Origin of the sequence: Vibrio sp. 10N.247.310.23, from assembly GCF_041467155.1 — a bacterium.
Classification (GTDB): Bacteria; Pseudomonadota; Gammaproteobacteria; order Enterobacterales; family Vibrionaceae; genus Vibrio; species Vibrio crassostreae_C.
This window is the reverse complement of sequence record NZ_JBFSTZ010000025.1, coordinates 27,690-85,360: the sequence shown is the minus strand read 5'-3', so window position 1 is coordinate 85,360 and position 57,671 is coordinate 27,690. Positions and strand designations below refer to the sequence as shown.

The following is a 57,671-nucleotide window of genomic DNA, read 5'->3' as shown; positions in this document are numbered from 1 at the left end:
CTTAGGTATTGAGAAGCAAGTGTTCTTAAATGAGCTTGTGAATGCGTACTTAGCGTGTAACTACCCAGTACCACCACGCATGTTGACGAATATCGAAAGCGTAGTAAAACAATACATTGCAGAAGAGATGTACGGTCCAATGCCAATGACGACGGATTTCGATCTGTTTGCAACGGAAGGTGGCACTGCATCAATGACGTACACGTTCCAAACCATGTTTCACAACGGTCTACTAAAGAAAGGCGATAAGGTTGCGTTGATCACACCAATCTTCACTCCTTACTTAGAAATCCCTGAGCTTTCAGAATACGAACTAGAGATTGTAGAGCTTCGTTTAGATGAGACAACATGGCAGTTACCTATGTCTGAAATCGAGAAGCTTGAAGACAAAGACATCAAACTGCTGTGTGTGGTGAACCCTGCAAACCCTGCATCAGTGAAGTTCTCTGATGAGACTCTGAATAACCTATCAGACTTCGTGAACACACAACGTAGTGATCTGTTCATTATCACCGATGATGTGTACGGCACATTCGCAGACGATTTCGTTTCTCTGTTTGCCAAACTTCCATACAACACGCTTTGTGTTTACTCATTCTCTAAGTACTTTGGTGCGACAGGCTGGCGCCTTGGCTCGATTGCGATTCAACACAATAATGTGTTCGATGATGCAATGCGTAGCCTACCAGAAACGCGTCAACTTGAACTGGATGAGCGTTACAAGACGTTAGACCCAGAACCACGCGGTATTAAGTTCATCGACCGTATCGTTGCCGACAGCCGAAGTGTTGCACTCAACCACACAGCAGGTCTTTCACTACCACAACAAGTTCAGATGGCACTGTTCTCATTGAATTGCCTAATGGACTCAGAGCAAAACTACAAAGAAGCGTGCAAACGTATCATTCGCGAGCGCTACAAAACGTTGTACAAAAACATGGGTGTAGAAATTGAAGAAAACAAAGATCGTGTGGACTACTACACATTGCTTGAGCTCGACACTTTGGGCGGCAAATTGTACGGCCCAGCTTTCGTTGAATGGTTCAAAGCGAATGAAAAGGGCAAAGACTTCCTGTTCCGACTTGCACACGAAACAGGCGTTATTTTGCTTCCTGGCAAAGGCTTCGATGTAGTTCACGCTTCTGTTCGTGTGTCACTGGCTAACCTGACTCACCATGAGTATGAACTAATTGGCCGCGCAACTCGCAAGGTGTTAGACGAACACTTCTCTGAGTTTCAAGGCGCATAAGTTCTAATCAAGCTTAGAAGTGAATACATGATTTTAAGTCATCGATGTTCAAATCACTAAGAATAAGCCTCGGCGATGTCGAGGCTATTCCGACCAAATAAGCACAGTGTTCAAGTAGCTATCTATTGGATGCAATCGTTGTGTTTATTTAGTCGCCAAATCCAAGCGAAATTCATTCCGACAAAATCAGAAGAGCGGCGTATGAAAAGTATTATTTCTATTCAATCTCACGTGGTTTATGGGCATGCAGGCAACAGCTCTGTGGTTTTTCCAATCCAAAGAATGGGACTCGATGTGTGGCCAATCCATACTGTTCAGTTCTCGAATCACACTCAATATGAGCAAGGTTGGACAGGCCAAACATTTAGTTCAGACGATATTCGACACTTAATTCGAGGCTTAGACAACATCAGTGCATTGAAAGACTGTGGCGCAATCCTTTCGGGTTATCAAGGAAGTGCAGACCAATGCAAAGCGGTTGCCGAGGCGGTTAACCTCATTAAAGAAAAGAACCATAGCGCACTCTACATTTGTGACCCTGTAATGGGCGACCCGGACAAAGGTTGCATTGTTGATGATGGCGTGAAAGCGGCTATTGTCAAACATTTGCTGCCCATAGCTGATGTCATCGTGCCAAATCAATTTGAGCTGAGCGAATTGACCGATACCAAAATCGACTCGCTTTATGATGCGGTTACGGCCTGTAAGAAAGCGCTGGAACTTGGGCCAAAAATGGTGCTCGTGAAACATCTGCACTCATTATCCGATGATGCGTTCAGCATGATCCTAGCAACGAAAAAAGCATGCTATTTAGCCCAACGACCGAATATCGAATTTGAGAAACAGCCAGTTGGTGTTGGCGACCTTATCTCTGGCCTATTTACTGCGGGATTAATGAAAAGAATGTCTCCGGTGGCTGCATTTCGTCATGCAAACAACGCTGTCTATGGTGTGTTGGAGCTGACTAAGAGTTATGGCACTTGGGAATTACAAACGATTAATGCTCAATATGAATTTGTTGAGCCGACCCACGATTTCAACGTGGTCAAAATAGGCTAGAGCGATTAACTCCAACAGTGCTTAAGGTCAAGCTAAGGGGGGCGACTATTCGATGGGTAGCGTCCTACAAACGAGATTACGAATTAAGCCGGATACTAGCTATATTACGACCACAAAGAGACGGACTTCACTTTACCCTATTTATTAACCTCTCTGTTTTTTAGGTTCCTTATTTATTAAACAGAGTCTCTGAATCATTTTAGAGAACACTAAATGAGCCTAAATATGAACCGTCTAATCTCTTCGGGTCTTACCGTTGCTTTGTCATTCCTGGTAGTGGCTTGTAGTTCACCTCACACGCTAGACGTACGCGTAAACAAAGACAATTACAAAGAAGTCACTGTAGAAGATGCATCATCAGTCGCTGAGCCATTGCGTATTTGGGCGAGTGAGTCGCCAGACTTCTTATACTCTCCAACTGATCAAACCACACCGATTACTGTATCAGGTGATCAACTGAACATCTTAGCGTTGTCCGGAGGTGGCGCAAACGGAGCTTTTGGTGCGGGTATATTGATAGGGCTTGAAGAGTCAGGTCAGCTGAAGGACTACTCCATAGTGACTGGCATCAGCGCAGGAGCGTTAATTGCACCGTTTGTGTTTATCGGGGGAGATGCGTTTTCGAAGATGAAAGAAGTAATGTTGAACATTAATGATAAATCAGTGCTCGGAAAAAAGAACTTTTTGAACACTGTCTTTAAAGATGCGTTTACCGATGGAGAAAACTTGTACCAGTTTATTGCTGAGGCTTTCCCTGAACCGATGATTGAACAAATTGCAACGCAACATCGCAGTGGCAAACGTCTGTTTATTGGTAGCACTCATTTTGATTCTGGTGAGCTTGTCATTTGGAATGTAGGTGCAATAGCAAATAGCGACATGCCAGATAAGTCTGAACTCATATATAAAGTGTTGGCCGCAAGTGCGTCTATTCCTGGCGTGTTCCCACCGCAGTTCATCGATGTAGAGCATGAAGATGAAATCTTTGAAGAACTACACGTCGATGGCGGTTTAGCGACTCAAGTATTCTTCAATCCCTCTAACTTCGACTATCAACAGATCTCAGATTCACTTGGGTTAGAAACACCACCACAACTCGATGTTATTCGAAATGGTGCGCTGAAAGCCCCGTATCACTCGTTGAGAGATAAGGGACTCGATTTGGTAGCAAAGAGCGTCTCAAGCCTGACGCTTGCACAAACGCGTGGTGATTTATATCGAATGAAATACATCTGTGAAATCAACAATATCGATATGCAATTTACTTATATGGAACACGACTTTGGTTATGCAAAACGCACCAAAGACATGTTTGATGAACATTACCTATTAACCATATACAAATATGGTTATCACAAAGCAACTCAAGGCAAACCTTGGGTAACCGAATTACCTTAATTAGGGATATTATCAAATGAAAAGAACAGCATTAACGCTACTTATCTTAGCAACCTCTAGCGCTGCAATGGCACAAAATGCAACCTCAATGGATCAGCAAAAAGTCGACAATGACATGCTACAACTGGCCGATGTTCAGCAAGAAGCGGCTTTGATCATGGTTGAAGAGAATTCGGACTACGTGGCGATTGATTACATTGGAAAGTGGGTTGAAGTGAACAATTACGTCACTCACAAAGAAGCCAAGCAACGCCAGCTTCAAAAGAGCACCAAGAAATACATTTACTCGCAAACGGGTGAAACTCTAGAGTCCATTGAGCAGCGTATTGCTGAACATATTCAAGCGGATCAACCTAGATATTTCAGTGTCGATGTTTATCGCAATTACCACGGTGATTCAGGCGACTTTAACTACTTAGCACGAGTTATCGAATATATTTAAGTTGTTAATTACACATCAATGATAGAACCTACTGACTTAAGTAGGTTTTTTTTTGCTTAAACCAGACGAATTCATCTCACTATTATTATCTGACAAAGTAGATATTTCGTCAGTCTGTGATAATTTAAATATATAACGATTAAAAATAAGCACACCAAAATGAATTTTAGCATTGAACAACTTCTCGCGTTCGTTACCGTTTATGACCAGCTCTCTTTCAGTAAAGCTGCCGTTAAGCTCAACAAGCACAGAACGACAATCGGACAGGTAATTACAAACCTTGAAGACCAACTCGCAGTAAACCTTTTTGAAAGAGTCGGCCGCTCGGTAGAGCCCACTGAAGATGGGCATCTTCTTTATCACTATGCCAAGCAAACCATTGAGCAAGCACGTACCTTCGACAAATTTGCGTTGAGCCTTTCTTATGGGGGATTAGAAAACATCACAATCGCTTATTCAAGCGTGATTCCTCAACGTGTCCTTGTCGATATTCGAAAGCAACTCAAACGTGATTTCCCAATGATGCGAGTTAACTTTCTGGTTCGTAATAAGAAAGTGATTAAGCAAGGGATACAGGACGGTGAGTATCACTTCGGTTTGGTGAATGTTCACGATAGCCGTGCGATGCACAGTTTAGACGCAACTTTTTTAGGCCATATTGAATTCTATCCGTTCGTACAAAAGGGCGGTGAATTTACCAATTTAGACAAAGAAGATGTACTGGTTGCTTTAAGAAACTCGAAACAGTTTGTACTGAGATCTCTGATTGAAGAAGGGATGTCGGAAAAAATCGTTGTAAGTTCAGACCACGAAGAGATCGATCAACTTGCGTTGGTGATCAAAATGGTGGAAGAAGGCTTGGGTTGGGCACTTTTACCTAAATCATTTTTCTCTGACCCAGAGTTTTCTCAACACGAAATTGAACCAATTCAAACAGCTCAAATGGTTGAAGGTTTCAAATTTGGTTTTGCATTATGGTGTCCTCATTCGAAACAGGTCAGTGATATCAAGGGCTCTTTGACTTCAGTAATTTCAGAATACCGAGAGCGATTAATCAGTAACTACCGACCATAAATTTTTCATTTCAATGGTTTATATGTATTAATTCTTGACCGTAACTTACGCAGTTATTTCCCCAAAAGGCTCACTTAGAGCCTTTTTTTTGTATCCGCGCTCTGAGCTTCACCTCGTTGGAAAGGTCATATTTTGATGGGTTTGACCCTCTATATGAGAGTCGGGCAATACCACCGTTTGGCCTATTCTAGTCCTGTCGATTAAGGACCCCCTTTATCGGCAATAAGTGTTTAATTTCTATGTTTACTGCAAGGACGCAGACTTTTGGCCGGGTTTCATTGCCCGGCCTTTTTTATGAGGCCAATCTTATGACTCGCTACGGCGGCTTTGTTCTTCTTTCCTGCTCTCTGTTTACCACTTCTTCTTTAGCATCGTTTTATGATCCTGTTGATGGTCAATTTGATATGGGGCATCACCTTGCAGAAAATGCCCATGGCTTTTTGCCTATTCCGATTTTGATTACCGAACCTGCAGTAGGTTACGGTGGCGGTGTAGCTGGCTTGTTTTTACACGAGACAGATGAAGAAAAGCGACAACGAAAGCAGGCAGCGCTATCTGCTATTGATGGTGGTGCGCAGCTTGTTCCTTCTGCAATGTCAGTGGTTGGGGCGGTAGGTACAGAAAACGAGACTTGGTTTGTTTTTGGTGGTCACAGACGTTCATGGATGAATGACTCTATCCGTTATACAGGTGGTGGTGGCTTTGGTGTTGCGAATTTGGATTTGTACACATCAATTAACTGGGGACCGATAGACCATGATCTTAGAATAGGTACATCAACTTCAGTGGCCGTTCTTTCACAAAAGGTACAATTTAGGATCGGACAGTCGCCTTGGATGTTGGGGATAAAACAGTTACTAGCTAAGTCTGAGATTGAATTTGATAATACGGTTTTAGACCGAATTTTAGGTAATGAATCGGTTACTTCTGGTCTAGGTTTGGAAGCTGAATATGACACAAGAGATAATCTATTTTATCCAACCAAAGGTTACAAATTGTCTGCAGATTACATGGTGTACGACGATGCGATTGGCAGTGATTACAATTACCGAAATTTGAACATAGATGGCGAAGCCTATATCCCAATCACTCAGAAATGGATGCTAGGGTTAGCCGCGAATTATCAAAACTTCGACCAACAAGATCGGCTTGTCTCCCCAACAGCGAAGCCGTATGTGTCTTTACGCGGAGTGTCTTCTTACCGCTACCAAGGTGATGAAATTGAAACAATACAAGGGCAACTCACGTATAGCATTAATCATCGTTGGAAGGTGTCTGGGTTCTACGGTTCTGGTACTGCAAAGCAAGATAACATCGTAAGTCACGATAGCACCATCAATGCTGGAGGTGTGGGGTTCCGATACCAAATCGCAAGACGTTACGGTTTACACCTTGGAATGGACTACGCGCAAAGCCATGAAGAAAGTGCCGTTTACTTTAATGTAGGCAGTGGATTCTAAACAAACAGAGTAGTTTGGTTTTTTCCATTTAAAAGGCGCTAATTTAGCGCCTTGTTTGTGTTCTCTCATAAGGGGTTAGGTCACTGTATAAGTAATTTTACCATCACTTAGGGTACGGATTGTCAGTTTGTAGGGCGAGATCCTCCATAAGAGATTCTACGATTTCATGTTTTGCTCATAACCTGTCTTGGTTTTAAGCAACTGGGTAACGGCGTGAAGACCTCGATTAAACAAGTAATACTGGCAGTTTCACTCTTCATGGTTACTCACCCCGCTGCGATAGGCGCAGGCTTTAAGGTTAAAGGGCTGGACAAAACTCTCACTGAAAATGTAGAGTTATATTTAGAATCTTTGGTTGATGTCCCAGCTTCCCAGCTATCCCATACTAAGTTATTGAAACGGGTTCAAGACGCGCTCAACCCTTATGGCTATTATCATCCTCAGATAGATATCGAACTTGATGACAGTGATTACCTCACCTTGAATATCGATTCTGGGCCTGTCATGTACATTGCAGAATCGGTTGTAAAAGTCACCGGTGAAGCGAGTAAAGATGAAGAGTTCATCACAATACTCACGCAAAGTAAGTTAGATTCAGGCTCACCATTATCTCACCAAGAATACGACCAAACTAAACGGGCGATTTTCTCTTTGGCAAAGCGTAAAGGTTATTTTGACGGTAGGTTTGTTGAGTCTAAGATCGAAGTGATTCCTAGTGAAAACATCGCCAATATTCATCTGCATTTTTCTAGTGGCCCACGCTACAAGTTTGGCGCTATCAGCATTCCTGATGATGGTGTTGAACCTGCGCGTATAGAGAAAATTCCGACATTTAAGCAAGGGGACGACTTCGACACCATCAAGTTGGGCGAGCTGCAGTCTGACTTGTTTGAAACTCAGTGGTTTCGGAGTGTCGTAGTACACGGTGACTTTAATCATCTTGATGACAATCTTGAAGTACCAGTCGAAATCATTGCTGAGCCAAGCTCTCGCAACATTGTGCAGGTGGGTGGTGGTTACTCTACCGATCTCGGTTTAAGAGCGTCTTTAAATTGGTCAAAGCCTTGGTATAACCGACGAGGGCACAGCTTTGAAACACAGACATATTTGTCTGAACAAGAGCAATCGCTGCAGTTAGGGTACAAAATCCCGACGGAGAAAGTCACGACCGATTACTTTGGTATTCAGTTTGAATCGAAACGAATTGATCATCGAGACACCAATAGCTTTTCAAACGATCTTAAGTTTGAACGTTATTGGCAATTAGACAGCGATTGGCAAAGTACCATTTACGTCAAATACTTGCATGAACAGTACCGTCAGGCCTCTGAGGAAGACCAATCGCAATTACTGTTACCTGGCATCAGTTTTTCTCAGGTTGATCGTAAAAATGATCAATTGGAGCTCAATCATCGACACATCTATTCTGTTGAGTATTCTGACCCTAGTTTGTTCTCTGATTCAAGGTTGTTGCGGTTGGAAGGAAACAGCGTGCTTTCGTGGGATATTAGCGAAAGTCAGAAGCTCCATTTCCGTTCAAATGTCGGCATTAACATAGCTAAATCGTTGTCGGATGTACCGTCGTCACTGCGTTTTTTTGCTGGTGGCGATGGGAACTTGCGAGGCTATGGTTATGAATCGATTTCTCCAAAAGATGACAACGGTGAATTAACAGGTGCACGTTACATGCTAACAGCAGGGCTTGAGTACCAACATCAGGTTTACCGCTCAATCTGGATGGGCGCATTTTTTGATGTTGGTGATGCGTTCGATGATGAAGCGGATTGGAAGCGCGGCACAGGTCTTAGTTTGATTTGGAACTCACAATTGGTGCCTGTAAAACTCGATTTTGCTTACGGGTTAGATGCGCCTGCAGGAGATGAGTTTCGTATTCACTTTTCCTTGGGGACTCAGTTCTAATGTTCGTATGCTGTTTAAGCTCTAGCGAGGATACGATCTATCCAATGGGATTCAAGCAAATCGACAGAGCGTAATGACCTTTGTGCTCTAGCAAACACAAAGGTAAAAACAATGAAAAAGGTACGATTCGGTGTATTTGGCAATATGGGGGCCTGAAGCTGATGCTCTGTTCCAAGATATCGTCGCCAAAAAAAGAGATAGAACACGGCGCGCTTAAAGACCAAGACCACATGGCCATGATTGCGGTCAAAAATTCAGATATGCCAGACCGCTCTGAAGCCATTAACGAAGGCGGTATCGACCCTGTTCCAGAGCTAATTGAATCCGCGTGCATTTTAGAACACGCGAACGTTCAATTTGGCGTTATGACCTGCAACACTGCTCATTATTTCAGACCTGAAGTTCAAAAACATACCAATGTTTATATCGTCGATATGCTTCAAACTACGGTTGATCAAAACAAAGAGCAGAATCCTGAATCTATTGTCGGTATTTTATGTACCAACGGCACATACAACTCGGGAATCTACGACCGTTACCTAACTGACGCCAATCTCGTATTCGTTAAGCCAGATGCTTTTGAGCAAGAACATAACGTTCATAGCGCTATCTATGGCGAAGTGACGGGCGAGATGACCGCGTGTGGACAAGCAATCCGAGAAACCAACGGTATTAAAGCGGGCGAGTTTGACCGCAATGCGGCACTTCTTGCGGTTCAAAGCATCGTATAGAAGGGTGTTGATACGGTTATTTTGGGGTGTACGGAACTTCCTTTGGTTAGAAAGCAACTTGAAACGGCATTTCCAACAGTCACTTTTATTGATCCTATGGAAGCGGTAGCTGAGCGTGTCGTCGATATTTATCGTCTCGCTGAGCAGTATGTTGAGCGTGGACATGTGGATTACGACATTAACGATGTTAATTCGATCTTCACAACACTTGATATGGTGAACTATGTAGCCCAAAGAGCGATGACCTACCGTCTTTAAGCTCAGATACGTCTATTTGAAACATGAGAAAGCCGCGAATTACGCGGCTTTTTTGCATTTGGACTGGTGGAAGATTAAAAATTAAAATTCGAAGCTCGACACTTAAAGCTCGAACTCGCCATTCATTTTTCGAAATAACCAATTCGGTACTTTGTTCCACGAACTGTAGTTCGGGTTCTTAGTATGGATTTGTTCCCCTGAAGCCCAGCTCGTCTCGCCAGACTGTTCTCGCGACACAGCCCAAAACAAATCTTCTTTCTGACGCGTTAAGTAGTGTGTCACTTGCTTCGCAAACTCTTCACTGTCAATCAACACACCAAACTCAACGTTGAGAAAGTCTGATCTTGGGTCGAAGTTAGAAGAACCAATATAGGTGACACGCTCATCTAAAATTACGGTCTTGTTGTGGTAGTAGGTATCAACATGAAAGTAGTGGTCATCATTGATAGCTTGGCTTTTGTACTCATAGATACTTATACCCTTGTTGAGTAAAGTCTCACGGTGTTTTTCGTAATACGCAGGCACAAAGCCCGAATCATTAGAGGCCGATGAATTCGTCAGTAAGGTGACTTCGGCTTGGTGCTCTTTGAGGGCATCGATGAATACAAACTGGTTATCGCTTGGCACCATGTAAGGCGTAGAAATAACAGCCTTAGAAGGTGTCGGTGCTTTTTGCTTCATTAAGTGCTCGGTACGTTGACGAAAGTAGGGCTTGTTGTCATTGAGCTTCTCTAATGAATCAAATAAAGGGGTTACCGATGCTTTAATAAACCTTGGTTCGCTTAGGCGATCTATCTGTTGCTCAATATCGAAAGTGATCGGCTTTTTATTCTTCTCGCCTTTATTTATTGCCTTGGTAAACGCTTTGTATTGGCCTTGTTCTTTGACTTTGATTAGCTCTTGAATTGGCACCACATATTGGCTGTCCCAAAGTGCTTGGTAATTGTTGTCGAAAGATGCGATTACGTCACCTCGAAACAAAACGTCCATATCAAAGAAATTGGCATTCTCGCTATAGCCAAAGTAATCATTACCGATGTTTCTTCCACCTAAAATCATCGAGTGATGATCAACATTGAAGTACTTTTCGTGAAGCCGATTATCCAGTTGTTTTTGATGAGTGGAGAAGTTGAACGCACGACCAATCCAGCCAGCTTTACGTGATTCAAAAGGGTTGAACAGTCGAATCTCAATATTGGGGTGTGAGTCCAATTCCGCTAGCCATTTATCATTAAATACCAGTAGGTCATCTAAGGTCAGTCGGACATGAACCTCACGATCCGCCGCTTGCTTGAGCTCATTTAGAAGCATCAACCCAAGCGTGTCACGCTCCCAAGAGAAGTAGGTCATATCAATAGAGTGTTGTGCTTGGCGAACGAGCTCGATACGACGAGCAAAGGCTTCTGGTGCAGTCGGGATCAGGTACACTTCGGCTTGGTGTTCTGTGCTTTGCCAGTTTGCCTCAAAGTCAGGTTCAACATCGGGGTATGGTTGGGCGCAGCCTGTGACCACAGTAATCAACATCATTGTGCATACGGTTTTTAGTTTGCTAAGTGTCATAACTACCTGCGTTTGAACGTAAAATTTGGATATAAAAACGGCCAGCGAGCTGGCCGTAAAGTAGGAAGGGTGTTGAGCATGTTTAGTTTAGGTACCACTGCCAAGGCATAAGACCTTCCTCTGCTAGACCGGTTAAGCGACCTTTACGAAGCTTAGGATCAACACCTGGGTTTGTGACATAGTCCCAGTCTAAGGTAGTACTGTTTTCGCTGAATCCTGTACCATCAATTACAAGTACATTGTCGGTAGCATCGCTGTACTGTTGGCCTTCGAACAATTCATCGCTAAACCAAAGACGCGACATTTCGTTCATTAGTGCTTTATCCTTGCTTGATGGTCTTACTTCACTTCCATCAAAACGCACGGCTTTGTTAAATACAAACGGCAACTCTGAACCGTTACACGCACCGCTGACACAACCAATCGTTTTAAATAAATCGATGATGGATAGCTCACCATTTGGCAAGGTATTGTAGTTCCACATGTTAAAGCTTGGCTTGTGCTCAAAGTGGTATAGCGTTGCTTCTACTCCGCTGTTTGCTGCCATATGACGAGCTGGACCATTGAACAAGGTGTCATTTAGCAAGGTTTTAAATTGCTTCATGTTGTCAAGAGCGCCACCTAAGCTAGATTCTGAGTTAGGGTAGAAGTCAGTTAGGTTTAAAACTTTATTCGTTTGTTCATGGCCGTTTAATTCAATATCTACATTTTTTGCGATACATTCGATTACTTCTATTGGGTCGTCTTTAGCTAGACAAATTGGCGTAAGAACTCCTATATCAACAGTTGAATCCATCCCCCAAAATAGTTCAGTAACAGCTGTATATGCAGTGAGTGAAAGACCTGCATTTGCAGCAACGTCCTTAGAGCTCATGTTATTTATTCTTGCTAATAAACGATCTTGATTGTGCTCATCATCTAGCCATTTCAACGCATCTAAGGCAATGGCCTCTGAACGCTTACCTTTTATTGCTTCAGTTGAAAGAAATTCGTCAATGATAGTTGGAATCAAAAAGGTCACACTGAACAACATCCCAAAACTATTTGCTTCATGAGCATTGTTTCCCAAAATCGTTTGTACAGAAAAATCAGAATTTAGTGGTGATTTAGATGGTTCTATACATATTGTCTCTGACTCATCACTGGTAGCAAGTGACTCACAACCTAGATAAGGAGCAAATGGCATCAGTGTTGGCATAGGGGTCTTTCCTGATTTAGGGCCTACTTCCAACTCTTGACCCAAATAAGAAACAGAAACCGATAGCGAACTCAATAACCAATTTTTTAGCTGTTCAATACCATTCAAAGCTGTTTCTTGCGACGCCATGATCTCGTCGATCGAAGTGTTTGCATCAAAGTCATTGTTGCGGTCCTTAGCTACGTCATAACTAGGGTACTCAAAACCATACGGGTTGCTCTGCATGATGGCACGTTGGAAATATTGACCTGCGATATCTTCATCTTGCTGTAAGAAACCAATGGACATAGCACCAGAACCTTGACCCATAACAGTCACGTTTTGAGCATTACCACCGAAATCAGCAATATTATTGTGTACCCATTCCAAGGCACGCTTTTGGTCACCTAGGCCATAGTTGCCATCTTCATCTTCGCCTTCTACCCATTGAGTACCTAACTGACCAAGACGGTAGTTCAAGTTTACATAGATGAAAGGCTTACCATCGTCACTTCCTTGAGCAACAACAGTATCGCCATGCACAAGTGCTTCAGAACTTGAGCCATATTCAAAGTCTCCACCATGAATGAATACATAAACCGGTAGATCTGCATCAGAATCTACGCCTGCTGGACGCCAGATATTGAGGTTAAGGCAGTTCTCATCTTGCGTTTGTGATGTCGTTTTTAGTTGAGGACATGCATACCCAAATTGAGTTGCGTCAATAACTTCAAACTCATCCGTATTATCTGATAAAGGCAGCATATTGCTGTGCTCAAAGCGCTGAGCCTCGGCATATTTAATCCCTTTGAAAGATTCAATAGATGCGAGTTTGTCATTTTCGGTATTCGAAGTAATAACCAATTCTTCTTTGGTCGCTTTAATCGTTACGTTACCGATTTGAGCATCAAATGGTTCAGCAGGTGCAGGAACTAACGGTTCTGGTCTGTCTGGCACAGGAACGGTAGGCTTAGTATCACTGCCACAAGCCGCTAGTAGCAGTGAAATGGCCACAGCAAGAATTGATCGTTTGTTGAGTTTCATAATTATGTCCACAGTTTTTGTTGTTACCAAACTAGCAATTCCGTACGCTATCATCGACCGTTGTCGAGCTTGGATACATGTCATTTTGTTATGGAATGTATATTAAAGATATTATTGCGATTAATGGAATCATATAAGTAGGACGCCATCCTTCAAGAGTGGCCGTGACCACCCTATGCGTGATTTAGATCTAGAAGCGATAGCCAAAATTCAATGTCAAAGCCGAACGAGTTTCACCTTTGTTGTACAACACGGTCATGTTGTAATGTTTGCCGATCTGTTTGTTAACCCCTGTTAGGAATGCCCACTGATCGATGTCGACACCAACGTCATAATCAAATTCGATGTCATCAGTTTTTACGGTGCCTTGCATACGAGAATTTAAACCTTGGTATTCAGCACCAACAAAAAATTGAGCTCGATAATCGACTAATTGGTAACCCAACATAGGTTGAACCGTGATGATGCCATCGCCCCAATCATCCAGCCCTTTCAGGCGTGTTTGGGAGTAGGTTCCAGTAACGGAGGCAAAGAACTCTTTATAACCAACGGATAACGTAGTCCCGGCTCCGCGCAAGTCATATTCAAGATGCAGTGGTACATTTAGACGGCCACTGTTACACAAGGCCGATACGCCTTCGCATAGTTTGTTGCCCAATCCAGGTAGTTTGTCGTTTAGTTTGTCTTGTAGGTATTCTCCTGCGGCGCCGGTATAAGAGGCGTCAATATTCGCATCAACGTTTACCTTTCCGACATAACCGAATACATTCCAGAATGGCAGGATATTAATGTCACCGCGTATCGAAAGGCTTTCGGCATTAACCGTCGCAACGCTATCTTCTGGGTCAAATAAGTCATTCAAGCGAACACCACCAATCACGTAATCGGTCATTGGAATGTCCATATCTTGGTTGCGATAAGCAACTGATACGCCGAATGGAAGCGGTAAGTCAATGCCTTGGCGTCGCACCATGTCACCCATTAACGGAAAAACTCGGTCTAGTTTCACGCTAGCTTCTTGCATTCTTGGGTCGGATACTTCCTCAAGTCTTTCTTCATTAAGAACTTGTACAGCGTTGTCATCTTCATATATTGCAACGGGTTCAACTAAACTCGTCATCTTCATGGGTTTGTTCTTTGATGTACCGGTGACTTCAGTCATTTTACTAGCAATGACAACCTTTCCAGAATCTAATGTGTAGAACTCAATCTCTTGATGATAAGTTTCTACGTTGTAGGTATGGTGCTTGAACGGCTTTTCATTGCTGATAAGCATGCGTTTTGGTTGACCGTCGACTAACTCAATGTCGACATTCAAAAAACGGAAATATGCGATGTCTTGAGGCAAGCCATACTTCGAATATTTAAAGCTGACGATGACTTTGCTATCGCTGACTTCTTGCACGCGAACTGAAGAAGGATCGAAGCTTTCTGCATAGTTACGCAAGCGATATTCGGTACGTGTGAAAGTTTCTATTTCATTTAGCAGTTTGTCGTTATCGTCCAACTCTGTTGGATTATATTTTACACGCAGATCGATGTTGCCTTTAGTGTCGGTGTTCTTAACAAGGTAGACGCTTGAGTCACGAACTTGATCACCAACTTGCAGAGTACGATGTGCGTGTTCAACTAGATGCTCACCCTGTACCAGTGAACTGATTGCTAGCTTTGGTAAATCACGACTTATACCATATTTATCAAACACTACTCGACCTTGCTTCATGACTTCGCTGTAAGTTTTGGTTTCTTCTGCTGACGCAAAAATAGGAGTAGTAAGTAATAGGGCGCTCGCTAACACAGAAAGAGTATGGGTCTTACAGGCGCTGTTGCGGATTTCAAAAAAACTCATGACGGTTTCCACGCTGAGTAGCCTCAAACCTTCGAAGCTCACACAGTCAATGTAAAACTGAACGTCGTGTTCAGTTGTTATGTATTTATCCGTTAGGATTTCTAGTGTGAATGTCGCGACTAAAAATGCATTGCTTCAATCAATGAGAGGATTTTAAGATGAGGTGGCAGATCGCGTTAATCGCGTTTGATGGACGCTATCCTCACTTAGTAAGAATTAACGTTAATCGACTGACTTATAATGATTTACAACAGATGACAAAACGGCCTGCTAAGTAAAAATACTTGGCAGGCCGTTTGTTATGAGCGATTTAGTGTATCCAGTTCTAAGCGGTTACTTTTACTCTGAATAGATCAGTAAACAGTTTAGCGATCATTAAAATGACCAAGATATTCACCAGCATCAACAGTGGTGTTTCTATTCTATAAACCGGAGTGAGGTTAAGTGCACCAGATGTAAGAACAACCAACAAGTTGATACCCAAAATTCGATGTATCATGAGCTTAGGTGTCGCGAACACTTTCCATATGACCATAATGTTAAGGAAATAGAATAGGCCTAGCTCCCATAGTTCTGTCATTAGTGGCATCACAAAGATGTACTGCAACAAAATCACCGATCCTATACCCAAAACGCCATAGAAGGCATCCTTAATAATGCTTGGTGGCATGGTCGGCACCATAGAAGAGAATATACCGGCTAACATAGGAAATATAAAACCACCGGGTATTGGAAGATAAATCCAAATCAACAACGATGTGATAAACATCGACACGCCTTGCAGCACTTTTCTCCCATCTTCATTCAAATGTTCAACAAACGTGCGATGAGCATGATGCCAAGACACTGCTTTATGATCGCCCATTACATTGAGTTCACCATCAACCAGAGATTGATCTGGTGTTAATACATCGAACGTCTTCAAGTTGTGAGTAAGAACTGTCCATTGGATACCTACGTCTGATTCGCTGTTACTTTGTTTGAGTAGTGTATCTTGGATATGTGCCATTTCATCGATACGCAAACGCCATGTTTGGGTGTTCTCTTTAAGGTGGTAACTTCCGGTCAGTGGCAGATCTAAAAGTTGATACAGCTTATCAATATTTGCGGTATTGCTTTCGAGTGCGGCAATGTCGATGTCGTCTGTTTTTTCCATCGCATCTAACAAGGCTTGTTTACTTGTTTCGAAACGTTGTACAAAGTTGAGTTCAGTATTCACAGGCCACACGATGCGATACACAATAGAGAAGACGACAACACCTAATAGTGTTTCTTGAAGCCGAAGTACTGCAAAGTGAAAAGTGGTTTGGCTATCAAACCCGCCCATACAAGCAACAATCGAACACACGGCAAATCCTATTGAAAAGATATAGCCGTATTTCTCGTCGCTCGACATGAAGATGCACACCCCAAGAAACAGGGTGAAAAATGTTAGAAACAAGAAACGGTCTTGAGAAAACAGCGCGATAAGGAAAAAGGCATAACCGGTCCCTAACAAGGTTCCCATTAACCGGTTATGGCCTTTGTTTATTGAATGAGCGAAGCTCTCGTTCAATGTCATCACTGCAACGGCTATCGCAGCCCAATACGGTTTTTCCCAGCCAAACCACAACGCTAGGCAGATTGCGATAACGATAGAGAGTGCGGCTTTAATCGCTTCTTTAGTCGATGCAGTGAACATAAGAATCACCTAGCTATTTTTGATTATTTTAATCGAGGCAGTCATACCAACACGCAGTTGTACGTCTTTTGGTATGTTGTCTAACTTAACTTTGATAGGGATGCGTTGAGCTAGACGTATCCATTGGAAGTTTGGATTCACGTTTGGCAATAAATCATTACCTGTGCTGCCATCTTGTTTGGCAATACCAAAGCCAATACTTTTGATATGTCCTTCTAGTTGAACATTGTTATGCATCATTAAAGTAACATAGGCTGTATCCTGAGCGTCGACGCCGACTAAATCAGTCTCTTTGAAATAACCTTCAATCCAAAAGCTATCTTCATCAATTAGCGCAACCACAGGTGAATTCGCGACAACTTGAGAACCTACACGTAGGTTCAGATTGGTGATATAGCCGTTAGTAGGCGCATATACCTTGGTGTATTCAAGGTTGAGGTGTGCTTCTTCTACGTTCGCTTTTGCGAGTTCGACATTCGCGGTGCTAGTTTCTACCGCGTTGTTCAAGTTGTTTAGAGTAAGTGCGGGCACCGCACCGGGTGTTCTTTTCTCTAAATTCAACGCGCGTTGCTCTTCGTTTTTGGCTTTGGCGAGTAGGGCAAACGCTTGTTTTTGAGTGGCAAGTGCTTTTTTGTAGGTCGCCTTGTAAATACTCGGATCGATTTCAAAAAGAAGATCGCCTTTTTTCACTTTAGAGTTGTCTTCGACATGTACTTCAATCACTTGACCCGTGACTCGAGGTGTAATCGAGACAATATAAGCACTCACTTGTCCGTCTCTGGTCCACGGGTTACTTGAATACGACTGGTAATAGCTATAAACCACAGTTCCCGCAGCAGCCAATAATAAAAGTGTGATGAGATAACGTTTGATCACAGTAAGTGCCTCAAAAAATGGTAATAAAATGGCCGATAGCGCCAGTAAAAATCACGATCAAGCTCAGTTCTGCTATTGCAGGAAAGGCGACGTACTTATGAAGGCCAAACCTGGTAGCGATTGACCCTGTTAGCATTGTCAATATGTAAGCCAGTGCGATAACCAATAACAGCGGTGGGAAGTAGACTTCACCCCACACAAGTTCATGTGGCATTGTGTTCATGGTTCTGTTCTCTATTTGTTTGATGAATGCAACGATAACGGAGTTCGATTTATTGTGATAATCGCTTATAGAGGACTATATCCATCGAATTCGTTGGATATTGAGTTACATGATGATTTTGTTTTCCATTTCGATGAAACAGTGATAAGTGGGTACGAACGAAACTAGTCGTATAGAATAAAATCTAATATTAAAACTATTATTAGAGATACTTATTTTTCTTTAAATTATTGATGTGGAGAGAGGCATTTTTTATCGGTCTTAATTGGAGATTAAGTGAGGGGGGAGCGAGATAAAAATTATAAACGTTAGGAAATTGTTTAATATTGTGGATTTTAGCTGAGAGTATGTAAGGCAAGAGTTACGCGCGCTCTTGCTTACATAAAACCATTGAACTCTGCGGTAACGTAAAAGAAGTTACCTTTCTAACGATGCAAGTTTTATCGTGATATCACTGTCACCGTAACCTTTATTGTCACTGTCACCGTAACCTTTATTGTTACTTGCTTGGGTAACCATTAAACTCTAATTGCTTGGATATATTTATGCAGTAGCTCCACATAGTGAGCTTTTTTCTCTTCATCAAATCGAATGGTAGGAAATGAAATTGAGACACTGGCAATTACGGTACCAAAACGGTCGTAAACTGGAGCTGCTATACAACGTAAGCCTGGCTCTTGTGCTTCATTATCTTCGCCAAAATGCTGTAGCTTAATCGCTTTAAGTTCATCGATAAGTTGCTCGACGTTTTCGAGGGTATTTTTTGTGCTTTTCACAAACTCGGTGTCTGCTAGCTGAGTGTGAACGAATTTTTAGTCACTTTATGCCAATAGAGACATATGGGTGACCTGTTTTTATATATGTCGCCACTTTGTCGCCATTGTTCTCCTGAAATTTTTTAAATACTTGCTTTCAAAAAACTTATTTCGCTAATGTATATAATGGCTTCACTAATCCAATCAGGCCTAGATCTAACACCAATCATTACTCACCACTACAAAGTGGACGACTTCCAGAAAGGCTTCGACATGATGCGCTCTGGTATGTCAGGTAAAGTAATTCTTGATTGGGAATAAGCTTTAGCTGAGTAACAAGATATTAGAAAGGCGACAGTTTTTACTGTCGCCTTTTTTACATCTCGGAACTCAAGAAAATGGGCGATATGATCAAGGTTCAGTTGCCCATTTTTTACAGCAATGAGTTGTTAACCCAATGCAGCAGCCTGCATGATTAGGCCACAGATGTAAGCGCCGTATGTACCGAGTGCGTAACCAAGTACAGCCATTAGAATACCTACTGGAGCTAATGCTGGGTGGAACGCTGCCGCTACGATAGGAGCCGATGCAGCACCGCCGACGTTAGCTTGGCTACCTACTGCCATGAAGAACAGTGGTGCACGGATTAGCTTTGCCATCACAATCATGATAATCGCGTGGATGGTTAACCAAGTGATACCGATGAAGAAGTAGCCTGGGTTATCCAAGATAGCTGTGATATCCATCTGCATACCAATAGTGGCAACTAGGATGTAGATGAATGCAGAGCCCACTTTAGATGCGCCACTGTGCTCAAGGCTGCGTGTTGATTTGAAGCATGAAGCAATGAGTGCAAACGTAGTCACCATTACGATTAACCAGAAGAATCCAGAAGTCAGGCTGTATTGCGCCAGTTCAGGAGCATTAGTTGAGATCCATGGTGCGATAATGTCGCTAAAGAAGTGTGCTAAGCCCGTAAGGCCAAACGCAATCGCAGTGATCTTCATTAGATCCGTTGTCGTCGTCGGACGCGCGTTTTCTTCTTGGTACTTAGATACGGTTTCTTTTAGGTCTTCGATAGATGATGTATCTGCTTTTAACCATGCATCAATCTTCTTCTGACGACCTGCCATGATAAGCAATATTGCCATCCAAATATTGGCACAGATTACGTCCACAGTAATCATCGCAGAGAACAACTGATCGTCAACTTCAAATACTTCTTTCATTGCAGCTTGGTTTGCACCACCGCCAATCCAAGAACCTGCCACCGTTGTTAGACCACGCCATACATCACCCGATACAAGGCCAGGATTTATTTGGTCGATGATCAAGATAGCCAATGGGCCGCCAATGATAATACCGACAGTACCGGTTAGGAACATGATGACGGCTTTTGAACCTAGTCCAAAGATCTTGCGCAGATCTGCAGAGATGATCAGTAGAACGAGTGCACTCGGAAGTAAGTAACGGCTTGCAACAAAGTACAGCTTTGAGTTTGATGCGTCGATGATGCCTAGGCTGTTCAATAGAGAAGGAACAAAGTAACAGAGCAATAGACCCGGAACGAACGAGTAGAATTTTTTCAGTGCGCTATTTTGGCTACTTTCCGTGATAAAAACACCGCCAAGAATAACAGCTAACATGCCCATTATTACAGCATCATTAGTAATCATTATTATATCTCCTTTAAGGTGAGCGCAAAGGTCTCACTTTTTTGAATTGCAGGACTATACCGACAACCGCCATTCGTTACAAATTGTAACGATAGACATATTTTGAAATGTTTATGTTAATTTTGATGGTTTGAATTTGTGAATGTCGTGCGTTATTTATTTGATTGATGAATGAATCTGTTAGGGGTTTTGCGGCGTATTTCGATATATGCAATGTAATTCAAGCCTTAGAGAGTGGTCGCTAAGAATTGGGTGGGTGCTTGAATGGTAGGAATGAGTGCATATATAGCCATGTTTTTGGTGTGGTTTATGCGGGGTGGGAATGTTTCAATAATGTAAAAATCGAATCCACTTTTGCCATGTGGTCAGAAATTAAAAATTTTAGCTAGATCACACAAATCTTTCGGATTAAGAGTTTCAGCACCTGATACTTGTGCTCATTTGAGGTTTTGTCGGGGTTAAATGAAAGAAAAAGCGGCTCAAATAGCCGCTTTTGATGGTTGAATAGCATGGTTATCTAGAGCTGTAGTCTAGATTCTGCTTAAGACTCTTCTTCCTCAAAGCCATCTGCATAGCCTTTCGGTGGAGGTGTCCAACCACGTTCAGAACGAGAGTGTTTGTCTGAACGGTCTTTTTTCATATCTTCTTTCATTGCTTCTTCAAGGTGAATGAAGATTTGTCGGTAGTTGTTGTCGTAGCGTGGGTTCTCTTCCGCTTCAGACCAAGCTTGGTAAAGCTTTTCAGACTTACGGCTCTCAACGCGTTGATAAGTCGATTTTTGCTGCTCGACGAAGAATGGGTGATGACCCAAAGAACGCAAGGCTTCAGCGCCCATTTCAAGAGCAGAATGGTAGGTCTCTGATTCAACAAAGTCTGCCCCCGCTTCTCTTAGGCGATAACTATGACCTCGGTCGAATGCACGCGCTAAGACTTTCACTTTAGGGTAGGTGTGTTTAACGTATTTCACTAATTCAACGCTTGAGTCTTGGTTGTCGATTGCCACTACTAGCATCGCGGCTTCTTCGATACCCGCGGTATGCAACAAGTCGTGACGAGTAGCATCACCAAAGTAAGATTTAATATTGATGGAGCGTAATAAGTCCACTTGGTTTGCTTGATGATCCAATACTACGGTATTGACGTCATTTGATACCAACAAGCGGTTTACGATCTGACCAAATCGGCCGATGCCTGCAATGATAACGGTACCTTTCTCTTCTATTTTGTCTTCTTCTCGATCGTTCGATTTTTGCTCGTAACGGGGCAGAATGACTTTATCAAACAGAATGAACAGACCAGGAGTTAAGAACATAGAGAGGGCAACAACCAGTGATAGTGTTTGAACAATATCCGCAGGTAATACATGGTTCTGTGCTGAGAAGCTGAGTAGTACAAAACCAAATTCCCCCGCTTGAGCCAAGCTCAATGTAAATAGCCAGCGGTCGCTGTTTTTGATTCTGAAGATTAAAGCCAGTGTAAACAACACCAAGGCTTTCAGCGCCATCACGCCAAGAGTTAAGCCAATGATGAGTGCGAAATCGTTAAATAGAACGCCAAAGTTGATACCTGCGCCTACCGTGATAAAGAACAATCCAAGCAATAACCCTTTAAACGGGTCGATGTTAGATTCCAGTTCGTGCCTGAACTCACTGTTGGCAAGTACCACACCTGCTAAGAAAGTACCTAGGGCAGGCGACAAACCAACAAGGCTCATTAGCGCGGCAATACCAATCACCAACATCAGTGCAGTTGCAGTGAAGATCTCGCGTAAGCCAGAGCTCGCAACAAAACGAAACAGTGGCCGACTTAGATAATGTCCACCGACGACCACAATCGCAATTGAAGCCGTAATAACAAGTCCGTATGCCCAACTTGGCAAACCTGCAACTAAACTGAGTTCATCATGGTGTGCAGCGGTTTGGGCGGCACTTTCTGCCAAAGCAACCAATTCAGGAAGAGCCAACAAAGGGATGAACGCCAGCATTGGGATAACGGCAATATCTTGGAACAAAAGTACCGAGAAAGCGTTTTTACCGCCTTCCGTTTTAGACAGGCCTTTCTCATTGAACGTTTGTAGAACAATGGCTGTCGATGAAAGCGCAAAGATCAAACCGATAGTTAAAGCAATCGTCCAAGGTTGACCAAAGAACTGTGCAATTCCCATCACGATAGCGGTCGTACCACCAACTTGAAGGCCACCAAGCCCCATCAATCGGTTTCTCATCGCCCATAGCATCTTAGGTTCAAGTTCAAGCCCGACTAAGAACAGCATCATCACTACACCGAACTCGGCAAAGTGCTGGATGGTTGTTGTCTCTTCGCCAACCAATCCAATGATGGGACCAATCACAACGCCAGCGATTAAGTAGCCGAGAACTGATCCAAGTCCAAGTCTTTTGGCAATAGGGACCGCAATCACGGCTGCAATTAAATAGATAAATGCTTGTAGAAAGTATCCCGTCATTATTTAACCTCTGCCATCAATTCTTCCACAATATGGTTCAACTTTTCTGCCTTGTTGGCTCTTTTGATGTTGATATCACCTGCAACCAAGGCCTGTAAAAGCGTTCTGTAGCTATCGACATGTTGTTGAATACGGTTTTCTTCTAAAGCGGTACGAGATCCAAAAAGCGCAAAAGGCGCAAGATAGTTCATCCCACATAAAGACGCGGTTTGTTCAATTGGGTGAAGCAGTTCTCGAATAGTGAAGTGGTTGTAGCCATCACTTTGGTAAGCATCCTTTTTACCGCCAGCAGTGATGCAACACAGTAAGCTCTTACCTTGTAACTCGTTGCCATCGGTTCCATAGGCGAAGCCATACTCTAGAACGAGATCTTGCCACTCTTTGAGAATTGCCGGTGTGGAGTACCAATATAAGGGGAACTGAAAAATGATGATGTCATGGTCCAATAGGCGTTTTTGCTCACGATCGATGCTGATCTTGAACGTTGGATATTCGGCATAGAGGTCGACGCACGTGACACCGTCAACGCGTTTTGCTTGCTCAAATAACGGTTTGTTTGCTTCAGAACGATGTTGAGAAGGGTGTGCGAATAGCACTAAAACTCGATTTTTCGACATATAGCCCTCTTTGTATATAAACGAATAATACCTATTGGGATTATAGATATACAATAATAGAAGAATGGTTGAACAACAACGAATTAGCCCATACTTATCTATCTAGATGCGTGTGTTTTTAGGTACTTAATTATATAAAACATCCGTCAATTTGAGTATTTCTGGCACAAGCCGCCGATGACTGAGTAAAACTAATTATTCACGAATAGTAAAAGCGAATATGGGCATTTTATGTCACCGTTGGTGGGTAACGTAAATAATCCAATAACCCTACATAGAACGATAATGAATAAAGGAAAAACTATGAGCATGGACTTGCGTCAACAATGTGATTTGTTGCTTTCCGGTCACCTAGAACCGACTCCAGCACAAACATTCGCTCAGATGGCTGAATGGTGTGAGACACACAATGTGAGCCATGATAGCTACGGCGATGGTGAGTTTATCGAGAGCTTCGAAAACAAAGTCGCGGAACTGCTAGGTTATGAAGCGGCTGTATTTGTGATTACTGGCACCATGAATCAACCAACAGCATTAGAAATTGCGTGCCAAGAGAAAAGAAACCCACTAGTAGCGATGCATGAATCGAGTCATATTATGCGTCATGAACGCCAAGGGTATCAGCTCCAAAACCGATTCAACGTACTTCCCGTTGGCAACGTATTTCGCACTTGGAATGTTGATGACTTAAAGGCGTGGCCTGATGAGATTGCAGCCGCTCTATATGAATTACCCATGCGTGAAATCGGCGGCCAATTACCAGAATGGGATGAGCTTGAAGCGATCAAGCAGTACTGCAAAGAACAATCAATTCACCTTCATATGGATGGTGCGCGTTTGTGGGAATGCGGCGCCTATTACCAAAAGTCATACAGCGAGATTGCTCAGGGCTTCGATAGTGCTTATGTTTCGCTGTACAAAGGTCTCAATGGCCTTGGTGGTTCGTTATTGTTGGGCGATAAAGCCTTTGTAGCGAAAGCATCTGCGTGGATGAAGCGCCAAGGTGGCAATGTTTATCACCGAACGCCTTATGTGGTTTCAGCAGCAATGCAGTTTGATGAGCGATTAGAGTTGATGCCATCATTGTTTGAGCGAACAAAACAGATCTACCAAATCTTATTAGACTATCCTCAGTTCACTGTTAATCCGCAGCAACCGCAGGTCAACATGCTTCACCTATATTTACCTGTGAGCTATGAAGACGGCATTATTGTGAGAGATAACATAGCGAAGAAACACAAGATTTGGATAGGAAACCCAGCGATCAGTGAGTTGCCAAACCAATGTAAGATTGAATGGTATGTAGGGGATAACCTACTAAATTTGCCTGATCATGAGCTGATAGACATTCTAGATTTTATTAGCGAAGAGCTGATTTGATTAACGAAGAGCTGGCTGAAGAAGAACTGATCTAATTGGAACTGAAATGGATACAGGAAAGGGTTCTTATATCCATTTATATAGCTAGGATGTCCGGCTCTGTTACATATACTGGTTGATGTACACATCAACTAAGAACATGAACACTGGAACAGTGCTGAGAAGTCCGAAGAAGACGATTGGCACCCAGTTTTTCATTTTCTTTTTAGGTTGCTCAGTGTTATTCATAAATTCGGCCTTAAATTCGTTGTTGAGTCTGTTTAGCTTTTTGGTACTAAAAATCTAAGTGTATGGTATCAAATAAATGGGTTTAGCCCTATGTAGATTTAGAGAACCGTGGTGTATATCAATCACATAAAATGTAAGTGATTCATAAACGGTTCATAAAGGTTCAACAATAATGAACCTATTACAACAATCATTGCCTTACTCTGCATATTAAATAAATAGCATTCAAAGATTTGGAGAATACAGAATGAAAACAATAGGAAACATCATTTGGTTTCTGTTCGGTGGCGTATTTATGGGACTAGCTTGGTGGTTCTTCGGACTGCTCGCATTCCTAACCATCGTTGGTATTCCATGGGGTAGAGCATGTTTTGTTATGGGTAACTTCTCATTCTTCCCATTTGGTCAGGAAGCGATTTCACGTGATGAGCTAACCAATGAAATGGACATCGGCACGAGCCCGCTAGGTGTGATTGGTAACGTTATTTGGTTCTTATTTGCGGGGATCTGGTTGGCGATTGGTCACATCATGTCAGCAGTAGCGTGTTTCATTACTATTATAGGTATTCCGTTTGCGATTCAGCACCTTAAGCTCGCGGTTATCTCATTGGCGCCAATCGGTAAAACCGTTGTCGACAAGCGTGAAGCAGAAGCGGCACGAGTAAGAAACTACAAGGGTTAAGACTACAGTTTAAGCCTTATATAGAACTGAAAAAGCACATCACATGATGTGCTTTTTTGTGCCTCGTTTTCTATCTAACGATGCCCCAATCTCACAAACACTCACTAGACATTGTTGAACAAGACTTCAAGCCTAAGGGTGATGTTGGCTTCTTCGGTGTGTTTCTCATGAGGTTCTCGTTCCCATTGATAACGAGGGATGAGTTCGTAGAACAGCCACTCTTTCCATACGTTTTGTCGGTAGGTAACCGAAACCTGAGCGTATTCGTAATGATTATGAGGCTCATCCGTTGCATTAATCGTGGCGCTATATTGAAGTGCTTGGTCTTGGGCAAGGTAGTGATACAAGGTTAGCCCTGTACCATAGTTCCAACCTTTAAGGTCGTCGTTATATCCTGCAAAGCTTGACCATCGAGCCAAGAAATCATCACTTAAAGAAAGATCAAAGTCGATGTCGGTGATCTCACCAGTCTCTTGTTTTTCTTGATATACACGTTGGGTCAGCCTGAATACTGCATCTGTGGTGAGCGGGTAGGTAAAACGATAGCGAGCCTCTATTCTTGGGCGTAATGTCGCTTTGATATTGAAACTACTGTAACCCTTGGCATAGGCGTCATAACGAAGGCCAAGTGCATTCTCTAACTCTTCAGAATCTTGTGGGAAGAAGTCTAAGAATTCTTCATCGCCAACAGACTCGTAGATTAGCTTAAGCCTTTTGCTGACAAAGGGTAAATGCAGGCGTGCGTTGAGCTTGGTGGAATAATCCACGTCACCGCCCTCAGAATAGATGAAATCATTATACCAACGTACAGAGGTTCCGGCTCTGGCGTCCTCGGTAATACGGTCATCCACAAAGAAGTTATCGAACCATATTGCGGGCTGACAAAACTTGCTGTTTAGGTAGTGGTAAGCTTTTTCGACGCGCGTGTCTTCTAACGGTTGGCTGTGACACTCATCCTGTTCCTCCGCGAAGGCAGAGTGGGAAACGAGCGATGCTAATAATGAGGAGTTAACTATCCAACGACTCAATGGAACCTGTTTGTCATTCTATGTATCAATAGTTTGACTATAACTAAGCAGTTATGACAATGCGACTTTTAAAGAGATTTATCTTAATCAGTGGCTATTCAAAACAGAGACTTGAATAACATATGGCAGGTAAAGAAAACGGGCTCAGTAGGTGAGCCCGTTTGTCGATAAGTTTATAAGTGACTTAATGGCAGATTACATTGCCGCTTCGAAAATCGCAGAGATTTCTTCGTGGGTCGCTTGTTTAGGATTAGTAAAACCACATGCGTCTTTCAGTGCGTTGTCAGACAGAGTAGGGATATCTTCTAGCTTTGCACCAAGTTGCGCGATACCTGTTGGGATGTTCACGTCATTTGCTAGTTGAACAATTGCGTTGATCGCAGCTTCTGCGCCTTGCTCTGGTGACATACCTTCAACGTTAACGCCCATTGCTTTTGCAACATCACGTAGACGCTCAGGACAAACTTGCGCGTTGTAGCGTTGAACGTGTGGTAGCAAGATAGCATTACACACACCGTGTGGAAGATCGTAGAAGCCGCCTAGCTGATGCGCCATCGCATGAACATAACCTAGTGACGCGTTGTTGAACGCCATACCCGCCATGAACTGTGCGTAAGCCATTTGTTCACGTGCTTCAATGTCTTCGCCGTGCGCTACTGCCGTTCTTAGGTGAGCTTGTACAAGTTCAATGGCTTTAATCGCTACAGCGTCTGTAATTGGTGTCGCTGCGATAGAAACGTAAGCTTCGATTGCGTGTGTTAGCGCATCCATACCTGTTGCAGCAGTCAGTGATGCAGGCTTAGCAAGCATTAGTTCAGGATCGTTTACTGAAATAAGCGGTGTTGTGTGCTTGTCAACGATCGCCATTTTAATGTGACGTTCCTCATCAGTGATGATGCAGAAGCGTGTCATTTCTGATGCTGTACCAGCCGTAGTGTTGATAGCGATAAGAGGCATCATTGGCTTTTCAGATTGGTCTACGCCTTCGTAGTCTGCAATCTTGCCGCCGTTAGAAGCAACCAGAGCAATGCCTTTTGCACAGTCGTGTGGAGAACCGCCACCTAGAGAAACAACGAAATCACAATCGTTGTCAGTCAGCAATTCAAGACCATCGTTAACGTTCGTGATGGTTGGGTTTGGTTGAGTGCCATCGAATACAACTGCGTCTACGCCTCGCTGGCTAAGAAGGTCTTGTACCTGCTTAACTACACCAATTTGATTCAAGATCTTATCAGTTACGATCAGACCTTTTTTAAAGCCTTGAGACTGAATACTATCAGCAGCATCCTTCAGACAGCCAGTACCCATGAAGTTGATTGTAGGGATGTAAAATGCAGTAGACATTGGAAAACTCCGTTAATTATGATTTTTAATTTCCTACATGTTGTCGGCATTCAAGTGGTCGACCATTGATCTGGAACAACTTTGATTCCGAACTACCACTTTGTGGCTAGTCGTTGTGATAGGGCTCATATAGCAATCGTTTTCATGGTTTTTGGCTGTGTTCTTTGTCAGTAGTGATTAGCGATAAATTGGCTCCACCAAGAGCAGAATGGTGCTCTATAACAATGAAAATTAAGGTTTTTCATTGAAAGCTGTTTTGGTTAGGCTGGTGTCGACGTTTTATCGGAGTCATCACTGCACTCAATTTGAGGATCTTGCGACTCTTCAGACTCAAGGGTGTCTTCTGGCTCCTCGTCATAGTATTTGACAAGAAATGGGGTGAGCATGACAGATGACGGTAAGAAGTGCTTCATAATACCTCCCGGTACTTAAATGTATTTCTTGTATGGTATTGGTTTAATATGTGGCAAAATTTGCGATACATCATGACTTGCTGCTTGTTTTCTATAAATTATTAGATTTATATACAGGCTCACAGATTTACGAGTAAAGTGATTGCCAGCCTACAAGGCGAAGAGAAAAATTAAGCAAAACTACGATAAAAACAAACACAGCACTGCTCAACAACGCGAATAACAGGACAGAAAATGAAGTACGATTGGATATTCTTTGATGCGGATGAAACCTTGTTCCACTTTGATGCTTTTCAAGGAATGAAGCTGATGTTCTCCCGTTTTGGTGTGGATTTTAGTGAACAGGATTATTCGGTTTACCAAGAGGTTAATTTACCACTTTGGGTAGATTATCAAGATGGCCGCATTACGGCAGCTCAACTGAAGCACGCGCGTTTTGAAAGCTGGGCAACAAAGTTAGAGACAACAACAGCAGAACTAAACAGTGCATTTTTGACCGCAATGGCGGATATCTGTTCTTTATTACCAGGTGCACAAGAGTTGGTGGAGTCTTTAAAAGGCAAGGTGAACATGGGCATCATCACTAACGGTTTTACAGAGCTGCAGTCAATCCGTTTAGAGCGCACAGGAATGACGGATTACTTTGAGCACGTGATCATTTCTGAAGAAGTTGGGGTAGCCAAACCGGATGCCGAGATTTTTGAATATGCGCATAAGCTGGTTGGATTGCCATCTAAGCAAAGAATATTGATGGTCGGGGATAACCCACATTCCGATATTCTAGGCGGATTAGATTTTGGTATTGAAACCTGTTGGTTAAATAGTCAAGAAAAGGCAACGCCAGCCGGAATTAACCCTCATTATCAGGTTAAGTCTCTGGCTGACCTGCAAGCTCTTTTACTAGCATAATTGCTAATTGCTAATTGCTAATTGCTAATTGCTTTTAGATTTTTGAGTGAATGATTGATAGCCGAGTACAGTTATGTGCTCGGCTACTTATTTTTACTTACTGCAACTTATCGATAGTGGCGTTTAAGCCTACCTTTGCTTTAAGCTCGCTTTGATTACCCCATTACAATAAAAATAAGGAAGAGGCGTGCTGAAATCTCATCGCCATAGCTGCTACGGCATTGCTGCCATTTTACTTTGGAGCTGCTTAATCGCGCTGTCTCGTAGCGTATCAGAACAACTGGGCCCAATTGGTGGCGCCGCCAGTCTTTATACAGTGAGCTCACTGTTGTTGGTCTGTGTTATGGGGTTACCTAAGCTGTCGCGGTTTTCTAAGTCATACCTGTTGATTGGTGGTGCTCTGTTCGTTTGTTATGAGATCTTCTTAGCTCTGGCTTTAGGGATGGCAAACAACCGACATCAAGCCTTGGAAATGGCCGTTATCAACTACTTATGGCCTGCATTGACGGTGTTGTTCGCGGTATTGCTCAGCGATAAAAAGATTAACTGGTTGGTTTACCCAAGTATTTTCTTAGCCTTCTTTGGTGTGGCTTGGAGTATCAGTGGCGATCAGGGGCTTTCTGTTGATCAAATCGCTGCCAATATTGCCACCAACCCTAAAACCTATTCAATGGCGTTTTTCGGCGCGATTATTTGGGCGGTCTACTGTAATTACACTCAGAAAGTGGCGAAAGGACAGAATGCGATCGTGCTGTTCTTTATCGCGACTGCAATCACCTTGTGGATCAAATACGCATTGAGTAACGAAACCGGCATGGTGATGACAACCAGTGCTGCGATTGACTTAGTGTTGGCAGGCGTGTGTATGGGCGCAGGTTACGCGCTTTGGAATACAGCGATACTTGGCGGCAATATGGTCTTCTTGGCGACCATGTCGTATTTCACGCCTATTTTTGCGACCTTACTGTCTTCTATTATTTTGGGTTTGTCATTGAGCATGACGTTTTGGCAGGGCGTTTGTATGGTAACGATTGGCTCTTTAGCTTGCTGGTGGGTAACCAGAGACAAAAAGCCGACGGTTACGGCGTCGGCTTCTAAAAAGGTTCAATCAGAGTCTTAGTCAGCGAGAGGTTGATTGGTTAGCTCTTGGTTCTTAACTCTCGACTCTTAACTCGCGATATTGAGATTCAGTTGAAGCTCATAAGGCATCTTCGATAAGCGTCGCTTAAGTTGGCGGCGCGTACGTTCAATATCATCGACCGCAATCGCTTGTTGGTCGTTGGTATGAATATCAACATTGATTCGTAATTCTGGACCAACCTTAGTCACACCCATCAGCTCCAAATCTTGCTCCGCTTCTTTGTCTACCGCGACAACGTTCTTATCTACCGCATCACAAATATCTTTGTTTGCCGACATCATAAGCAGTTCGCGCATCGCCTCACGTAACATGTCGAAAGGCACTTTGATGAAGTAGAAAGACATTAGCAACATCATCATTGGGTCGGCATACACTGCGTATTCTGCAAGCGGAGAAAAAGTAATTAACCAAGCCGCTACGAAACCCGCTGTTACCGCTACACTCAGTAGCGTATCCATCTGCCACTGCTTAGATTCAGCCTGAATCAGACCTGAAGAAATACGTTTGCTCTTATTCGCGATGTACCACCAAGCGTAACCACAACCCAACACGTTGAAAATACCAAACAGAGTTGCAATAGAAGCATCAACTTCACGACCACCCGTCATTAGGGCACCAATCGCAGAGTAAAGTGAATAACCAACCACAAGCAGAATCACAACGGCTTTAATCGCAATCACAATCGGCTCGATGATAGCTCGACCGAACGGGAACTCTCTATCTGAAGGGCGGTTAATGTATTTTGAAGCAGCTAGTGACAATAAAGTTAACAGTAAGCTGATAAGAGAATAGACACCGTCAAACACTATGACCAGAGAGCCAACGAGAAGACCCAACACCAATCCGCCAATTGCGAAGCCTGATGCTAAAAGGGCTGAGAACAATAGTACTCGATTTTCGTTTTGGCTTTTCCTGTCACACATAATATTTTCCAGATGTTTTTGATAACTTCATTGTTCTAATAATGAGCTAACTTTACAAACTTTATCTGATGATGTTTATATGTCTTATTTAATTCGAACATATAAATCAATAAAATTCAGTGACTTAAGGTTAGGGTTTGGTGTCAATAAAGTTGACGTTGAGTGTTTTTTGGGGATGATGTGCAACTGAAATAGGATCGTTTATGATTAATACAACACATTAGTCGCTAGGGTCTTATTGGTCTTCTAGATTTGACTGCGACTGCAATGGACAAGGAGAGAATCAATATGAAGTTTGACGATATCAGTGATAACGAGTTGTGGGTGATTGCTAACCCGATTATGGATAATCTGATGGACGGTTCAACCAAGGTCGATCATGAACAGCACTGTCGAGACTTTACTCAAAGGATGAAAGACATTGTTACGCCGGAATATTTAGAAAAGGTGTGTCACCATTATCAGCACAGTAATGGCTTTTTTGCTGAGCGAGAGCAAGTCGCGCTGTTTAGACGTTCAGACTCCATCGCTTTTGTGTGGAAACAAGCTTACACCATCGCCAAAGGCGAGTTTGTCGCCGAAATGGTAATGGTTGAAGAAGACGGACGCTACTTAGTGGATCACGTGATGGTTTTCTAGAGCAAGACTTAAGTATGGAGTAAAAGTCGTCCGTCTAGAAATCAAACAAATAATCACTAAGCTGGTCGGCCAACCAATTCATTCCTGGGTGCTCTGCCATGCCAGCCGCGGTAAACATACAGTAGTCTTCTTGTGTTAAACCGTAGGTGTGTTTGATCACGGCAAGCTCTTGTTCACGCAGTAAATGGCGAATCAATGGCTCAGGCATTACGCCCCATGCTTCTTCACGTAGAATCGTATCCAACATAAAGTCGAAGCTAGAGAAGCCAATGTAACGACGCGAGAAGGGCTCAAGCTCAGGATTATCCTTTTCATTAAGATAAACCATGGTTGCTTGCATCGAATTTCTCAGTACTTCATCAGACACTCGTCGCATCGCACTCAAATCATGTCCTTTCTTACATACAGACATCATTCGAATCTTACCAAGCGGGTTGTAGATAATTCTTGGGTCATCGACGCGTTCGTAATCGACACCAAATGCGAAGTCGACTTGCTGAGTTTCAACTAGGTTAGCTAAGTCACCGCTCGATGCGAGAACGAAGTTGAATGAGGTAGAAGGGTACTTGTTATTTAAGGCGTGAGATAAGTCCTGCCACATTTCATCGGGTAGGGAGTCATCTCGCGCTATCCAAATCTCTGCGTTGAATTCGCCCGAAACATGCAAGCAGGTTTGTTTAATACGCGCGGCTGTCACCAACATGCCTTCGCAATCTTTGTAAATCGCTTTACCCGCTTCTGAAAGCTCAACGTGGTTTCCGCTGCGGACGAACAGCTCGACATCTAACTCTTTTTCCAAGGCTTTAATCGACATGCTGAGTTTGGTTCGGTTGCATTCTAACTGGCGTGCAGCTTCAGAAACTGATCCTAAATCAGCAACGGAACAAAAGGCTTGGACTTGAGAAAGGTTCATTTCATTTCCATATTGAGCGGGGGTCGGTGCATATTATCTGAATATTGTGCTGACTATCTTAGAAATAGTCCATCTTTGCATGATAACTCTATGACGAATTGACTAATTTGGTTTACTCTGGGGAAGTTCCGAACCTACAAGAAGTAAAGATGGAGGCCATGATGGCGAAACAATGGGACGAATACGCCGTTGATTGGGATAAAGATCCCGCAACTGCAGTATTCGCACAATCCGTATTTGACCAGTTAACACAGCTCGTTGATTTAAACGGAACCCGTGTCCTTGATTTTGGTTGTGGTACAGGACTACTCAGCCAGAAAATATCTCCTTTAGCAAAAGAGATCATCGCACTTGATATCTCTGAAGGGATGATTGAAGAGTTAGATAAGAAAGAGTTACCTAACGTTGAACCGGTAGTTGATATTTTATCGCGCGGACTTGCAGCGCAGCATCCAGCATTCAGAAACCAGTTTGACCTAGTGGTAGCCTCTTCGGTGTGTGGTTTTATCCCGAACCTACAAGACACAGTCAGTCTGATTTACACGCTGCTTGAAAACGACGGTACGTTTGTACACTGGGATTGGTACTTGGAAAGCGACAGTGAAGACTACGGTGTAAGCCAACAGCGCTCAGAAAATGTATTGAGTGCAGCGGGCTTTGCAGTAGTTGAAGTCTCTACACCGTTCTCGATTGACACTCCACAAGGAGAGTTAAAGGTATTAATGGGTGTTGGACGTAAACAAGCGCTTCCAGATCTGTAATCGTGTGTATGCCTTGAGCTAGCATTCAGAATGCTCATTTAAACTACTAAACCCACATTAACGACTCTAACGTCAGTTATGTGGGTTTTCTCTTTTTGGCGCTATCGTTTTAAACAGAACGAATTAGCGCTTTCTCATTTCTTCACTACTAACTCTGGTTTCTCTATTTCTCTATTTCTCTGTTTCTCATCTCGCTCATAGAAAACTCAACACCGCTAATTTACAAATTATTTATTTCCATTTTGGAAATGTAGTCTTGCATACATTTCATTAGTGGAAATATAACGGTGAGATATAAAATAAGCCCATAACAACACTAAGGGTTTAATCATGAGCCACCAATCTGCGTCATCTACTTCTTCACCACTTTCAGAGCAACAACAACGCTTTAGCAATATCATTTCAGATGCCAACCTGTCACCAAAACAGAAGTCGAGCTATCTTGCCTTAGAAGCTGAAGCCAGCTTACCGTATATGCCGGTAAGCAAAGAAGTAGAGCAAGCCTTACAACAAGGTGTGCTGTGTGACATGTTTGAAGGGCACGCCCCATTTAAGCCGCGCTATGTACTTCCAGATTATTCTAAATACTTACATCAAGGCTCAGAGTATTTAGAGCTTAGCGCGGCAACCAACTTCGATGAAGCATTGAACATGCTTACCATCCTTTACCACCATGTTCCGTCTGTCACTTCAATTCCGGTTTACCTAGGTCAGTTGGATGATGTGTTGATGCCTTTCGTGGGCGACTTAACAGAAGAGCAGGTATACCAAAAGATTAAGCTGTTCTGGATCATGTTGGATCGCACACTGCCAGACGCCTTTATGCATGTGAATATCGGCCCGACAGACAACATTATCTGCCGTACGATTTTACGTGTAGACGCTGAATTGAAGCAGATCGCGCCAAACTTAACCTTTATGTACGACCCAGCCGTGACACCTGATGATCTACTTCGTCATGCGGCGAGCAACATCTGTGAATGCAGTAAACCACATATTGCAAACTATCCAGCGCATGCCGAGGCTTACGGCGATAAGCGTTTTGGTATTGTGAGCTGCTACAACTCTCTGCCGTTAGCGGGCGGTTCAAATACCTTGGTGCGTATGAACCTAAAGCAAGTGGCGTTGAAGTCTGAGGACAGTGCTGATTTCTTACAACAAGTACTGCCGAACTACAGTGGCATCATGGTTGAGTTGATGAACGCTCGTAGCCGCTTCTTGCATGAAGAGTCTAACTTCTTCGAAGGTTTCCTGACCAAAGAAGGCCTTATCGAAGAAGATCGCTTTGCGCCAATGTTTGGTATTTATGGCATGGCGGAAGCAGTCAACATCTTGATGGAGAAAGAGGGCCAAGCAGGGCGCTATGGTCACGATGAACAGGCAAATCAGCTTGGTCACCGTATCTCCGAAAAACTGGCTGAGATCGTTGAACGCTCTGACGTGAAGTATGGGTTAGAAGGTAAAGCTCTGCTGCATGCTCAAGGCGGTATTAGCTTAGATGAAGATGTGACGCCGGGTGTCCGTATTCCTTATGGTACCGAACCGGATCCTGTCTCTTACGTTCGTGCAACCGCGGGTCACCATAAGTTCTACACCTCGGGCATCAGTGACATTCTGACCATCGATGAAACAGTGAAATCTAACCCTGAAGCGATGTTCAACTTGTGTAAAGGTGCGATTCAAGCGGGTTACCGAGAGTTCACGGCTAATGTGGCATCAAACGATTTGGTTCGCGTGACGGGTTACATGATTAAGCTGTCAGACATTGCTAAATACGATGAGCAAGGCTCACGCACCAATACCACCTTCTTAGGTGCTGAAGCTGCGAAGAACACGGGCATATTAGAGCGTAAACCACGCGTGGCGAGTTTAGAGATGTCGCCGACATACGAATAGCTTTAACTTGTGTGATGCGTTTCGAATACGAACAATGTGAATTATGAAAATTTCTGATCTAACAACTCAAATGGCTAGGGTTAAAAATAATAAGGCAGAAAAACAAGCGAAGGTCAGCCGTGTGCTGACCTTTTCTTGTGTTGATGGCCCGGGAAACCGCTTGGTGCTGTTTCTTCAGGGCTGCAATTTTGATTGTATTACTTGCCACAACCCGCACACAATCAATCACTGTAACCATTGTGGAGATTGTGTGAGTGGCTGTCCAAGCCGTGCTTTAAGCATGGTTGATGGCAAAGTGAAGTGGGACCCAGCAGCTTGCACCAACTGCGATAAGTGCATTGATATCTGCGACCATAAGTCGAGCCCGAAAATTACCACAATGACGGTCTCAGAGGTTCTGGAGCTTGTCAGGCATAATCAGTTTTTCTTGAGTGGCATTACCGTTTCTGGCGGTGAAGCGACCATGCAGTTGCCGTTTATCATAGAGCTGTTTCAAGCGATTAAACGTGATCCACAGTTAGCGCATCTCACGTGTTTTATTGATAGTAATGGTTCGCTGTCACTTCAAGGGTGGGACAAGGTGTTGCCTTATCTTGATGGCGCGATGATTGACCTAAAATCATGGCAATCGGAAACACATCAATGGTTAGTGGGTAGAGGTAATCATAGGGTGTTTGAAACCATTAACTACTTAGCAGATAAAGGAAAACTGCACGAAGTTAGGTTGCTACATATCCCAAATAAAAGCGATCTTGAGGACGAAATTGAACAAGTGGGGCGTTACTTGAAGACTCTACCAAGTGATGTTCGAATTCGACTGAATGCGTTTCAACATCATGGTGTCATTGGCGAAGCGTTAGATTGGCCGAAATGCAACGAACAACAGATGCAGAGCTTTCACGATAAGCTATACACCATAGTCCAAAGACCGATGCAAACCCCTGAGGTTTATACCTAACCTCTATGTTGCTTAGGCGGTCAATCAGGCTTCTAAAAACAGGTCACACAACCACTTGATCGCTTGATCATTCATGTTGGGCTTGTTCCATACCAAGCTATACGCCACCTTACCGTAATCAAAAGGCAAGGGCTTGCTCACTAAGCCCTGAGCTTGCTTAGCACGCTCAGCCCACTGTTTAGAGCAAGTGAACAGGAAAGGCGTGTGGTGACACAACACAGCCGCAGCGCCGAAGTCCGCGACCGATATTGCCATCTCTCTTGGTTGGTGGCATTGAACCAAGTTTTGTTCAAAGTAAGGCTGAGACAGTTCGTTATCTAAAATCCCAATGTGCTTGTAATCTAAGTAGCCTTCTACCGTCAGTTCTTGCTGAGCGAGAGGGTGGTGTGCGCCCATCAAACAAACCATTTCATCTGGAAGAATTGTTTCCCAAACCAGCTCTTTGTTATCGGTCGGCGGCTGAGATATATCATGAGGCAACAAGATCAAATTGACCTTGCCACTGAGTAAAGCATCGAAGCCGAGCTGTTGTTTCGAATAGATGTTGAGCTTCGCGTTTGGCGCGAGCTCAGTGGTAATTTTACTGATCTTTGAGGCAAATACTTCGAAAGTACTTTCACGCATCGAAAGTGAAAAACTGCCTTGGTATTCTTGAGGGGTAAAACTCTTCTGATGAAGCAGTCCGTTCATGCTTGAAAGAATCGCGTGAACAGTCGGAGCTATCTGCAAAGCAAATGGCGTCGGGATCAGCTTGGTGCCATCTCGATAGAACAGTTCGTCATTAAGTATGTCACGTAGTTGAGACAAGGTTTTGCTCACACTCGAAGGGCTTACACAGAGTTGTTCTGAGGTTTGAGTAACGCTGTGGGTGTTCAGCATAATATGAAGCGCAGTGAGGTGCTTAAGGCTCACTCTAGATAAGTGTAAGTAATCCATTTATGACTCATACATTGAGAATGGCTTGATATTTGGCGCAACACACAAAACAACAAGCCAATCTGACAAAGGTTATTAACGAGCTAGTTTATGGTGCGCTCGTGAAAAGTGGCCAGCACAAAACGCACCGACAATCGATAGTTCACCCGCTAAACACAGTGCAGCACAAACTTCAGCTAGGGCTTGTGATTTACCGTTACCATGCAGCCCAAGTAAATCTAAACAGGCTTTTTGACTTGGCAAGCCGGTACCACCGCCGACAGTCCCAACCATTAAGTTAGGCAGTGTGACGCTCGCGTATAAACCGCCTTCTTTGTTGAGTTCCATACGCGTCATACCAATCGCTGACTCTGCGACACAGGCCGCGTCTTGGCCACAAGCGATATAGAGTGCCGCCAACGCATTCGCATAATGGGCATTGATACCGATAGTACCACTCAAAGCGCCACCGACTGTGGTCATTTGGCCAAACTGGACCATCTTCTCTGGTGTCGTGTGTAGGTACTTCGCGACAAGCTCTGCAGGGATATTAACCTCAGCAGTTACCTTTTTGCCACGAACGCTGCGCAAGGTTTGGGTATTGGCTTTCTTATCGCCTGACAAGTTGCCATCAAGGAAAGCGTGGTCAGGCTTAACTGGCGTATTTTCGATGATGTACTCAAACACGGCATTGGTTGCGATGGTCACCATATTCTGACCAGAAGCGTCTCCGGTTAGAAATTCGAACACCAAGTAAACATGGTTACCTTCGATGTTGATATTAATGTCGGTCAGCTTGCCGTGTGATGTTGTTGATTCTGCCAAGATCTTGAACTGGTCATACTGAGTCACAGCCCAAGCCACAAACTGTCCGGCTTCAACTAATCCTTGAAATGCAAAGCCAGGAGTACGTGTTACGCCTTCATTGAGCAACATAGCACTTGCGCCACCACAAGCCGTAATCAGCTTAGAACCACGGTTATAAGACGCGACAAGCGCAGCTTCTGTGGTCGCGAGTGGTACGAGGTAATCGCCCGTAGCAAATAGGCCATTGACTCTTAAAGGGCCAGATATTCCCACAGGGACTTTAACGGTGCCAATAAAGTGCTCAATGTTTTTCTCATAAGCTTGGAACTGACTTTGTGTATGAGGGTCGAGCAGTTCTTGCTGTGAATCTGCATTATCGAGCGCTGTCCAGCGACGTGTGAGATTCTTTTCTGTCAGGTAGGGGCTAGGTGTCAGCTTATTTACTGGCTTTTCAAAATGAGGCTGAAGCTTTTTTTCTAATTCGTCTGCGGAGATGTCGCCTCCTAAAATAGAAACATAGTCACGGCGATGCAGATTTAGTTTTGGCATAAATAGTATGAAGTAAAGTTTGTGCAGCAAATTGGTTTGCGCTGATTCTACCGAGTAATAAACCAGAAACAAGCGCCTGATATAATGAGTTACAGTTTGTGTGGTTGTTGAAGCAAAAAGCAGCGAAGTTTCGCGAAATATAGGCTGTATTTGAGCGAAATTTAGATATGAATGTCGAGAAGGCTACCGATGACTTCGTTTTGACGATCAACCACACTTGCACCAACGCGGTTATAACTTGCGCTTTGTGTCAGTTTAATCAAGGAATCGGTTGAAGATGAAGCAGGTTCAGGTTCTTTGTCTTTAAAGGAAATGGCTTGTTCAGGCTCTATTTGATTAAAGCTGAGATCGCTAGCTTCGAAAGTGTCGTCGGATTCTAGAGCGTGTTTGGAGGCTTGGTTGAGCTCGATTGCGGCTTCTTCAGCCATGTTGGTGGATTGCTGAATAATGGCGTAACCAGATTGAATACCAGATATCGACATATCAGAACCTTTTATTGACGTATGGAATGAGTCTAGGCGGACGATATTTTGAGCGCAATGATGAACAGATGAAATTTACGGTAAAAATGTGAACTTAAGCTAAAATAGTGATGTCTGTCTATTAACTGAACAGGTCATTTAGCGCGTTTAACTCTTCATCAGTAAGCAAAGAAGGCTTCTCTGTTTCAAGGTTGCCGTCGATCTCACCCTGAAGTGCTTTTAATTGTTGTGGGCTAAGAAGCTGTATTTGCTGCTTAAATGCTTCAAATTGCTGTGTATTCATAGTGTGACCTTTGTTCAAATTCATATGCTCTTTAGAGCATAGCCTACTGATTCAGGAAATCAAACAAGATTAAGTGAATTTTAAATGATGTTTGAAGTTTCTTGAAACTAAGACAACTATAAATTCCTGTGGTCGTTTTTTGTCCGAGAAATGTTAGGAAAAGTTAAGGCTTGGTCAATCAAAGTCAGAAAATTCCTACAATGTAAAAACGCCTTCAACCCTTGTGGCACAAGGGTAGGTAAGTAATTTCTCTACCCAATTAGGGGTATGGGTAAAGCAATGTATAAATATTTGTGATGATCAAAAGATAAGCAATTGGCGTTATCTTTTTGTTTTTACGGTATTTTGTTTGTTGCTCAAGAAGCTTCTGTTTCAAACGACTTGTCGATCTTAACCTTAACTGCAAACTTGGTCGCTAAGGTATGCAGTTCTGGAAGCATGCGATAGATCAAATGGAGCTGTTGTAGAACCATTTTGACAGAATTCTCATCTTCTTCTCGCCATTCACTCAAACGTTTATCCAGCTCCGGGTCATAAGCGTTTTTCACTTCACAATGCTCTTTATGAGAATAGAGCTGATCATTTAGAGCGTCGAGATGCTGGTGGATTACTCTGTGCGCATCTAGCACCAGTTTGTGTGTCGCTTCATCATCAATACGCGTTCTGTGAGCACCCAGAGCCGAGATATAGCTAAGCAGAGCATGATTGAGTGTTAAGAATCGGAAGCTCTCATCTTCAGAGGTACGGTACTTACCCGGTTCAACCAACATGCTACTGATCGCGGCAGTCAGGTTTGCGTCATTATTATGCGCGCTACGACGAGCGATACGATAGTTTAGGCTATCTTTCTTACCGACACGGTATTGGCCGATGATCTGAGCGAGATAGTTCTTGTTGGAATCGAGCGCATCCGCCATCACTTTGTGCAGTCGCTTCGATTGCCAATCAGGCAACACATAAATGACAGCAAGCACGGCGAGAGCACAACCAATAAAGGTATCCGCTAACCTTGGCAATACTACCGCGTAGCCTTCACCTAATTGGTTAAAGCAGAAGAGCACAAGCAGTGTGATAAAGCCGGTCGCAAACCCGTAGTTATTGATTCGAAACGCAAAGAACATCACGCCACTGATCACAATGAACACTAATTGGCTCTCTTGCGACGGGAAGAAAGTCAGTAACGGTACTCCGATCAATAAGCCTGCGACCGTGCCAATGACACGTGCCGTCAGTTTTTGACGGGTTGCACTGTAGTTTGGCTGACACACAAACAGCGTTGTCAGTAGAATCCAGTAACCTCTTTCAATATCAAACCCTTGGATAATCCCATAGCCCAGCGTCAGAGTGATCGCCATACGAATCGCGTGGCGGAATAGCATAGAATCGGTGTGCAAGTTAGCTTTGATCTTGTGCCACATTGCCGTCAAAGTATGAGGGTTGGTATCGTCCAATACACCTTCTTCAATCTTCTCTGCATCTGGGTTGCTGATATTCGAGAGCTGTTTTTCAACGGTTGCTAGGTTATTGAATAAGTAATCCAACTGATTCAGCAGTGATTTCCATTCAGGGTTGTTCTGTTGGTGCAGGTGATTGAGCGATGACATCAGCTCATCAAGTGCCAATACAGACTTGTCACCATGCTGGTATTCAGCGCCAACTTTCAATGAGCTCGCCACTTCTTTACAAGCTGTTGCCTGCGCTTCCAGTAGATACTTAAATCGAAACAACACGTCAGAGCGTTCAAAGTGTTTTGCTAGCTCTTGATAACGATAGTGGCTAGAGCTTACGCGTTCATGAATATCTTGTGCGATGAAGTAGGTGTTAAGAAATCGGTCACTAGGGCCGTCAATGTGTCCGCGCTTAGAGCGATTAAGCAGCGTCGCTTTACACATGTTGAGTGCGTTAACGGTACTCGCGTTGAGTTTGGCTTCAATGATTCGGTGTGGCTGGGGAATCAAGTCAGAAACGGGGTAGAAGAGTTCCGCTTTTGAATCGATGTAGTTACCGATTTGATCGAATACCGTGGCTAAGTTTTGCTGCACGGGTTGCATTGGCCACACTATCTGCCAAATCATCGACATGAAGTAGTACCAAGCGGCGCCAGTTAACAGTAGAAGCGGTTGAAACCAAAGGTTGGTGCTCTCGTGTGCACCAAGCATGGTATAGATGGCAACCAAGAGAGAACCAAACGCGATACTCGCGTATTTAGGGCCAATTGCCCCGAGAATGATAAAAGAGAAGGTTGAAACAAAAAGCCCGATCGCGAACAGCCAAGGCGTATCGAAGAGAAGCTCAATAGAGAAAGCCGCAACGGCGAAACAGATAAAGGTCAGCGTGAGTGCTTTCAAGCGCCCGGTAAAGCTGTCATCACTTTCCGCAAGAGCCGCAGCAATAACGCCTAAGATCAAAGGCGTGATCAGTGTGTTTTGTCCATAATACCAAGCAGGCACCACCACGCCGAGCAGAGTGATGAGAATTAATACGCTGTAATTTATGGTTTTATTCGCCCAATAGAGGCGTAATTTGGCTGAAAAGTCCACAGTCGCTCACTTGACACACTAAAAACCATAATCCTAACAGAAATCAAGCACAAGAATTTGATACTTATCCATAATTGCCCGTAGGTGGTCATGAAAGCGTCGATAAGATATGAGATATTATTAATTCTCATTGCATCATGATATAAATTCAATATTCCCAATTAAGAGCACACTCCAATGCAGCTAAGCGCTAACAAGACTGCACAGTTTTTTATTCAAAATGAATATCATCAGGTTGAACTTGATGGTCCACGCTTGCTGTTATCTTCAGTAGGCAGTGAAGAGCGTATCCCATTTACTATTTGGAGTGGCAAGATCGCGATAAAGCGCGGATTGTTCTGGGGATCGCTACAATTTTTTGCTAATCAACAAGATGGAACACAGCGCAGTTGGTTAGTACAAGGCTTACCTTGGGATCAATGCCGTCAATTTGCACGCGCGTCAGTTAGTGCTTATCAGAAGTGGCACGACACTCAATGTGAACAATTGGCTGAACACGTACCTCAGTGGGAAGCTGAATTAACACGTCTTGAGCAATTACCAGCCTTTCTACCGCATTCTAAGGTCAACACTTGGGTTGATATGGTCAACTCAGGCTTAGAGAGTATGACAATGACGCTAGAAGAGGCCGCACAACGCATGCCAAACCGCATCGCAAGAATGCAGCCATGGTTATCTGAAACGGAAATCAAGCAAGCTGAAAGAAACCAGCAATGGCTAGAGACCGAGCGAAAAAACTGGGAAGTGTTGTTTGCGCAATGTGAGTCGTCACCACTGAACTTATCGCAGCAATATGCGGTGTTGATGAATGATGATCACAACCTTATTTTAGCGGGTGCAGGCTCGGGTAAAACCAGTGTTCTAACGGCTCGCGTCGCGTATTTACTGCAAAGCCATCAAGCTCAAGCTGAAGAGTTGCTATTGCTCGCTTTTGGTCGTGAAGCGGCAGAAGAGATGAAGCAACGTCTCGACAGCAAAATTGGTTTATCAGCAGAGAAGGTGCAAGTCAGCACTTTCCACCAGTTGGGTTTAAAGATACTGAATCAAGTTGAACCCGAACGTGTGGTTATTTCTCCTTTAGCGCTCGATGACAACCAACGCCAAGCATGGTGCATTGATTGGTTGAAGAAGCACTGGATGACACCGACCAACTTTAAACGTTGGCAAAAGCATTTGTCTAAATGGCCAATCGCTTATTTAACCGGTGACGATGAGCTTGGTAGCCACGTTTCAAACCTCAAATTGATCGGTTGGCTTGAAAAGCAGCTAGAACAGTTGAATGCGTCGGGTTTAACCAAAAAAGAAGTACAGCAACAGCTGATTGATCACCGAGACTATGCGCGCCTCAACAGCGAGCTTTCACTGTGTTGGCCATGTGTAACCGCGTGGCAAAAGGAGTTGAAAGAACAGAATCATATCGACTTCTCAATCATGATCAGCCGAGCGACTCAGTATGTCGAGAAGGGCAAGTTTATCTCACCTTGGAAGTTCATCATGATCGATGAATACCAAGATATCTCACCTGATCGTCTTGCCTTGGTTGAAGCACTGTGTAATCAGTCTAAAGCCGAGCATCAAGCCTCTATTTTTGCAGTAGGCGATGACTGGCAGTCGATTTACCAGTTTGCAGGTGCGGATGTGGATTTGACCACGGGCTTTAAGGATCGTTTTGAAAGCTCGACCATTCATCACCTAGATACGACTTACCGCTTTAACAATCAGTTAGGTGCGGTGGCTAATCGCTTTGTACAAGAAAACCCAATTCAGATTCCGAAAGAACTGAACAGCTTCAAGCAACAGAAGCAGAAGGCGGTGTACAGTGCGCCAAGTAAAGAAGTTGAGAAGATTCTTGATCAACTGAACCGTCAATCCAAAGGCAAAACCAATAAATTGGTGCTGCTACTTGGACGTAATCATTACCACAAGCCAGAGTTGTTGGAAGACTGGAAGAAGATCTTCACTTCCATTGATATCAAGTTCATGACTTGCCACGGCAGTAAAGGTAAAGAGGCGGACTTTGTCATTATTCTTTGTGTTGACGAAGGACAGTTCCCGACCAAGAAGAAACAGCTGCATATTGATGGCGCATTGACTGAATCATCAGACGCGTTCCCTTATGCTGAAGAGCGTCGTTTATTCTATGTAGCAATGACGCGGGCAAAAGAGAAAGTATGGATCACGCACAGTGGCGACGGCTCTGGCTTTGTGCAGGAGCTGCATGGTTCTGATTACCCAGTTGTTCGTAAAAAGTGATGTTACTTGACTTGATTGTCTAAGATTAGATCTTCAATCCCTGCCCTAATATCACAAGTCAGACGCATAAAGCATAAGGAATTTGCTATGGAACACGGCTCTATTAACTACATTGAATTTGCTGCGAAAGACATCGCCGCAACTAAGGCATTTTTCAGTCAAGTGTTTGGTTGGAGCTTTGAAGACTATGGCCCTGAGTATTCTGCGTTTGAAGGCAAAGGCTTAATGGGCGGCTTCTATTTGGCGGATCTGGCGTCGAATACGGATAATGGCGCGGCGCTGATGGTTTTTTATAGCCAAGATCTTGAGCAAACCGAGCGCGATGTAATTGATGCTGGTGGTCAGATAAACCGTGAGATCTTTAGCTTTCCCGGCGGCAGACGTTTCCATTTCAGAGAGCCAAGTGGCAACGAGATGGCAGTGTGGAGCGATAAATAGAGAGACTCTCGCACTGTTTTATGATTGAACTGTTTAATGTCTGAAAACGAGACATAAAAAAGCCTGCGATAAAATGCAGGCTTTTTAGTCTGTTCAGTAGAGAGCACATTTAACGTGCGATTACGTGCGCTCAGCTAGGTACGCTTCGTAGTCTGGGATCTCGATGATTACTTCTTCTTCAAGCAGTGAAGAGTTAAACAAGAAATTAGCGGTAGCGCGGTTAGTGGCCACAGGAATGTTCCAAACACTTGCGATACGAAGCAGTGCTTTTACGTCTGGGTCGTGTGGTACAGCATTAAGCGGATCCCAGAAGAAAATCAGCATATCGATTTTGCCTTCAGAGATAAGCGCGCCAAGTTGTTGGTCGCCGCCCATTGGGCCGCTGATCATGCTCTTGATTGCTAAGCCTGTCTCTTTACTGAGTAGAGAACCAGTCGTGCCCGTTGCGTAAAGGAAGTGCTTTTGTAGTTTTTCTTTGTTCTCTTTGACCCATCTTAGTAGCTCAGGTTTGAAGTGGTCATGAGCGACCAAAGCGATATGCTTGTGTGTTGGCATAGTGCGCGTTGTTTTTTGCATGAATGTTCCCTAAATTGTTGTTTCGTTTTTATTGTTTTGAGTTCTTCAGCCAATATAGCACTATGGATTCACACTGAATACCGGACGAAACTCAGAAGGTGACAATGAGTCGGCGATAATTTGATCTTTGAGAGTTGCAGGTGTCAGCGCTTCGATAATCGGTGCGCTGTGTTGCTCGTAAGGTTGACCGCGTAAGTAACTCGTGGCTTGTTTTACCGACAAGCGACCTTGCTCAACCATTTTATCTGTTGGCGCAAAAAGTACCTTGTTACGGAGTAAACCACGGTAGGTTCCGTGACTTAGGTAACTTGAGATTAACCCAATATCTTCGGTTTTATCGGCCGCTCGTAGCTCACTGATCGCTGCTTCAATCGCGACGGCACTTCCGACTATATATTGGATATCAGGTTCTTCTATCACCTGCTGTACTAGATTTCTTTGAAGTTCTTTATCGTTATCTGCCCAATAGCTGATCGCAATTTTGATATCACTCGACTTGATCGCATCATAAAACCCCAGTGCTACAGGCTTAGTGCCGCCACTCGCTTGTGGGCCAAGTAACAGGGCGATAGGTGTTTCGCCTGATCCTTTCGGGTGTCGTTTCGACAAAAAATCTCCGACTTGGTATCCCATTTGGTACCAATCGACACCGACCGTACCTTTTAATACCTTCTGTTGTTCTTCATTGACGGTTAACTCATTTACCGTAGCAAACACAGGCGTCGAGCCAACCCAATCGCTGAGATTGTCATGATACGCATCGGGTGAAACCGTACCTAAAATAATGGCATCGGCTCCCCATTGCGTGCAAAGCACCAGTTGCGAGGCTTGTTTGGCCACGTTGGGGTAACCGCCAGCTTCCAATACTCTTAGCTCAACTTGCTGCTTTTCTGCTTCAGAGATCATTCCATAGTTTACCGACAACCAATAAGAGTCTTTGAGGTGCGGATAAATGGCACAGATTTTCTCTTTTTGTGATGTGGCATTGGCGGGCTTTATTGGGCTCAAAGGCTCACTAGCACCTGCGACAGTAGTTACTGAGGCCAGTAGTGAGAGAAGAATTATTGAAGCGAAAGGTCTAGATAGCATGAATTGCCGTTTTGTTGGTTTTAGATAAGAAACACTGCAAAATATAGCGTATTCTGCATGGGTAAAGAAGAACGTTTTAAGGTTTAGAGTTTATGTTGTTAGCTTCAGCGAGTATTGGACGCAAGCTGCTGGCCTCATTCTTAGTGATGGCACTGTTGGTTCTATTGTCTGCATTGATCGGTGTTTCTGGTTTTAGCTTTGTAGCCAAAACGGAAAGAAACGTCGTTGATTCGGCGCTTCCTGCCATGATCGAAGCTCGTCAGGTTTCTGAGTTGAGTAACCGTATTATTTCGTCAGTACAAACACTTTCTAATGCGAGAAACGAGGCCGAAAGAAAAGAGGCTGGCACCGTACTGTTTGACCAACTTGAGTCGCTTCTTCAACATATCAAAGAGCTTGGTGTCGACAGTTTCGATTCTCAGCTCCTCAATAAACTCGAAAACAATGTTCAAAGCGTTATTAACACACTGGCTGAGTTGGGTGTGTCGGTTGAGCGTAAGCTTTGGTTAAGCAAAGAGTTGTCGTCTCGTGTCGAAGAGATGCGCCTATTGGCCGAAGAGCTAGAGCAGTTGACGCGAACCCAAGTTTTGAACACGGCTACCATTGCGGTTGCTAACGTCACGCATATCTATGACCTGCTAGAAACCAAAGAAACGGATAAAGCCTACCAAGCCTTAGATGCGCTTGTAGAGGTTGACCTTGATTTGTCTGAGCGCCTACACGAATTGCATTTGCTGGCGTTCAAAATGCTTAACCAAATTGAAGAAACGCAAACCGTTACCAACGTAGAGCGTATTCATCAAATCCAATCAGAATTTGAATCCAACCTAAGAATCATGGCGCGCCGCGTTAAAGCGGTCGAAGATCCTACTCGTTCAGCGCAGATGTCTCAGCTTCTAGAAGAGCTCAGAAAACGCCAAGTCGTGTTCGATATTTCATTAGAACAATATGAGAACACCAAAAAGTCAGAGTTTCTGATGCAAAATACGTTGGAGCTGTTCTCTCAGCTGAATACAACGGTTAACCAACTGGTTGATGATTCAAACCGCAGTACCAAAAAAGCGGTTGATGAGCTGACCAGCACGTTGAATTTGGCTCAATGGTCACTGTCTGTGATTTCGGTTATTGGTTTGGTTATCGTTGCATTTATCGTGTGGCGAGTGGTGTATATCTCGGTTGTTAAACGTCTTACTGAATACTCATCGGCCTTGATGTCTATCGCACAAGGTCGCCTGAATATTGATATCTCGGTAAAGGGTAATGATGAGCTGGCTCATATGGGCGAGGCGATCATCACTGCCAGAAACACCGCGCAGGCGCTACAAGTGGTTGCGGTGGGTGAAGCAAAGGCGAAACGCGAACTTGAAGAGCACAAAGAACACTTAGAAGAGTTGGTCACAGACCGAACCTACCAGCTGCAAAAGACCAATGAGAAGCTGAACATCGAGGTAGGGAACCACGCTAAGGCTCGTAACGCCGCAGAACAAGCAAGCCGCGCAAAATCCGCTTTCCTTGCGACGATGAGTCATGAAATACGAACGCCGATGAACGGTGTATTAGGTACTGCAAGATTGCTCAAAGATACCGGGTTAGACCCGCTGCAATCCGGCTATGCAGACATCATTAACCGCAGCGGTAAGAACCTACTCGCGATTTTGAATGACGTGTTGGATTACTCAAAGATTGAAGCAGGGCATTTAGAAATCCGCACTGCTTCGTTTGATCTTCATCAGATGGTTCAAGATACCTACCAATTGATGGAAGGGCGTGCCGCTGAGAAGAAGCTGAACTTTGATTTCCATATTGAAAGTGATGTGCAACGCTATTGGCGTGGTGACGTAACGCGAATCAGCCAAATCTTGAATAATTTGGTCGGTAACGCGATTAAGTTTACGGAAAGTGGCTCGGTCGATATCTTTATCAGCTTAGATATCGAAGATGAAAATCGAGTGATGTTTGAAGTGTCAGATACAGGTGTCGGTATTGATGCTAGCGAACAAGCTTGTCTGTTTGATGCCTTTACCCAAACCGATAGCGGTCGCAACAAAACCGGCGGCACAGGGCTTGGATTAGCGATCAGTAAAAGCATCATGTTGGCAATGAACGGGGATATTGGCGTTCATTCTGAAGAAGGCGAGGGTAGCCAGTTTTGGTTCTCACTGCCACTTGAAGCCGGTGAGAAGATAGAAACGAAAGTACCGGTCATTGAAGCGTGTATTCGAGCTAAAGTATTTCTGATTGAAGATAACCCCGTAAACTGCATCGTTGCTGAAGGCTTCTTGCATAACTTGGGGCACGAGGTTGTGATTGCGACAACCGGACAAGAAGCGAGAGCCATATTCAGTGAGCAAGAGTTCGATATTGCGCTGGTGGACATTAACTTACCCGACTGCGATGGCGTCGAGTTAATTCAACAACTCAAAGACGATGCGCTTCAGCATAAAAGTGAAGAAGACGTAATTCGAAAAGTACCCCCAATGATCGCAGTATCGGCTCATGTGTTTAACGAAGAAGTGGAAAGCTATTTGTCGTCTGGCTTTGATGGATTCTTACCTAAGCCGTTAGAGAAGGAAGCATTATCGGAATTGATTGTTGAGCAGTTGGACGGTCACACGCTGTTGCTGCCTCAGCCGGATCCGTCAGATGGTGTTTGCTGTCAGCTAAACTCTAAACCTCAGGAAACCGAGCTAGACTTATCAGCATTGGCATTTGCAAGCTCGACACAACGAGCAAACCAAGACGCGGAACATAATCAAGGAGAACCGATTGTGCAGATGATTAACCCTAAGATTATCAAAGACGACTTGGCCATTCTCGGTCGAGAAAAAATAGTGCAGATTGTTGGGTTGTTTGACCAAAGCAGCCAAGTCACTCTCGATGAACTGATTGTGGCAAGTGCCGCTGACAACGCTCGTGAAATTAAGTCTTTAGCTCATAAACTGAAAGGGTCTGCCGGCAGCCTAGGATTATCTGCACTGTTTGCTTTATGCCAGAGCATTGAAGCGAGCGAGGATCCATTACTTCAATATCGCGATAATGCAGACTCATTACCTGAATTGGTGAAAGACTCGTTAGCAGCGCTCCGAGAGCAACTATAGAGTGGCTATTGGGCGGAAAGCCCCAAAATAAGAACAGAAAACAAAAAGCAGGCTATTTCTCCGTTTTAATATGAAGAAGTGACCTGCTTTTTTATTGTCGAATAAGAATCTAAGTAAGGCTTTCAAGGAACGGCTCTAAGCCATCTTGATATGTCCAGCAGCTTTGATCTTAACGTGAACCATATTGCCTTGTAGGTAGCTTAATGGAATCTCGCTGCGTTCAATGATCGCGACATTATCGCTGCATGCGCCAGCTTCAATCGCCAGTTGCTTTGATTGCGCTTCCAAGCCCTTTAAGGTCTCTTCACGTGATGCTGGGTCAATCGGTACGATCTTATCGAATTGACCTGATATTTCACCCAACGCAACACCAATCGCATTAGCCACTTCAAAGTGCTCAGGACGAACCACTTGGCTCACACCTTCAAAATGATCTGGGAATAGGGCACTACCACCACCAACCATGATTACGGGTACACTCGCCGCAGAGGTCTTCATCTTATCGATGCCTTCTTCAACATCCGTGACCATTTGTTGATAAATCTTGCTTGCTTGTTCGGCTGAAACACCAATCTCATCACTCAGTTGATGTTCTGCCTGCCACTGCATTTGTCCTGTTTTGAGTGCAATATCGGTGAGCGTAAGTTCATCACCACCAAAGCTACGCGCCGTTTGCGTCAAGGTATGGCCAACACTTTCTGGGCCTAGCTCTATACGCTGCTGTTCAAAGCGAACCTTGGTACCACCACCAATGGCTAACGCCAAAATATCAGGCATACGGAAGTTGGTTCTCACTTCACCGATTTCTACTGCTAAGCTCGATTCTCTTGGGTAGCCGTGAGTCAGTACGCCGATATCAGACGTAGTGCCGCCCACATCGACCACAATCGCGTCTTTTAACTTAGTTAAGTGACTCGCTCCACGAATCGAGTTTGTTGGCCCACAAGCCACGGTAAGAATCGGGTACATCAATGCGAACTGCTGTGACATCAGTGTTCCGTCGTTCTGACCGAAATAAGGCGTGGTGTGGATTTCATGATTGATGAGTGCACTGCAAAAGCCGTCAACGAATCGTTTTGCTGTCCCTTGCAGAGCCGCATTGAGGATAGTGGCGTTCTCACGCTCTAAAAGCCCTAAACTGCCCACTTTATGGGATAACGATAGGTTCACGCCCGGAAGTTCTTGTTGAATCCATTCTGCTGCTTGAAGCTCCTGGTCGCCGTTGACGGGAGAGAACACTCCGCAGATAGCAATGGAATCCACTTGGCCTTTCATTTTCTGGCAAAGCTCGCGGATCTCAGACTCTTGAATGTCGGCAATCAACTGGCCGTCATATTCATAGCCGCCGTGTGCTTGGTAGAAGTGCTGACCAAGCAGGTTTTGCCACGCTTCACTCCAACCACAAAGGGGCGGGACGCTATCACCACTGGGAAGCGCTAAGCGAATCATGCCGACTCTGTCTAAGCCTTTTCGTTCAACGATTGCGTTGGTGCATTGAGTCGTGCCAAGCATCGCGTGTTTCACTTGCTGACCATCAATGTTTGCTTGGTTTAATAGCGCAGAAATCGCGTTGTCGATCCCTGTTGAAACATCATGTGTGGTTGCGGTTTTTACTTTGGCAATCACATTTAAGTCTGCGTCGAGCAGCACACCGTCGGTATTGGTGCCACCTACGTCAATGCCCAAACGGCAGTAATCAAGCGTAATGTTTGTCATGCGACTACCTCTTCAATGCAGACTTTAGTTGTTCAATGGTTTGATACTCGACGGTGTAGCCAAAGTAACCCGGGCCCGCGACTTCAATACCTTTGTCAGTGCGCCATTTGGGGTCGCAAGGGTAAGCGATAAGGTCGATGCGCTGCCCGTAACGAAGTTGTTCGGTTGTGATTGGCTTACCCGTTTCATGATCCAAGATCGAAATAAGATCCGGTGTTGATGCCAGCAGGTTATCTTGGCTCATGTCTGCGCGGCTTGTACCTTTGTGCGCGAGAAGTAATTCGTTTTGGAACTGCACAAACACGTTATCGACGCCGGTATCTTCAAACTGAGCCAGCTTTTCAATCACGACACCACCTGTTGCAAAACCACCATCGGTTTCACGTTGAATATCAACAATCTTGCCACTGATGATGGTATGGCCGCCGACAATGTCTAATACGGCCTGTGTGCCACTTTTATTGTTGTCGTTCGCCAGTCTAATCGCTTCACCAATCTTCATTGCTTGGGTCAGTGTTGCAGGCAGTGCGCTGCGTTTTAGGTTCTTACCGTTCATTGGGTAATCGCACATTGCTGCAGAGCCGCCCATCTGCTCGGTAATTGGCCTCGCAAACTTTTCAGACCAAATACCGTCAATCGGATAAAGCGTGACGATATTGCCACGCTCATCGGCCAATGTGTTCGGTGCCGAAGGGAGACCATCAAGAAAGAAGGTCACCATCTGAGCTTCTGGGAACGCACGTCCCATCGCATCACAATCGATCACAGGAATGTTCTTTTGTGCTGCAACGAGAATTGGAATCAATGAATTGAAGCCGCCTACTTCGATAGGAAACGTTGCCGCTACTTCAGTGCCGAGCGCTTTTTCCATCGCTTCGAAAGCAATCAACATTTGACCTTTCGAATTGAGTTTCTCTACTGCGACTGTTGGTGCGCCAATCATTGAAGAGGGCACTGTCATCCAATCGTCTTGCACGTCTTCTAAAGGAATCATGCGTACAGGGTGCTTTGCCGTTGCAATGGCTACTTTCGCCATCAAGGCACCGCTGTATGGGTCACCGCCGCCGCCAGTACCTAATACCGTCGCACCCAGCGCGATATCATCAATCATTTGTTCAGTAATAATCACAACTACTATTCCTTATCACTTGAAGGAGAAAGCTTCATTAGGGCGAGGTAAATCACACCAGCGGCAAGAATGCCGTCTAACGCCGAGATGCTGGTGAACGAAAACAGGTTGAAAAACTCTGGTGCAGTACAAGCGCTGAATGCAGTACCAAATGCCCAAGAAGCCAAGCCTTTAAACATCCAAGCTGGAACTTGTTGGATGTTCTCAAAGCTCATTTTTGTCGAATCTAAAACATAATATTGAACGATGTAGACACCCGCAGCAGGCGCAATGGTTACGCTGAGTAGCATTAAGAAGTCGGTAAACTTGTTCACCATGCCGAGTTGAGCAATGCCAATGCCGACGATGGTCATGATCACAACCAGAACAGGGCGCGGAATCTTAGGTAGAACCATCGACATGCATAAGCCGCCAGAGGTCAGGTTGCTACTGTTGGTGGTCCATTGTGCGAATACCAGTACTATAATGGCCGCCATGCCTAAACCTAGGGTGAAGAAGACTTCGACTAGGTCGTCGGTGCCGGTCATTTTGGTCAAGATCAATGCGATAAGAATGATGGCACTGTTGCCGACGAGGAAACCGATACCCGCTCCTAAAATCGCATCACGGCGTGTTTTGGCGTAGCGAGCAATATCAGGTGCAGCAACCGCAGCTAGAATCCAGATAGACATAACAAAAGAGATGGCTTGGCCAAGCGTCAAAGGATCTTCAATCGATGGCGCTGCGCCACCTTGATAATCAGCAGCCATAAACAAACCGATGGTAATCAACGTCACCATCAATGGAACAGAATAGGTACTGAGTTTGCCTAAAGCACGAACGCCATAGATAGCCGTCATCATCATTAACACACTGCCGCCAATAAGAGCGGTGAGGTGTGAAATTATGATGTCGTATTTCGCCAGTGCATCGACCATGATGAAAGCGAAGAAATCAGCCTGGAATGCGAACCAGCCGACTAATGAGATGCCGTTGATGAAGCCAAGAATTTTACCGCCGTTACGGCCAAATACCGCGCTGCTCACCAGCGGGGTAGACACGCCAGCTTGAAAGCCAATGTTGGCACACAGCATCGCGATGATCGCCAATAAGCCTGAACCAATAAACGTGGCAAGCAGTGCGTCTTCAAAACCAATACCGCTGCTTAGAATCGAGCCGAGAAACAGTCCCGAAATGTCGATGCCGATTGCCAACCAAATAAGGCTGATGACCCACCAAGATCGTTTGGCCTTCTCGGGAACGGGTTCCAACTCGAAGTCATCTATCTTTTTGTGGCTGTGTGTTGCTTCGGGTTTATTCACGTAAGCTTCTGCCGCCATAGTGCCATCCATGCATTGTTATTCCATAAGTGTGAATAAAGCATACTGATGTATTTATTGTTAATAAATGAATATAATCAGATGTAAACATAACAAAAAACAAATGTGAGTGGCAAAGTGAATCCAAACAATAAGTTAGATAAAAGAGACCTACGTAGATTAGAGCTTTTTTGTGAAATTGTTGAACAAGGAGGCATCAATCAGGCGGTCGCAAGCACTGGGATTAGTCAACCAGTGCTAAGTAATCAGCTTATTGCCTTGGAAAAAAGCTTAGAATTAACATTATGCCAACGTGGTCGACGTGGTTTTAAGCTGACTCATGAAGGTGAGCAAGTGTATAAATATGCGAACCAACTAAAATCGACCTTAACCGACTTCGCTTATAAGTTACGAGGTGTACAGACGGAACTCTCTGGGCATGTGCGAATTGGATGTTTGGATAACACCGTCACTTTGCCTTATAACCCACTTCCCAAAGCGATCGAGACGTTTTACCAACGCAGTAACAGTGTTGAGGTGAGTGTTGATGTCGGGGATTTCACCCAGTTGAATGAGAAGTTAGCAAAGAACCAGATTGATATGATGATAGTGGTTCTAGGGTCACATCAAAAATCAGCGTTTCAACATAAATACCCACTGTTTGAAGAGCACAGTTATCTGTATGCGCGTAAGGATCTGGCTGAGAAGATCATGGACAAGGATTTCTCATTGGATGGCTGTCGTATCAACATGGGCGGCTATGCCAAAGATGAGATGTTCCGATTACTGAATATTGAGCAGTACGATTCCGTAAAGCCTTTTGATGGCTGGCATGTCGAGTCGGGTGTAATTTTAACCTTGGCGGGCACACACCTGAGTTTTTTACCGTCTCATTTAATCGACCGTGGCCATTATGACCAAGCCTTGATTCCGCTTCAGCCCGAGAAGTGGAGCCTTAAGAGTCAGTTTTATGTGGTGTTGAAGCAACCTGTAGATTCCCTTTCCCCCGCCGCGCGTGCGTTTTTTGATGAGCTACACCAACCGGAAGCATCGGATTCAATATAGAGAACTCGTCGCTTCTCAATAGCACTTAAGATACTTTCTCATATACAAAAAATCCTCTGCCAAGACAGAGGATTTTTGCTTTTATGCTTTATGAGTGAAAACTAACGGTTCTCGAAGCGGTTGTAATCCAACAATCCGAACTCGATCGGTTGGTCTTGTTGATACCAACGATGCACGCGATCACTGAATGGCCAGAACTCGCTAGAACTGCGTCGTACCGCAAACTTATCTAGCAGCGCCACGTAGTCTTCTTCAGTGCTTAAGTTTTGCAGCGTTTTAACCAGAGTAGGAATCTCGCTCTCGGTTAATGATAGGTAAGCCGCAGGGTAGCTACCGACAACGCCTCGTACGAGGGTAAGGTCATCATTGGCGTAATCACGGTTACCTTCTTCATTAAACAAGCTAGAAATGTTGCTGTGCGCGTTATTGTGAATCATGGTGAACAGTTGCTCTTCGCCGTTTTCGCCTTCAATCATGATCATCACTAATTGAGGCACATGACGCAGGCCTTCGCCCTTTATCAAATTCACTTGGTTAAGCAGTGCTTCATTCTTCCTACCAAAACCTGTTTCAACAATCTCAAAGCGATTATCGAGAACAGGTGCGAGCTTATCTTTGATCATATCAAGCAGTTCGTGTTTCGGATCCGCCGTTTTGTAAACCACGCTGGTCGGCTGATCAAAAGGTGCAATGTTTCGCTGCAAATAGTCACTCAGTTGTGCGCTTTGGTTCTGGTACCAACTAGAGTGTTCAATGTGACGAACGTCTTTAGGAAGAAGGCTTAAGAAGTTACTCTCACCTTCAAGACGCAAGAAGTCCATGAACATGCGTGTAATCAGCTGGTGGCCAAAGTTGCCGTAAACATCGAAGCCTGCAACGAGAAGATAATGAATACGCTCTAGAAGAGCATAATCAAGAATCCACGCAGTCTTAGGTTGCGTGCCAACTAACCCTTGTACAACAGAGGCGCTATCGAAGTGCCTAAAGACGGTGAGAGCAGCATTCGGGTTGATGCCATCGCCATCCCAAATGATGCCAGTGTCTAGGTGGACGCCACTCTCGAACCATTGGTTAGTGAAGTCTGATTTCGCGTTTAGGTATTGCGCTTGTTGCTTTGCGTATCTTACCCAGTTGGTCACAGGTACGGTGTTACTTTTTAGTTCGCTAGGTAGCTTTAAATTTTTCTTTTGACTTGCGTAGAAGGCGTTGATTTCCGGAACATCGGCTTTCTCTGGGTCGATGAAGAAAACCCAAAAACGGTCGTTAATTACGTTCAAGGCAAGTTGACCACGACACACAGGTCCTTTGATGTAGGCCATGATGGTGTTTTGCGCGTTATCTAACATGAAGTTGAAGCGCGAGTTTACTGGCAGCGCTTCAAATGATGTCATTGGGTTTGCTGAAACATCGATGTCGTAACTAGGTAGTTGTTTTACTTCGTAATTTACGTCGACAAACCAGGTATTCCACTTTTGTAGACGCTCTTTATTAAGTGCGAAAGGCATGTGCGTTTTGTCGACGATAGTGCCTTGTTCTGGAATCAGACGGTAGTAAACACTGTCTACTTTTGGATCGTCATAAGGGCGACGAGTCGTGATGCGTTGTACCGCTTCACCTGGTGGTGTTGCAGAGCGAACAACAGTAAAGAAACGCGTTGGTTGAGCTAAATCAGAAAAATAGACATGAGATAAAAACAGGTGCTCGTAGATATAACGTGCTGAAAGTTGACTCTTATTGTCGCTCTTGTTTAAAAAGCTTTCGTAGACATTAACGAGCTCTTGTTCTGCATCAGTCAATGGAATGTGGTCGTTCATTAACGCGCCATTTTCCAACCAACTCATTAAAGTCGCGTATTCGGTTTTGTCTAAGTTTGGCATCCCATAAGGCATTCCCCAAGTTGGGTAATCTCTCTCGTATTGAGCGTATTCTTCAATGGTTGGGCACTGTTGGTCGCGATCGATTGAAAAGTCGAAACCTTCAAGCTGGGTTTGATCGGGCAGAGGGTGATTCTCTTTCTGGATCAACATACGAGAAACAAGACCAGCATCGAGGTTAGCCGTTGAGTTCTGCATACGCTCATTGAGGACAGGATGAAAATCCGCATCGCGCCACTCTTGCGTGGTTAACGCATCTTCAAACAAGCGAGTAGGGGCTGATGCCGTTAAGCGGGTGCCTTGATAAACGAGTGCCTTGCTCGCGCCTCGGTCTATACCTTCCACTGAAGACATTTTGAGTTGGCAAGGGGCGTCATAACAAGCGTGACAAACCACGCATCGGTTATCAATGATGGGCTTTACTTCGTCAATGAAGTGCTGCGCTTGAGCTGAAAGAATAGGTGCTTGGCGATCGCGTACTTGTTGTTCACCAAACAGTTCGTCGAAGTTTAAACCCGCGTAGACGGCACAACCTGAGAAGACGCTAACAAAAGCTAAAATGAAGAGTTTTTTTAAATTCATACGTATTTAAATATTAGGCATTTTCTATAATTATATCGAAAATGATTGAAAATGCTCATGTTCTAACAATTTTGTAGACAAGATCTTGATGGGACGAGTGACTTGTCGATGCGCGTTACTCGCTTGTGATCAGAAATTGGAGTTTAGACTTAGCTAGATTTAAGTCCCAAGAGCTAAAAGCTAGCAGTTAAGAGTTAAGAGTTAAGAGTTAAGAGTTAAGAGTTAAGAGTTAAGAGTTAAGAGTTAAGA

Annotated in this window: 45 protein-coding genes and 3 pseudogenes (1 of these 48 only partly in view); 21 read left to right on the top strand and 27 right to left on the bottom strand. The window is 44.1% G+C overall.

Annotation, left to right across the window (positions count from 1 at the left end; translation table 11 throughout):
- The 8 genes and pseudogenes from AB6D93_RS18100 to AB6D93_RS18065 all read left to right on the top strand — a co-directional run.
- Positions 1 to 1,249, top strand: the 3' portion of a protein-coding gene (locus tag AB6D93_RS18100; RefSeq protein ID WP_102332933.1) for a bifunctional aspartate transaminase/aspartate 4-decarboxylase. Its footprint begins 350 nt before the window's first position; the window shows 1,249 of its 1,599 coding nt (coding positions 351–1,599); its start codon lies off the left edge, out of view; it ends in the stop codon at positions 1,247 to 1,249.
- A gap of 201 nt (positions 1,250 to 1,450) precedes the next feature.
- A complete protein-coding gene (pdxY, locus tag AB6D93_RS18095; RefSeq protein ID WP_102332932.1) occupies positions 1,451 to 2,308 on the top strand; it encodes a pyridoxal kinase PdxY in 858 nt (285 codons plus the stop codon).
- A 225-nt stretch (positions 2,309 to 2,533) separates the two neighbouring features.
- Complete coding sequence (locus tag AB6D93_RS18090; protein WP_102332931.1) at positions 2,534 to 3,706, top strand: patatin-like phospholipase family protein; 1,173 nt, start codon at positions 2,534 to 2,536, stop codon at positions 3,704 to 3,706.
- Positions 3,707 to 3,794: 88 nt separating this feature from the next.
- Positions 3,795 to 4,148: a hypothetical protein gene (locus AB6D93_RS18085; RefSeq protein ID WP_372042757.1), complete on the top strand. Its 354-nt coding sequence runs from the start codon at positions 3,795 to 3,797 to the stop codon at positions 4,146 to 4,148.
- 159 nt (positions 4,149 to 4,307) lie between these two features.
- Positions 4,308 to 5,222 (top strand): LysR family transcriptional regulator, encoded by a 915-nt coding sequence (locus AB6D93_RS18080; RefSeq protein WP_102332929.1) that lies wholly within the window; start codon positions 4,308 to 4,310, stop codon positions 5,220 to 5,222.
- A gap of 308 nt (positions 5,223 to 5,530) precedes the next feature.
- Positions 5,531 to 6,682 carry a BamA/TamA family outer membrane protein gene (locus AB6D93_RS18075; protein WP_102332928.1) on the top strand — a complete coding sequence of 384 codons (1,152 nt, stop codon included), beginning with the start codon at positions 5,531 to 5,533 and terminating at the stop codon, positions 6,680 to 6,682.
- A gap of 201 nt (positions 6,683 to 6,883) precedes the next feature.
- The gene (locus AB6D93_RS18070) at positions 6,884 to 8,602 is read left to right on the top strand and encodes an autotransporter assembly complex family protein (RefSeq protein ID WP_102332935.1); all 1,719 of its coding nucleotides are present in this window, start codon (positions 6,884 to 6,886) and stop codon (positions 8,600 to 8,602) included.
- Positions 8,603 to 8,713: 111 nt separating this feature from the next.
- Positions 8,714 to 9,591, top strand: a pseudogene (locus AB6D93_RS18065) (aspartate/glutamate racemase family protein).
- Positions 9,592 to 9,693: 102 nt separating this feature from the next.
- Here AB6D93_RS18065 and AB6D93_RS18060 read toward each other — a convergent pair.
- The 7 genes and pseudogenes from AB6D93_RS18060 to AB6D93_RS18030 form a co-directional block, all read right to left on the bottom strand.
- The gene (locus AB6D93_RS18060; RefSeq protein WP_102332927.1) at positions 9,694 to 11,151 is read right to left on the bottom strand and encodes a phospholipase D family protein; all 1,458 of its coding nucleotides are present in this window, start codon (positions 11,149 to 11,151) and stop codon (positions 9,694 to 9,696) included.
- 82 nt (positions 11,152 to 11,233) lie between these two features.
- Positions 11,234 to 13,372: a carboxylesterase family protein gene (locus tag AB6D93_RS18055; protein ID WP_102332926.1), complete on the bottom strand. Its 2,139-nt coding sequence runs from the start codon at positions 13,370 to 13,372 to the stop codon at positions 11,234 to 11,236.
- 190 nt (positions 13,373 to 13,562) lie between these two features.
- Positions 13,563 to 15,221: a hypothetical protein gene (locus AB6D93_RS18050; protein ID WP_102332925.1), complete on the bottom strand. Its 1,659-nt coding sequence runs from the start codon at positions 15,219 to 15,221 to the stop codon at positions 13,563 to 13,565.
- Positions 15,222 to 15,546: 325 nt separating this feature from the next.
- The gene (locus tag AB6D93_RS18045) at positions 15,547 to 16,902 is read right to left on the bottom strand and encodes an FUSC family protein (protein WP_154723769.1); all 1,356 of its coding nucleotides are present in this window, start codon (positions 16,900 to 16,902) and stop codon (positions 15,547 to 15,549) included.
- 9 nt (positions 16,903 to 16,911) lie between these two features.
- Positions 16,912 to 17,778 (bottom strand): HlyD family secretion protein, encoded by an 867-nt coding sequence (locus AB6D93_RS18040; RefSeq protein ID WP_102332923.1) that lies wholly within the window; start codon positions 17,776 to 17,778, stop codon positions 16,912 to 16,914.
- A gap of 10 nt (positions 17,779 to 17,788) precedes the next feature.
- Positions 17,789 to 18,001, bottom strand: a complete 213-nt coding sequence (locus AB6D93_RS18035; protein WP_010429574.1) for a DUF1656 domain-containing protein — start codon at positions 17,999 to 18,001, stop codon at positions 17,789 to 17,791.
- Positions 18,002 to 18,500: 499 nt separating this feature from the next.
- Positions 18,501 to 18,813 (bottom strand): annotated as a pseudogene (locus AB6D93_RS18030) (IclR family transcriptional regulator C-terminal domain-containing protein); the annotation flags it as partial.
- A gap of 123 nt (positions 18,814 to 18,936) precedes the next feature.
- Between AB6D93_RS18030 and AB6D93_RS18025 the strand changes: the two are divergent.
- Positions 18,937 to 19,077, top strand: a pseudogene (locus AB6D93_RS18025) (L-threonine 3-dehydrogenase); the annotation flags it as partial.
- Between the two features lie 128 nt (positions 19,078 to 19,205).
- Here AB6D93_RS18025 and AB6D93_RS18020 read toward each other — a convergent pair.
- From AB6D93_RS18020 to AB6D93_RS18010, 3 genes are all read right to left on the bottom strand, one after another.
- Positions 19,206 to 20,432 (bottom strand): DUF819 domain-containing protein, encoded by a 1,227-nt coding sequence (locus AB6D93_RS18020; RefSeq protein WP_102332922.1) that lies wholly within the window; start codon positions 20,430 to 20,432, stop codon positions 19,206 to 19,208.
- A 541-nt stretch (positions 20,433 to 20,973) separates the two neighbouring features.
- On the bottom strand, positions 20,974 to 22,896 hold the full coding sequence (locus tag AB6D93_RS18015; protein ID WP_017067137.1) for a monovalent cation:proton antiporter-2 (CPA2) family protein: 1,923 nt from the start codon (positions 22,894 to 22,896) through the stop codon (positions 20,974 to 20,976).
- On the bottom strand, positions 22,896 to 23,513 hold the full coding sequence (locus tag AB6D93_RS18010) for an NAD(P)H-dependent oxidoreductase (RefSeq protein ID WP_010428887.1): 618 nt from the start codon (positions 23,511 to 23,513) through the stop codon (positions 22,896 to 22,898). Before AB6D93_RS18010 ends, AB6D93_RS18015 begins: the two co-directional genes overlap by 1 nt.
- A 303-nt stretch (positions 23,514 to 23,816) precedes the next feature.
- Between AB6D93_RS18010 and AB6D93_RS18005 the strand changes: the two genes are divergently transcribed.
- The gene (locus AB6D93_RS18005) at positions 23,817 to 24,893 is read left to right on the top strand and encodes a low specificity L-threonine aldolase (RefSeq protein WP_102332921.1); all 1,077 of its coding nucleotides are present in this window, start codon (positions 23,817 to 23,819) and stop codon (positions 24,891 to 24,893) included.
- 102 nt (positions 24,894 to 24,995) lie between these two features.
- On the opposite strand, the gene AB6D93_RS18000 is transcribed toward AB6D93_RS18005, so the two are convergent.
- Entirely contained in the window at positions 24,996 to 25,121 is a 126-nt protein-coding gene (locus AB6D93_RS18000; RefSeq protein ID WP_017060906.1) for a hypothetical protein, read from the bottom strand.
- A gap of 247 nt (positions 25,122 to 25,368) precedes the next feature.
- On the opposite strand from AB6D93_RS18000, the gene AB6D93_RS17995 reads away from it, so the two are divergent.
- Complete coding sequence (locus AB6D93_RS17995; protein ID WP_004730224.1) at positions 25,369 to 25,803, top strand: YccF domain-containing protein; 435 nt, start codon at positions 25,369 to 25,371, stop codon at positions 25,801 to 25,803.
- Positions 25,804 to 25,907: 104 nt separating this feature from the next.
- Here AB6D93_RS17995 and AB6D93_RS17990 read toward each other — a convergent pair whose 3' ends face one another.
- The 3 genes from AB6D93_RS17990 to AB6D93_RS17980 all read right to left on the bottom strand — a co-directional run bounded on the left by AB6D93_RS17990 (position 25,908) and on the right by AB6D93_RS17980 (position 28,588).
- Positions 25,908 to 26,831 carry a hypothetical protein gene (locus AB6D93_RS17990; protein ID WP_029235256.1) on the bottom strand — a complete coding sequence of 308 codons (924 nt, stop codon included), beginning with the start codon at positions 26,829 to 26,831 and terminating at the stop codon, positions 25,908 to 25,910.
- Positions 26,832 to 27,026: 195 nt separating this feature from the next.
- Complete coding sequence (yiaY, locus tag AB6D93_RS17985; RefSeq protein ID WP_017060904.1) at positions 27,027 to 28,175, bottom strand: L-threonine dehydrogenase; 1,149 nt, start codon at positions 28,173 to 28,175, stop codon at positions 27,027 to 27,029.
- 260 nt (positions 28,176 to 28,435) lie between these two features.
- Positions 28,436 to 28,588, bottom strand: coding sequence for a hypothetical protein (locus AB6D93_RS17980; RefSeq protein ID WP_017066574.1), 153 nt, complete (start codon positions 28,586 to 28,588; stop codon positions 28,436 to 28,438).
- Positions 28,589 to 28,822: 234 nt separating this feature from the next.
- Here AB6D93_RS17980 and yjjG point away from each other — a divergent pair, with 234 nt between their 5' ends.
- Entirely contained in the window at positions 28,823 to 29,497 is a 675-nt protein-coding gene (gene yjjG, locus AB6D93_RS17975; protein WP_102332920.1) for a pyrimidine 5'-nucleotidase, read from the top strand.
- A gap of 187 nt (positions 29,498 to 29,684) precedes the next feature.
- A complete protein-coding gene (gene yddG / locus AB6D93_RS17970) occupies positions 29,685 to 30,617 on the top strand; it encodes an aromatic amino acid DMT transporter YddG (RefSeq protein ID WP_102332919.1) in 933 nt (310 codons plus the stop codon).
- Between the two features lie 47 nt (positions 30,618 to 30,664).
- Here yddG and AB6D93_RS17965 read toward each other — a convergent pair whose 3' ends face one another.
- Complete coding sequence (locus AB6D93_RS17965) at positions 30,665 to 31,561, bottom strand: cation diffusion facilitator family transporter (RefSeq protein WP_017060900.1); 897 nt, start codon at positions 31,559 to 31,561, stop codon at positions 30,665 to 30,667.
- A 288-nt stretch (positions 31,562 to 31,849) separates the two neighbouring features.
- Between AB6D93_RS17965 and AB6D93_RS17960 the strand changes: the two genes are divergently transcribed.
- Positions 31,850 to 32,200 carry a hypothetical protein gene (locus tag AB6D93_RS17960; RefSeq protein ID WP_102332918.1) on the top strand — a complete coding sequence of 117 codons (351 nt, stop codon included), beginning with the start codon at positions 31,850 to 31,852 and terminating at the stop codon, positions 32,198 to 32,200.
- Between the two features lie 34 nt (positions 32,201 to 32,234).
- Here the strand turns inward: AB6D93_RS17960 and AB6D93_RS17955 are convergent, their stop codons facing one another.
- Positions 32,235 to 33,113, bottom strand: coding sequence for a LysR family transcriptional regulator (locus AB6D93_RS17955; protein ID WP_016797108.1), 879 nt, complete (start codon positions 33,111 to 33,113; stop codon positions 32,235 to 32,237).
- 161 nt (positions 33,114 to 33,274) lie between these two features.
- Here AB6D93_RS17955 and AB6D93_RS17950 point away from each other — a divergent pair, with 161 nt between their 5' ends.
- The 3 genes from AB6D93_RS17950 (at position 33,275) to AB6D93_RS17940 (ending at position 36,728) form a co-directional block, all read left to right on the top strand.
- The gene (locus tag AB6D93_RS17950; RefSeq protein WP_017064785.1) at positions 33,275 to 33,874 is read left to right on the top strand and encodes a class I SAM-dependent methyltransferase; all 600 of its coding nucleotides are present in this window, start codon (positions 33,275 to 33,277) and stop codon (positions 33,872 to 33,874) included.
- Between the two features lie 330 nt (positions 33,875 to 34,204).
- Complete coding sequence (locus tag AB6D93_RS17945; RefSeq protein WP_102332917.1) at positions 34,205 to 35,770, top strand: YjjI family glycine radical enzyme; 1,566 nt, start codon at positions 34,205 to 34,207, stop codon at positions 35,768 to 35,770.
- Positions 35,771 to 35,813: 43 nt separating this feature from the next.
- Positions 35,814 to 36,728, top strand: a complete 915-nt coding sequence (locus AB6D93_RS17940) for a YjjW family glycine radical enzyme activase (RefSeq protein ID WP_102332916.1) — start codon at positions 35,814 to 35,816, stop codon at positions 36,726 to 36,728.
- 24 nt (positions 36,729 to 36,752) lie between these two features.
- Here the strand turns inward: AB6D93_RS17940 and AB6D93_RS17935 are convergent, their stop codons facing one another.
- From AB6D93_RS17935 to yccS, 5 genes are all read right to left on the bottom strand, one after another.
- Positions 36,753 to 37,664 carry a LysR family transcriptional regulator gene (locus AB6D93_RS17935; RefSeq protein WP_102332915.1) on the bottom strand — a complete coding sequence of 304 codons (912 nt, stop codon included), beginning with the start codon at positions 37,662 to 37,664 and terminating at the stop codon, positions 36,753 to 36,755.
- Positions 37,665 to 37,739: 75 nt separating this feature from the next.
- Complete coding sequence (locus AB6D93_RS17930; protein WP_029235858.1) at positions 37,740 to 38,999, bottom strand: hydroxymethylglutaryl-CoA reductase; 1,260 nt, start codon at positions 38,997 to 38,999, stop codon at positions 37,740 to 37,742.
- Between the two features lie 161 nt (positions 39,000 to 39,160).
- The gene (locus AB6D93_RS17925; RefSeq protein ID WP_102332914.1) at positions 39,161 to 39,481 is read right to left on the bottom strand and encodes a hypothetical protein; all 321 of its coding nucleotides are present in this window, start codon (positions 39,479 to 39,481) and stop codon (positions 39,161 to 39,163) included.
- A 121-nt stretch (positions 39,482 to 39,602) separates the two neighbouring features.
- Complete coding sequence (locus AB6D93_RS17920; protein WP_017064780.1) at positions 39,603 to 39,788, bottom strand: hypothetical protein; 186 nt, start codon at positions 39,786 to 39,788, stop codon at positions 39,603 to 39,605.
- A 332-nt stretch (positions 39,789 to 40,120) separates the two neighbouring features.
- On the bottom strand, positions 40,121 to 42,304 hold the full coding sequence (yccS, locus tag AB6D93_RS17915) for a YccS family putative transporter (RefSeq protein WP_102332913.1): 2,184 nt from the start codon (positions 42,302 to 42,304) through the stop codon (positions 40,121 to 40,123).
- Positions 42,305 to 42,481: 177 nt separating this feature from the next.
- Here yccS and helD point away from each other — a divergent pair, with 177 nt between their 5' ends.
- Together helD and AB6D93_RS17905 are read left to right on the top strand one after the other, a co-directional pair.
- Positions 42,482 to 44,557 carry a DNA helicase IV gene (gene helD / locus AB6D93_RS17910; RefSeq protein ID WP_102332912.1) on the top strand — a complete coding sequence of 692 codons (2,076 nt, stop codon included), beginning with the start codon at positions 42,482 to 42,484 and terminating at the stop codon, positions 44,555 to 44,557.
- Positions 44,558 to 44,644: 87 nt separating this feature from the next.
- Positions 44,645 to 44,995 (top strand): VOC family protein, encoded by a 351-nt coding sequence (locus AB6D93_RS17905; RefSeq protein WP_017071128.1) that lies wholly within the window; start codon positions 44,645 to 44,647, stop codon positions 44,993 to 44,995.
- Positions 44,996 to 45,115: 120 nt separating this feature from the next.
- Here the strand turns inward: AB6D93_RS17905 and AB6D93_RS17900 are convergent, their stop codons facing one another.
- Complete coding sequence (locus AB6D93_RS17900) at positions 45,116 to 45,571, bottom strand: methylglyoxal synthase (protein ID WP_017064778.1); 456 nt, start codon at positions 45,569 to 45,571, stop codon at positions 45,116 to 45,118.
- Positions 45,572 to 45,631: 60 nt separating this feature from the next.
- On the bottom strand, positions 45,632 to 46,660 hold the full coding sequence (gene torT / locus AB6D93_RS17895) for a TMAO reductase system periplasmic protein TorT (RefSeq protein ID WP_102332911.1): 1,029 nt from the start codon (positions 46,658 to 46,660) through the stop codon (positions 45,632 to 45,634).
- A gap of 92 nt (positions 46,661 to 46,752) precedes the next feature.
- On the opposite strand from torT, the gene torS reads away from it, so the two are divergent.
- A complete protein-coding gene (gene torS / locus AB6D93_RS17890) occupies positions 46,753 to 49,758 on the top strand; it encodes a TMAO reductase system sensor histidine kinase/response regulator TorS (protein ID WP_102332910.1) in 3,006 nt (1,001 codons plus the stop codon).
- A 135-nt stretch (positions 49,759 to 49,893) separates the two neighbouring features.
- On the opposite strand, the gene AB6D93_RS17885 is transcribed toward torS, so the two are convergent.
- From AB6D93_RS17885 to AB6D93_RS17875, 3 genes are read right to left on the bottom strand one after another with little or no spacing between them, the layout of a single operon-like run.
- Positions 49,894 to 51,474 carry a hydantoinase/oxoprolinase N-terminal domain-containing protein gene (locus tag AB6D93_RS17885; protein WP_017064777.1) on the bottom strand — a complete coding sequence of 527 codons (1,581 nt, stop codon included), beginning with the start codon at positions 51,472 to 51,474 and terminating at the stop codon, positions 49,894 to 49,896.
- Between the two features lie 4 nt (positions 51,475 to 51,478).
- A complete protein-coding gene (locus tag AB6D93_RS17880; RefSeq protein WP_102332909.1) occupies positions 51,479 to 52,603 on the bottom strand; it encodes a DUF917 domain-containing protein in 1,125 nt (374 codons plus the stop codon).
- A gap of 5 nt (positions 52,604 to 52,608) precedes the next feature.
- Positions 52,609 to 53,934, bottom strand: coding sequence for a cytosine permease (locus AB6D93_RS17875; RefSeq protein ID WP_017064775.1), 1,326 nt, complete (start codon positions 53,932 to 53,934; stop codon positions 52,609 to 52,611).
- Positions 53,935 to 54,027: 93 nt separating this feature from the next.
- Between AB6D93_RS17875 and AB6D93_RS17870 the strand changes: the two genes are divergently transcribed.
- Positions 54,028 to 54,966: a LysR family transcriptional regulator gene (locus AB6D93_RS17870; protein ID WP_017071124.1), complete on the top strand. Its 939-nt coding sequence runs from the start codon at positions 54,028 to 54,030 to the stop codon at positions 54,964 to 54,966.
- A gap of 101 nt (positions 54,967 to 55,067) precedes the next feature.
- On the opposite strand, the gene AB6D93_RS17865 is transcribed toward AB6D93_RS17870, so the two are convergent.
- Positions 55,068 to 57,422 (bottom strand): fatty acid cis/trans isomerase, encoded by a 2,355-nt coding sequence (locus AB6D93_RS17865; protein ID WP_017064773.1) that lies wholly within the window; start codon positions 57,420 to 57,422, stop codon positions 55,068 to 55,070.
- Positions 57,423 to 57,671: the final 249 nt, after the last annotated feature.

What these genes read in the sequence shown, in the direction of transcription:
- AB6D93_RS18060 (WP_102332927.1), bottom strand. Translation starts at nt 11,151, where the DNA reads ATGACACTTAGCAAACTAAAAACCGTATGCACAATGATGTTGATTACT.
- AB6D93_RS17945 (WP_102332917.1), top strand. Translation starts at nt 34,205, where the DNA reads ATGAGCCACCAATCTGCGTCATCTACTTCTTCACCACTTTCAGAGCAA.
- AB6D93_RS17960 (WP_102332918.1), top strand. Translation starts at nt 31,850, where the DNA reads ATGAAGTTTGACGATATCAGTGATAACGAGTTGTGGGTGATTGCTAAC.
- AB6D93_RS17900 (WP_017064778.1), bottom strand. Translation starts at nt 45,571, where the DNA reads ATGCAAAAAACAACGCGCACTATGCCAACACACAAGCATATCGCTTTG.
- AB6D93_RS18015 (WP_017067137.1), bottom strand. Translation starts at nt 22,896, where the DNA reads ATGACGGGATACTTTCTACAAGCATTTATCTATTTAATTGCAGCCGTG.
- AB6D93_RS18050 (WP_102332925.1), bottom strand. Translation starts at nt 15,221, where the DNA reads ATGAGTTTTTTTGAAATCCGCAACAGCGCCTGTAAGACCCATACTCTT.
- AB6D93_RS18045 (WP_154723769.1), bottom strand. Translation starts at nt 16,902, where the DNA reads ATGTTCACTGCATCGACTAAAGAAGCGATTAAAGCCGCACTCTCTATC.
- AB6D93_RS17905 (WP_017071128.1), top strand. Translation starts at nt 44,645, where the DNA reads ATGGAACACGGCTCTATTAACTACATTGAATTTGCTGCGAAAGACATC.
- AB6D93_RS18080 (WP_102332929.1), top strand. Translation starts at nt 4,308, where the DNA reads ATGAATTTTAGCATTGAACAACTTCTCGCGTTCGTTACCGTTTATGAC.
- AB6D93_RS17885 (WP_017064777.1), bottom strand. Translation starts at nt 51,474, where the DNA reads ATGACAAACATTACGCTTGATTACTGCCGTTTGGGCATTGACGTAGGT.
- AB6D93_RS17940 (WP_102332916.1), top strand. Translation starts at nt 35,814, where the DNA reads ATGAAAATTTCTGATCTAACAACTCAAATGGCTAGGGTTAAAAATAAT.
- AB6D93_RS17965 (WP_017060900.1), bottom strand. Translation starts at nt 31,561, where the DNA reads ATGTGTGACAGGAAAAGCCAAAACGAAAATCGAGTACTATTGTTCTCA.
- AB6D93_RS18055 (WP_102332926.1), bottom strand. Translation starts at nt 13,372, where the DNA reads ATGAAACTCAACAAACGATCAATTCTTGCTGTGGCCATTTCACTGCTA.
- AB6D93_RS17925 (WP_102332914.1), bottom strand. Translation starts at nt 39,481, where the DNA reads ATGTCGATATCTGGTATTCAATCTGGTTACGCCATTATTCAGCAATCC.
- AB6D93_RS18035 (WP_010429574.1), bottom strand. Translation starts at nt 18,001, where the DNA reads ATGAACACAATGCCACATGAACTTGTGTGGGGTGAAGTCTACTTCCCA.
- pdxY (WP_102332932.1), top strand. Translation starts at nt 1,451, where the DNA reads ATGAAAAGTATTATTTCTATTCAATCTCACGTGGTTTATGGGCATGCA.
- yjjG (WP_102332920.1), top strand. Translation starts at nt 28,823, where the DNA reads ATGAAGTACGATTGGATATTCTTTGATGCGGATGAAACCTTGTTCCAC.
- yiaY (WP_017060904.1), bottom strand. Translation starts at nt 28,175, where the DNA reads ATGTCTACTGCATTTTACATCCCTACAATCAACTTCATGGGTACTGGC.
- AB6D93_RS17930 (WP_029235858.1), bottom strand. Translation starts at nt 38,999, where the DNA reads ATGCCAAAACTAAATCTGCATCGCCGTGACTATGTTTCTATTTTAGGA.
- AB6D93_RS17875 (WP_017064775.1), bottom strand. Translation starts at nt 53,934, where the DNA reads ATGGATGGCACTATGGCGGCAGAAGCTTACGTGAATAAACCCGAAGCA.
- AB6D93_RS18020 (WP_102332922.1), bottom strand. Translation starts at nt 20,432, where the DNA reads ATGATTACTAATGATGCTGTAATAATGGGCATGTTAGCTGTTATTCTT.
- AB6D93_RS17995 (WP_004730224.1), top strand. Translation starts at nt 25,369, where the DNA reads ATGAAAACAATAGGAAACATCATTTGGTTTCTGTTCGGTGGCGTATTT.
- torT (WP_102332911.1), bottom strand. Translation starts at nt 46,660, where the DNA reads ATGCTATCTAGACCTTTCGCTTCAATAATTCTTCTCTCACTACTGGCC.
- AB6D93_RS17935 (WP_102332915.1), bottom strand. Translation starts at nt 37,664, where the DNA reads ATGGATTACTTACACTTATCTAGAGTGAGCCTTAAGCACCTCACTGCG.
- AB6D93_RS17865 (WP_017064773.1), bottom strand. Translation starts at nt 57,422, where the DNA reads ATGAATTTAAAAAAACTCTTCATTTTAGCTTTTGTTAGCGTCTTCTCA.
- AB6D93_RS18090 (WP_102332931.1), top strand. Translation starts at nt 2,534, where the DNA reads ATGAACCGTCTAATCTCTTCGGGTCTTACCGTTGCTTTGTCATTCCTG.
- AB6D93_RS18075 (WP_102332928.1), top strand. Translation starts at nt 5,531, where the DNA reads ATGACTCGCTACGGCGGCTTTGTTCTTCTTTCCTGCTCTCTGTTTACC.
- AB6D93_RS18005 (WP_102332921.1), top strand. Translation starts at nt 23,817, where the DNA reads ATGAGCATGGACTTGCGTCAACAATGTGATTTGTTGCTTTCCGGTCAC.
- torS (WP_102332910.1), top strand. Translation starts at nt 46,753, where the DNA reads ATGTTGTTAGCTTCAGCGAGTATTGGACGCAAGCTGCTGGCCTCATTC.
- AB6D93_RS17920 (WP_017064780.1), bottom strand. Translation starts at nt 39,788, where the DNA reads ATGAATTTGAACAAAGGTCACACTATGAATACACAGCAATTTGAAGCA.
- AB6D93_RS18085 (WP_372042757.1), top strand. Translation starts at nt 3,795, where the DNA reads ATGGATCAGCAAAAAGTCGACAATGACATGCTACAACTGGCCGATGTT.
- AB6D93_RS18010 (WP_010428887.1), bottom strand. Translation starts at nt 23,513, where the DNA reads ATGTCGAAAAATCGAGTTTTAGTGCTATTCGCACACCCTTCTCAACAT.
- helD (WP_102332912.1), top strand. Translation starts at nt 42,482, where the DNA reads ATGCAGCTAAGCGCTAACAAGACTGCACAGTTTTTTATTCAAAATGAA.
- AB6D93_RS17950 (WP_017064785.1), top strand. Translation starts at nt 33,275, where the DNA reads ATGGCGAAACAATGGGACGAATACGCCGTTGATTGGGATAAAGATCCC.
- AB6D93_RS18000 (WP_017060906.1), bottom strand. Translation starts at nt 25,121, where the DNA reads ATGAATAACACTGAGCAACCTAAAAAGAAAATGAAAAACTGGGTGCCA.
- AB6D93_RS17980 (WP_017066574.1), bottom strand. Translation starts at nt 28,588, where the DNA reads ATGAAGCACTTCTTACCGTCATCTGTCATGCTCACCCCATTTCTTGTC.
- AB6D93_RS17955 (WP_016797108.1), bottom strand. Translation starts at nt 33,113, where the DNA reads ATGAACCTTTCTCAAGTCCAAGCCTTTTGTTCCGTTGCTGATTTAGGA.